We start from the raw sequence: 53,279 nt of genomic DNA on the forward strand, positions 1-53,279 counted from the left end.
TCTGCTCGACGAGATCGTCGGGCACGCGGAGGCTGGCCGGATGACGACGAGAGTTGCCTGTCGCCTTCCGCTTGCCTCGGCTGCGGAGGCGCATCGGCTCCTTGAGCGTGGCGGGCTCCGTGGCCGCATCGTCCTCGTTCCCTGACGTCTCGCCCACGTCACCAACCCCGCTAGGAGATCACCATGGTCGAGTCATCGGACGACCTCGGAGTCGTCGAGGACGGCTCCACGATCGAGGTGATGCTGTACGACGTCCAACCTGGGCGCATGGACGACGCGGTGCGTGCGTTCCAGGAGACCTTCGCGAGCTTCCGACCCGCGGGCTTCACGGTCCTGTTCGCCGCAGCCGACGTCGCGCACCATCGCCTCATCTGGGTCCACCGCTACGAGCGCGGATTCGACTTGGGAGAACGGTTCTACCTCGGCAAGTACCCCGACCTGGTCCACTGCCTGTGGGCCGGTACACGGTACGACGCCGTGGCCGCGTCCGCAGACCTGCCGGCCCGGCCGCGCGCGAGCGCGCCGCCACCACCGCCGCGGACGCTCGCTGAGCTGGCCGACGGCCCCACCGTCGAGCTCAAGGTCTACGAGGTGAAGCAGGGGCATTGGGTGCCGTTCCTCGAGTACTGGCGGAGGATCGTCACGCTGCGCCGCGCCGCTGGCTTCAAGGTGGAGTTCGCCGTGGCAGACATCCCGGGTCACCGGTTCGTCTGGGGCGTCAGCGTCGACGGTGACTTCACCGGCCAGAACGAGACCTACCTCGACGGCGAAGACCGGCGTGCGGCCAACGTCATCTCGGATCACATCGGCCGCTTCGAGATCCCGAAGGTCGTCTACCTGCCAGTCAGCTGAGCACGGGGGTCTCATTTGATGAGCAGGGCGAGGCGCCCGTTCCGTCGTACGGGGCGGGCGCCTCGTGCTCCTCTGGTGTCACGCGGCTGGCGCGGGTGTCGGCGGCGGGCGCGCGGTCATGTCCATTTGCGGGGCGCTCGGTGCGTCGGGTCGGGGAGGACGCTCCATGCGCTGCTCTCCCGCGGTCCGCAAGCACCTCAGTCCGCAGCAGTCGCGTCATGCTGTCGAGTTCTCATTGCGCCGTCGCGGCGCCCTGACTCCACTCAGTCAAGACGGCCTGCACGTCCACTGCAGTGCTGGGCGGAGGGGATGGGCGGCCAGCACCGGTACGCGAGAAGCGAGGCGCCGGTAACGGCTGGATGATGCCGTTCAGGTCAGCGACGACCTCGCGCTCCACCAGGTGCGGGTGCTGGCTCGCCTCGGTGAGCGTCAGGACCGGCGTCACGCATGCGTCGATTCCGGCGAACGTCGCAGTCCATTCTTCCCGGGTGCGCTGCAGGAACGCGTCAGTCAAGCGGGCGTGAACGGTGGGCCAGCCGGCACGGTCGTGCTGTTCGGGAAGGTCGGCGTCGGCCAGGCCGACCGTCTCGAGCAGGCGTCGGTAGAACTGAGGCTCGACCGAGCCGACCGCCATGTACTTGCCGTCGGCGCACTCGTAGGTGTCGTAGAAGGGAGCTCCGCCGTCCAGCAGGTTGGTGCCGCGTTCCTCGTGCCATGAGCCGCCGCCGGACATCGACCAGAGCATGTGTGCGAGGACGCTGGCGCCATCCACCATCGCCGCGTCGACGACCTGACCGACGCCGGAGCGGTCGCGTTCCCACAGTGCGGCGAGGATCCCCGTCAGCAGGAACATCGATCCGCCCCCGAAGTCTCCGATCAGGTTGAGCGGCGGGACGGGGCGCGCGTCGGGGCGACCGATCGCATGGAGGATGCCCGCCACTGCCAGGTAGTTGATGTCGTGGCCCGCGCGGTCGACCAACGGGCCGTCCTGGCCCCAGCCCGTCATGCGGCCGTAGACGAGACGCGGGTTCGCGGTCAAGCAGTCATCGGGGCCGAGGCCGAGACGCTCGGTCACCCCGGGGCGGTACCCCTCGATGAGCACGTCCGCCTGAGCCACGAGGTCGAGGACCCGCTGACGGTCGCCCTCGTTCTTGAGGTCGGCTTGGACGATGCGCCGCCCGCGCAGCTGTTCGTTGCGTCCCTGGGCACCCAGCCCGAATACGCCATCGGGGCGCTCGACGCGCACCACGTCGGCGCCGAGGTCGGCGAGGATCATGGCGGCGTGCGGGCCGGGCCCGATGCTGGCGAGCTCGACGACGCGAAGACCCGCGAGAGGTCCAGCCATGGTGACTCCTGGGATGAGACGAGGCGCCTGGGGCGCGCTGGATCGTCCGACGCCGGGCGGGGTCGGGGACAAACGTGGGCCGTCAAGAGGGGAGGCCGGCCTCGACGGACTCAGGAGACCCCGCGGACTGCAATGCGCCGGACGCCGGCGTGGACGTGCTCGTCTCCGAGGCCGGAGCAGACGCGTCGTCGACAGCTCCGAGGCCGATGGCCTCGGCTGCCTCTGCCGCCACGACGGCCGCGGGATCGGTGGCCAGGGCGCGGTACGTCTGGTCGATGAAGGTCGCCAGGACGGCCTCTGAGTCGATGCTCTCGGGGTCGAGCTTCCACAGGTAGCCGACTCCGCGGAGCTGGGCCACGATGACCGCAGCCTGCTGCTCGGGATCGACCCCCGGGATGATCGAGCCGTCCTCGAGGCCATTCCGGATGTACTCCGCCATGCGAGTGCGCTGCCCCCGATGGAACTCGATGAAGCGTTCGCGGAGCTCGGGGACCGGTCCTGCGGCCTCGAAGATCAACGCATACAGGATCGTGAGTGACTTCGGGTTCTTGGCGTACGCGTTCTTGATGCCCGTCAGCATCACGTGGAGGGCGTCGAGGCCCGTGAGTCCACGCTGCACGGGCGCCACGGTCTCGACGTCCCACCGGTGGACGATCTCGTCGACCAACGCTTCCAGCAGCTTCCCCTTCGACCCGAAGCGAGCGGTCGCGAGGCTGCGGCTGTATCCAGCACGCTCGCCGACCGTCGCCAGGGTCATGGACTGGTAGCCGCCCTCGGCGACCAGCTCACCCGCAGCGCGCACGAGCAGACGCGTGGATCGCTCTGAACGAACCTGGTGACCGTTGAGGGTCGGGTTGGCAGTCATCGGCTCTCCTTAACTTGTCGGCAAGACAGCAAGATATAAGGCGATGGTCTTGCGCGACCCCGATGTCCCGGCTGCGGTCCGGAAGTTCTGCGCATTTATCGGAACGGGGTCGGAGGCAGGAGTCGATCGGAGATGAGCCGCTGCATGATCTCCGAGGTCCCTTCGAAGATCTTGGTCAGCCGCGCGTCTCGCCAGTAGCGCTCGATCGGGAAGTCCGTGGTGTAGCCGGCTCCGCCGTGCAGCTGGAGCGCTTCGGAGGTGACCCGCTCGGACATCTCGGCAGCGGCGTACTTGAGCATCGCCGCGCGGACCTCGCTCGCCTCGCCGTTGTCGACGTCCGTGGCGATCTCGTACATCAGGGCCCGGCACAGCTCGATCTCGGACGCCATCGAGGCGATCTTGAACCGTGCGTTCTGGAAGTCAGCGATCGGGTGTCCGAACTGCTCCCTTTCCTGGACGTACTTGATGGAGTCCTCCAGCGCCCCGCGCGCCAGGCCGATCGAGCGCGCGGCGGTGTGGATGCGAGGTGTGAGCATCCCTTCTGCCACGCGCTTGAACCCGCGGTCAGGCACCGCCGACGTCTCGTACCCGATCAGCCCGTCCTCCGGCACGAAGCAGTCGTTGAAGGACAGCTCGAAGGTGTGCCAACCGTGGTAGCCGATCTTGCGGACGGCTGTGCCCGAGCAACCGGGCGGGAACTCGCCGGGAGTCTTGTGCAGGATGAACCGGCGGATGCCGTCGTGCCGGTTCGCGGGGTCGAACGGCGTGGTCCGGGCAACGACGACGATCCCGTCGGCTTGGTCGGCGAACGTGCACCACATCTTCTGGCCGTTGATGACCCAGCCGCCGTCCACCTTGTCGGCCCGGGTACGAATCGAGGCGATGTCGGATCCTGCGCCCGGCTCGCTCATGGCGAAGGCGCCCAGCCATTCCCCCCGCGCCGCGCGTGGCAGGATTTCTGCGCGCTGGCTCGGGTCGAGACCAGCGGCCACACCCGAGCGGGTGATGATGCTGGCCACGCTCATCCATGCGCGTGCGAGCTCCTCGGTGATGAGCGCGTACTCAAAGACCCCTAGGCCGAGTCCACCCATGTCCTCGGGAATGAGGATGCCGAAGAAGCCCAGGTCGGACATCTTGCGACGCAGGGCGTCCGGGATGATGCCACGCTCGGGGTCGAGCTCGTTGGCGACCGGCAGCACTTCGCGCATCGCGAAGTCGCGCGCCAGCTCCTGGATGGCTTCGCGCTCCTCCGTGCGGTACGCCGACGGGATCTTCGGACGGGGGTCGACCAGGGGTCGTGCCACGACAACCTCTTCTATTGTTGGTTGGCTAGTTAATACTTCGAGGCTAGTCTGTGGCGCGGGCCACGACAACCCCAGGTGCGTGAGTGTGGGGTGTGCTGCTGCACGACGCGGCAGTTGTCGGTGGTCGACAAGCAAAGACGACACTGGTTGGTCCTGCGGACCTAGCCCCGTTCTGCGCCTTCCGGCTGAGGCCGGCGCCTCGGGTAACCAGCACCCTTCCGGAGCCCCTGGGCTCCTCCACCACAAGAGACGGGCACAATGGCGAAGCAACTCGAGTTCTGGACCAACTTCACCGAGACCGACCCGCGGGCCGCTGCCCAGCAGGCACTCCAGTTCGAAGCCGACGGCTGGGACGGGGCCGTCATGGTCGACTCGCAGTGCATGTTCGCAGAGGTGTGGGTCTACCTCACGATGTGCGCTCAGGCGACCGATCGGATCAAGCTCGGCACCGGCGTGACGAACCTCGTCACCCGGCACCCGTCCGTCACCGCAGCCGCCGCGGCGTCACTTCAGCTCGTCTCCGGTGGGCGTGCCTCGCTCGGCATCGGTCGTGGTGACTCCGCACTTGCGTACGTCGGAGCCTCCCCGCAGAAGATCTCCCAGTTCGAGCACTACCTGGACGTCGTGCAGACCTATCTCCGTGGAGACGAGGTCGCCATGGCCGATGCCAGCGCGATGTTGGTCGGCGCCAAGGTCGGGTTCGACAACCTGGCGATCGGGTCGGCGCCGCCCGGTAGCCGCATGAAGTGGCTCGACGCGTTCGAGATGGACAAGGTCCCGGTCGAGGCCTACGCCACGGGGCCCCGCGCCATTGCCGCCGCCGGTCACATGGCAGACAACGTGATGCTCATGTTGACCGCCGAGGTGCAGCGCGTGGCGTGGGGAATCGGGCTCGTTCGCGAGGCAGCCGCTGCCGCGGGGCGCGACGGCGTCGGCATCGGATGTGCCCTGATGGTCGTACCGCACGACGACCCGCAGGTGGCGCGTGACCTCGCCCGTCCCCAGGTCGCCAGCCAGGCCCGGTTCTCCGTGATGAACCACAAGGTGATCGGCCCGGCGACCGACGCACAGACGGAGACGCTGCTCGCGATCGCGAAGGCCTACGACATGAACAAGCACGGCGCGGTGGAGGGGGCGACCTCGTCGCACGCCGACGCCGCCGACGACGAGTTCGTCGACCAGTACGGCGTCGTCGGGACGGTTGACGCGTGCGTCGAGCGACTCCTGGAGCTGAAGAGCCTCGGGGTGGACCGGATGAGCCTGTGGCTGCCCTACGCGAGGAACGACGTGTCGCGCCGCTCCTACGACCTGCTCATGGGTGAGGTCCTGCCGCGCGTGCGCGCCTCCGCGTAGCGGCTCAGGAGGGTCCCTGGCCAGCCGCGGTCCTCCGCATCACGTCGCGGTCCACCAACTTGCGGCGCGGGCGGGGCGGAACGCCCCGCCCGCCCGCCTCGCGCTCGTGGCGGTCGACGCTGCGCCAGCCCACCATGCCGACCGGCTCGGTCCGGCGCTGCCGGAGCACGTCGAGGAGGGTCTCGACGGATGCTGTCGGCGGGTTGAGACGCCCGGCGGCGGCGTCCTCCAACAACGCTGCGACAGTCTCCTGGGCGCAGACCTTGTTCGTGCCGATGACTCCCGACGGCCCGCGCTTGGCCCAGCCGGCGCAGTAGAGGCCGGCGATGGTGTCTCCGGTCTCGTGGACCTGGACGCGACCACCGAGGTTGGCGATGGTGTGTCGGACCGGGTCGAACGGCAACCCCGGGACCGGCGCCACCGCGTAGCCCACGGCCCGGAGGACCAGGCTCGTGTCGATCGTCTCGAGCTCGCGGTCCGGCTCGCGGGTCGAACGCAAGCGCAGCTGTTCGACGGCGTTCTCCCCGGTCATCTCGACTGCTTGCAGCCCGAAGCGGAACGTGATCTGTCGCTCGCCCGTCGCTTCCGTGGTCGCGAGGTGCCGCAGCAGCTCGGCCTTGCGCAACTGCGTCCCGGTCTGGACGGCGTCGAGGCCTATCTCCAGGTCGGTGGGGGGAACGCGCACGTCGACCTTCTCGAGTCGCCCCAACTCGGAGAGCTCGGGCCACGTGCACGCCGCATCTCCGGGCCCGCGGCGACCGACGACGACAACCTCGCGCACCTGGCTGCGTCGCAGTGCGTGCAGTGCGTGGTCGGCGATGTCCGTGCGGGCGAGCGTGTCGGGCGTGCTGGAGAGGATGCGGGCCACGTCCAGGGCGACGTTGCCGTTGCCGAGCACGACGGCAGTGTGACCGTTGAGATCGAAGGTGTGGTGGGCGAAGTCCGGATGACCGTTGTACCAGGCCACGAACTCACGGGCGGGGTGTGAGCCGCTCAGCGACTCGCCGTCGATACCGAGGCGTCGGTCATCGGTTGCTCCTCCGGCGTACACGACGGCGTGGTGGCTGGCGAGGACCTCGTCGATGGCGACGTCGACGCCGACCTCGACGTCGAACAGGCAGGTGACTTGCGGTCGGGACAGCACGGTGTCGAAGAAGTCGCTCACCAACTTGGTGCGGGGGTGATCGGGCGCGACTCCAGCGCGCAGGAGACCGAAAGGCGTGATGAGACGGTCGAGAACTGTCACTTCGATGCCGGGGATGTCAGTGAGCTCGGCAACGGTGTAGCAGCCGGCTGGTCCGCTGCCGATCACGGCTATGCGCAGGGCTGTCGTGCCACGGTCGGTTGCGCGAGACGCCGTCGGGCTAGCGGGCGCTTCGAGGAACCGCGGGGTGAGGGGTTCCTCGACGAAGTGGTCGCGGTTGCGTGCAGCGAAGTCGCTCAGGTGTGCGGGCAGGTCTGTCTCGTCGTGGATGGCGGACACGGGGCAGGCATAGGCGCATGCGGCGCATCCGATGCAGGAGGCCGGGTCGATGTAGAGCTGGTCGGTGGTCCGGAACTGCGGGTCCTCAGGTCGCGGACGGATGCAGTCCACCGGGCAGACCTCGACGCACGAGGCGTCGTTGCAGCAGCCGTCGGCGATGACGAAGACCATCAGAACTCCCTGGGAGAGAGGGGGCGGCCAGGGGCAATGGTCTGGTCGCTTCGAGATTGCTTGTTGACAACTTATGTTTACACCCCCACTCTATCTGTGAGCCGCGTCACGACGCGGAGGCGGGAACCCCATTCGTCGCCTAAGCGACGAGTCGATCGAGAGAACGGAAGACAATGCGCGGTGCGGTGATCCGGGGGGTCGGGCAGAAGTTCGAGATCGCGGAGGTCGAGATCGCAGACCCCGTGGGGCACGAGGTCCTCGTCGATGTCCGGGCCTCGGGCCTGTGTCACAGCGACATCTACGTGCAGCAGACCGGCGGAATGGGTTTCTCCATGCCGATCATGCTGGGCCACGAGGTGGCCGGAGTCGTCGCGGCCGTCGGCCCGTCGGTGTCCCGGCTCAAGGTGGGCGACCACGTTGTCGGCGCCGCTCTCCAGCCGTGCGGCCAGTGCAGCGGCTGCTTGCGCGGCAAGCTGTGGGCTTGCCGCAACCCCGGAGCGCTGGACCGTGAACCCGCCGACGCCCCGAGGTTGCGGGACGACCACGGGCCGATCGCTCAGCTCCAGGGCTTGGGTGGCTTCGCGGAGCAGGCGCTGATCCACGAGAACCAGCTCGTGGCCATCAACCCCGCCATGCCCTTCGAGCAGGCGTCGGTGATCGGCTGCGCTGTCGCCACCGGCGGCGGTGCGGTCTTCAACGTCGCGAAGGTGCAGCCGGGTGACACCGTGGCCGTCTTCGGGTGCGGAGGAGTCGGACTGAACGCCATCCAGGCGGCTGCACTCGCCGGAGCGACCCGCATCATCGGCATCGACATCCAGGCCGACAAGCTCAACCTGGCGAAGCGGTTCGGAGCGACCGACGTCGTCGACTCCACCGCGACGGACGTGGTCGAGACGGTCCGCGAGCTGACCGGTGGGGCTGGTGTCGAGCACGCCTTCGTGATGGTCGGCGTCACTGCCGTCGCAGACGCGGCGGTGCAGATCCTGGACTTCGACGGCACCGTCTACCTCGTCGGCGCGTCCGGCACGGGCGCCGAGCTGCCGCTGCGAATCTCGCCGACGGACACGACCTTCCTGCCCCACCAGCACGGCGTCCGTGGGTCGTGGCTCGGTTCCTCGAACTTCTACCACGACATCCCGATGTACGTAGAGCTCTATCTGGCGGGCCGCCTGAACCTCGACGACCTGGTCTCTCAGACCATCAGCCTCGACGAGATCAACGAGGCCTGCGAGGCGCTCGAGCGCGGCGACATCGCGCGCAGCGTGATCGTCTTTCCGGCCGACTCCTGAGTCGAACCCACCCTCGTCCACTCACATCGCAAGGATCAACTGATGAACGCAGCGTCCGCTCTCGAACTACATCAGAAGACGGCCACGCAGGTCCTGCCTGAACCGTCGCTCCACATCGGTGGCGAGGTCGTCACCGCGACGAGGCGTGGCACGCTCGACCGCATCGACCCGACCACCGGTCACGTGCTGGCGGCCTTTCCCCTCGCTGGCGAGAGCGAGGTCGATCAGGCCGTCCGCGCAGCGCGCCAGGCCTTTCCCGCCTGGCGCAGGATGCCGGCCGACAAGCGTCGCCGCCTGCTCTGGGACATCGCCCGAGCAATCGAGGCGCATGAGCAGGAACTGAACCAGATCGTCGCACTGGAGACCGGGTTCCCCGTCGCTGGCGGTGGCATGACGATGGCCATCGACTACTTCGAGTACTACGCGGGCTGGGTCGACAAGTTTGAGGGCGAACTCATCACCGCCTACCCCCAGCCAGCCCTCGACTACGTCAAGTACGAGCCGCACGGAGTCATCGGCGCGTTCGTGCCCTTCAACGGTCCCGTGCTGAACACCGCGATGAAGCTCGCACCGGCGTTCGCGGCTGGCAACTGCGTGGTGTTGAAGTCGCCCGAGCTCAGCCCGTTCGGCGTGATGCGTCTTGCCGAGATCCTCCGGGACGCAGGTTTGCCGGACGGTGTGTTCAGCGTCCTCTCGGGCGATAAGGAGACGGGCCAGGCCATCATCCGTCACCCCGACGTGGCGAAGGTCGTCTTCACTGGAGGCGGCACCGTTGCCCGCAGCATCATGTCGGTCGCAGCGGAGTCGCTCACGCCGGTGACGCTCGAGCTGGGCGGCAAGTCGGCGAACCTGATCTTCGCCGACGCCGACCTGGACGCCGCAGCACACGTCGCCGCCTTCGTCAGCACGGTGGCCGTCGCCGGACAGGGATGCCTGTTCCCCACGCGGCTCATGGTCGAGGAGTCCGTCTACGACGAGGTCCTCGAACGGGTGGTGGCCGTCAGCAACAGCCCGACCATCGGTGACCCGCTCGATCCGACCGTCGGAATGGGGCCGGTCATCAGCGAGAGCGCCGCCGACCGGATCCTCTCCATGGTCGACGAGGCTCGCTCCGGGGCGCGGGTCGTCGCAGGCGGTGAACGCCTCCAGACGGACCTCGGCGGTAACAGCTTCGTGCGACCGACCGTGCTCGCCGACGTCGACCCGTCGAGCACCATCGCCCAGCAGGAGGTCTTCGGGCCCGTCCTCGCTGTGATGCCGTTCAAGGACGAGGCTCACGCTCTGAAGATGGCGAACTCCACCGAGCACGGTCTTGCCGCCTACGTGCACACGAACGACCTCAAGCGCGCCCACCGGGTGGCCGACGGCCTGGTCGCGGGCTGGGTCGGCGTGAACGGATTCCCGGACCTCACGGCCTCAGCTCCGTTCGGCGGAGTCAAGGGCTCGGGCTTCGGCCGTGAGGGCGGTCGCGCGGGCATCGAGGAATACGTCTACCAGAAGAACGTGCACGTCCCCCTTTCATGACGGATCGGCGACGGGTCAGGAGACCATGATGGAAGCCGAAGGACAGGCCCGTCTGCAGCTTGCAGGGGTGTCCAAGACGTTCGGGGCGGTTCGAGTCCTCGATGACGTGAGCCTCGACATCGCCGCAGGTGAAGTACATGCGCTCGTGGGCCAGAACGGCTCGGGCAAGTCGACCTTGATCAAGGTGCTCGCGGGGTTCTACCAGGCTGACCCTGGAGCCACTGCTGTCATTGACGGGGCTCCACGAGAACTAGGAGATCCCAACGACATCCACGCGGCGGGCGTGCGGTTCGTCCACCAGGACCTGGGTCTGGTTCCCGCCCTGTCCGTCGTCGACAACCTGGCCCTCGGGCACGGCTACGCCCGCTCGCAGGGGATGCGGATCAATTGGCGCGAGCAGCGAGCCGCAGCTCGCAGAGCGCTAGCCGCGGTCGGTTACGAGCTCGACGTCCGCCGACTCGTCGACGACCTGCAACCAGTCGAGCGCACCGCCGTGGCCATCGCACGAGCGCTGCAAAGTGCCCACGGCGAGATGTCAATCTTGGTGCTCGACGAGCCCACGGCGACCATGCCGAAGGGTGAGGTGCAGCGTCTCGTGCAGATCGTCAGGGCGGTGCGCAGCCGGGGTGTCGGGGTGCTCTACGTCTCGCACCACCTCGAGGAGGTGTTCGAGCTTGCCGACCGCGTCACCGTCCTCGTCGATGGCCAGAGAGTTGGGACCGAGCGGTGTTCGCAGATCGACCACAAGAAGCTCGTCACCATGATGACCGGCGGTGTGGTCGACGACGTAAGGCGACGGGCGGTCGGCACGCGCGGCAAGACGATGCTGTCGTTGGAGCGTCTGTCCGGAGCAGAGCTGACCGGTCTCGACCTGCAGGTGAGGGCTGGCGAGGTGGTCGGTGTCGCCGGCATCACCGGGTCTGGCCGAGAAGAGATCTGTTCGCTCGTCTTCGGGTCCAAGCCACGCCGCGGCACGGTCACCGTCGGAGACCGCGAACTGCCGCCATCCCGTCCTGACCGGTCCTGCCGGGCAGGCTTGGCGCTCGTGCCGGCAAACCGGCTCCGCGACGGCGTGGTGATCGGCCTCAACGTCCGCGAGAACCTGAACATCACCACCACACGGGGCCTTGCCAAGTTCTCGTTCATCCGTCCTGGCCTCGACCGGCGCCAAGCGGCGGCGCTCGGCACGAAGATGTCGGTCAAGGCACCCTCCTTGGACGCATCGATCGAGGCTCTCTCGGGCGGCAACCAGCAGAAGGTCGTCTTGGGCAAGTGGCTCCAGACGAACCCGAGCGTGCTGCTGCTCGACGAGCCCACCCAGGGCGTCGACATCTCGGCCAAGGCGGAGATCCACCGCCTGATCGACGACGCCGTGAGCCAAGGCCTCGCCGTCCTCGTGTGCTCTTCAGACGAGGCCGAGCTCGAACGCCTCTGTGACCGGGTCGTCGTCCTGCGCGAGGGCCGAGCGGTGGCAGAGGTCGCCGCGCCGGACATCCGGACGCGTCAACTCATCCACTTGAGCCTGGGGCTGACCGCATGAACCAGGCGGACAAGGAACCTACGATGACCACCAGCAGCACATCTGGCCCAGCGCCCGGCCATCGAGCCGCCGCGCCGGAGCGCCTCGAACGGGACGCTCCGGGTCCCGACTCCAAGAACCGCCCCGCCTGGTCTGCCGGCGCCCTGCGCCTGGACCGATTCTCCGGCCTCTACCTCGCCGTCGTGCTGGTCGTCGTCTTCTCGGTGATGCTTCCCGACACATTCGGGACGATGGACAACGCGCGCGTCATCGCTGCCAGCTCGGCGATCGCTGGCATCCTCACTCTCTCGGTCGCGCTCTCCATGGCTGCGGGCACGTTCGACATCTCGCTCGCGGCCAACATGACCTTCTCGATCTGTCTGCTCGGAGCCCTGCTGACTCGGGGCGATCTCGCCTGGCCGGTGGCGGTGTCACTGACGATCGTCGCAGGTGCGCTCGTCGGCGCTGTGAACGCCTTCGTCATCACGCGCTTCGGGGTCGAGGCGATCGTTGCGACCCTCGGCATGTCGTCCGTCCTCGCGGCGCTGTCGTTCTGGGTCTCCGACGGGCAAACCGTGCTCATCAGCGACGCGGGACCGTCCTTCGCCGATGCGGGTCAGTCCACGATTGCTTCGGTACCCATCACCGTCTTCTACCTGGCAGCGGTCGCCATCGCGTTGTGGTTCGTGCTGGAGCACACTCCGTTCGGTCGCTACCTGTATGCGATCGGTTCCAACCCGCAGGCCGCGAAACTTGCCGGCATCAAGGTCCAGCGCCTGCAGTCGCTCTCCCTCATGATCACGGGCGCGCTGGCTGCGCTCGCCGGCGTCATCCTGACGATGCAGCTCGGGGCAGCATCCTTCGGCGCGGGTGCGCCCTACTTGCTGCCCGCGTTCGCGGCAACCTTCCTCGGGTCCACCCAGATCCTTCCCGGACGGTTCAACGTCAGAGGAACCATCGTGGCCCTCTACCTCCTGGCGATCGCCGTCAAGGGTCTCCAGCTGCAGTTCCCCGACCTGCCCTGGATTAAGGATCTCGTCGAGGGCTCGGTCCTCATCGTGGCGGTCAGCATCACGGCTCGGGCGATCAGTCGGCGCAGCACGCGTTGACGATCGCGTCCGAGCGACACCTCGACTCGGATCTCGGAAACCACCAGCTCGGTCCTCGCGGCACGCCCCGGCGGCCGCCGACATCGCAGAAAGCAGGTCGTGCCATGTACCGCCGCACCACCCCCACGCACCGGAACCGGTGGCTGGCTGGCCTCGTCGCCGCCACTACCCTCACCACCGTTCTCGCCGGATGCAGTTCGGCCCGTGAGAACGCCGCCTCCGAACGAGAAGACGACGGCGACCTCTCGGCTTCCGCCCAGCAGTGCCTCGACAAGGCCAACGCGTTCCTCGACGATCGTGGGCTCCTGCCCGACGAGCTCGCCGATGAACTGACCCCGTTGAGCGAGCCGCCGACCAGGGGCCTGACGATCACGCGGCTGTACCCGGGATCGGTCCCATCGTCTGGTGAGGTGTCACAGGCCATCGTCGACAACGCCGACGAGCTTGGTTGGACCGGCAAGAAGGTGGCCTTCGACGGCTCGGTCGAGGATGTCAACCGCAAGCTCCTCGAGGCCATCGACGACTCCGACATCGTCGAGGTCGACGGATTCCCGCCCGCTGCGGTGCAGCCGGCCATCGCGGCGGCAAAGGAGAAGGGCGTCCTGTTGATGCTCGGAGCGATCACCGACCAGCCCGAGTCGATCCCTGGCTTCGGCGCGGTCCCGAACGGTGGCGACCTGTTCAACCAGATGGGCGAACTCGCGGCCTACAGCTTCATGCGCGCGACCAGGTGCCAGGGGAACATGGCCGCCTTCGGCCTACCCTTCGACGCGATGCGGACCGTCGGCAACAGCGCGGGCGAGGTCGTCGAGCGCGAATGCGAGAACTGCACGTTCTCCTACACCGACATCCAGACCAGCGACATCGGTTCGCCGGCCGCCACCAACACCGTGGTCTCCAAGCTGCAGTCCGACCCGTCGATCGACTTCGCCTTCTTCACCATCGGCGACCTCGCGCTCGGAATCCGCCCGGCCATGACTCAGGCTGGGGTGGACGCCGAGATCGGCGGCGCCCTTCCCTTGTCGTCCAACCTCGCCGACCTCCAGAACGGAGACAACTCCTTTTGGGTGGGCGCGGCGAGCGAGGTGACGGCACTCAGTCAGCTCGACAGCGCAGCCCGAGCGCTCGACTCTGGCCAGACGGTCGTGGGAAACCGGGTTCCGCTCCCGATCTTCACCCAGGACAACCTGGAGTCCGCTGATCCGGTTCCGGTCTACCCGACGGACATCCTCGCGCAGTTCAAGCAGCTCTGGCTCGTCGAGTAGTCCGCTGTCCCCGGCCGTAGGGGTGCCTGCACCGGTCACGTCGACCGACCGGTGCAGGCTCCCCCGGAGTGCGGTCTTCAACGTCTCGAGCAACGGCCCGTCGAGGCACCTGAGCAAGACGCGGAGTCAGTGCACCTGGTCCTCCCGGGTTCGACGCACGGTCGTGCTGCACGGAGTTCGCCTCTGGGGGACCACCGCTCCGGACCAACACACAGCCGGCCCTTGGCTGAGACGTCGTTCCCGGGAACCGGAGTGGTGGGCGGCCGATGGGTAGCGACAACGCTCGCCTGCAGCCCAATCCGGGGCAAGCCGAAAGGAACTGTCTGATGGCTGAATCATCAGCCCCGTCCTCCGGACCTTGCGGTCGCGAGTTCCGGTCGATGGGTGGGCACGTGCCCGCCACGAAATCGAGCACCATCGCCTGGTTCGTCACCGCGCACACCATGAGAAAGCGCATCACGAGAGCGGGGCCGGCTCTGGAGCCCGCTTCCGTCGCCCACGCCAAGCGGATGGGATCTCTCCGAACTGAATGCGGAGAGGATGCGACAAGCTGGCCGAAGCTCTGGCATGAGGCGTTTCCCTACGAGGGAGCGCGGAACTGCACCGTGTGTCTCGACTCGACCGCCCTCGTGCGCGCCGACGGGCGCGACGACGGGCGCGACGACGGGCGCGACGACGGGCGCGACGACGTTTCTGCGTGAGAGAAGGGGCCGCACATCGCTTGCCGTCGTCACTGGCCCCGCGGAGGCCGCACGCGCGACGTATATCACCGCTCGGCCAATGCGAGTTCGACCGTTGCAACGGGTGCGATCGAAGCGTCCGCCCCAACCGACTGGGTCCACGGAGACGCAGTCTGAATTGCCCAGCTCTCGATGGAGGTTCCACATGACCGAGTTTCGTCCCCGCCGCTCGGTGCTCTACATGCCGAGCTCGAACGCGAAGGCGCTCGAGAAGGCCAAGACCCTTCCCGTGGACGGCATAATCTTCGACCTCGAGGACGCCGTCGCACCCGAAGCCAAGACCACCGCCCGGGCGTCGGCCGCGGCTGCGGTGCGCTCCGGCGAGTATGGTCGCCGTGAACTGGCGATCCGGCTGAACGGCATCGGTACGCAGTGGCACGACGACGACCTGGTCGCGGCCTGCCAGGCCGGGCCGGACGCGATCGTCGTACCCAAGGTAGACAGCGCGGAAGAGGTCCGCGGCCTGGTCGCGGCAATGGAGGCCGCCGGCGCCCCCGAGCACACCCGGCTGTGGGCGATGATCGAGACGCCGGTGGCCGTCCTCGACGTGCGCTCGATCGCCCGTGCTTCAGCGCGGCTGGCCGTGCTAGTACTCGGTACCAACGATCTCGTCAAGGAGCTGTACGCCGAGCACGTGCCCGGCCGCGCGCCGATCCTGCCGTCGCTGCACCTCGCCTTGCTTGCCGCCCGGGCCGCGGGCATCTCGATCATCGACGGCGTCTACAACGACGTGAAGGACACCGAAGGCTTCATCGCCGAATGCCGTCAGGGCCGTGACATGGGCTTCGACGGCAAGACCCTCATCCATCCCGGCCAGGTCGAGGGCGCCAACGCCGCGTTCGCGCCCTCCGCGCATGCGGTCGAGGAAGCTCTTGGCCTCATCCAGGTCTGGGAGGACGCTCATGCGGCGGACGCCGGCTCCGGCGTCGTCACCTTCAACGGCCGGATGGTCGAGAACCTGCATGTCGAGTCGGCCCGGCGGACGCTCGACGTTCATGCAGCGATCCAGGGCCTCGCGTGAGGCTTCGGGGTGTGGATGCCTCGCAGTCGACGGGCTACCGTTTCAGCGTCCCCCGACCTGGGTCGGCTCGAGCGGCAGGCTCACAGAACTGGCCCGCCTGATCGGGGCCGACAGGGCTCGGTCCAGGTAGATGGTGGCCGGGTCCTGAGCCGTTCGCGCTGGCACCAGGGGCTCGCCCCCTCGCCTTTCACGACCCGACTCGAGGCGGTCGGGCTGGGAGTGAGTCGTCACACACTGTCGCTGAGCCCTTCGGGCGCTCGCTCCAACCCGAGCGCACCATGGCACGCAGCGCTCGACTGGGTCCCGTCCGTTGGCCCCGCGCCGCATATCCAAGCTGTAGTCAGGACGCTGAGGAACGGGTCGCTCCTTCGAACGTAGGCCCGGGCGTAACCGTTGTGCTGCGATCAGGAGCTCGTCGGTAGCGGTGACGAGGGCCTGGCAAGCGACGGCTAGGGGGAGGACTCCTCCGAGAGGGCAAGGCGCAGCGGCTCAGCAAGCCGTCGAAGGCCGTCACGTACTCCGCGAGTGCGACCAACCACTGCTGCTAGGCCCGACCCGAGTTGTCCGATTCCGCCCTGATGACCTCCAGGCGCTCGACCAGCTCGTCGTAGCGGGCCTGGAGCAAAGCAGAAACGAGTGCCTGGCGACTGGGGAAGTGCCGATAGAGGTGCCTGGTCCGACGCCGGCTCGCTTGACGATTGCCTCCAGCGAGCCGCCTACGCCCCTCTGGCGAAGTAGTCCTCGGCGACCTCGAGGATGGGGAAGCGATTGGTGCCCCGCCAACACGCTGACGCGGCGTTCCGGCCTCCGCGGTGCTCACGGTCGGATCTTTTTTCCAGACGCGGGCGAGGCACATCCTCCGAAGCAGCAAGTGGCTGGGTGGTCAAGCGGAGGCTGCCTCCTTGCGAAACGGAATGTATGTCCGTAATCTTTCCAAGCGAGGTGGAGGCTACCTCCGTTTCACTGGTCAGCACGACTTGCCGTCGCTGAGCGCTCGACGACAAGCACCACCGCGTTTGCTGGCCGATCCCCGGCAGCAACCGTTCGTCGGCGTCGCGCGCGGCGGCCGAGTCGCCGACATCCGTGCCACGGCGACGATTCCGCCTCGCGGGTGCCCTCGTCGCCGGCGAGGGGGGGCCATCACTGGATCGACGAAAGGACATCAAGGATATGAACGAGAACTCGTTCCTGCTGGGAGCGGTTCTGGGGCAGATGCACGGCAACCACCCGGGAGCCTGGCGGATGCCTGGTGCTGACCCGAACGCCTACACCGATGTGACCCCCTTGATACGCGCCGCTCAGGCCGCCGAACGCGGCGGGTTGGACTACGTGTTCCTCCCCGACCGGGTCTTTATCTGGGGCGACCTCGAATCCGGACCGCCCATCGTGACGATGGAGCCGACGTTGACCTTGGCCGCGATTGCTCCTGCGACGCGACGGATCGGCTTGGTCACCACCATGTCGACGTCGTTCGTCGAGCCGTACACCCTCGCCCGTCAGCTCCGGGCGCTGGACGTCATGAGTCACGGACGCGCGGGATGGCAGGCCATCCCCAGCTACGAGCCGGAGGCCTTCGCCAACTACGGACGCCCGGTTCCCTCGCGTAGCGACAAGTACGAGCGCTTCAACGAGGCCATCCACATCACCCAGGCCCTGTGGGGAAGTTGGGACAGAGCCGCCGGCACTCCCGACAAGGCCACCGGACGGTTCGCCGACACCTCGAAGATCCGGCCCATCGACCTGCGGGGGCGTCACGTCGCTTCACGTGGCCCCCTGCAGATCGCGCCGTCCGAGCAGGGCCAGCCGGTGATCTTCATGCCCTTCGCCAGCGGCCTCGGGGTGCAGGCAGCTAGCAGGTACGCCAACGGCATCATCGCCCAGGCCTCCTCGCTGGAAGAGTCCAAGGCTCAGCGCGACATCATGCGATCGATGACGGTCGAAGCCGGCCGCGACGCAGACGAGGTGAAGTTCCTGTCCTTCTTCGCCCTCACGGTCGGCCCCACCCTGCAGGAGGCAGTCGAACGACGCATGGTGCTCGAGGAAGCTGCCGGCATCGAGCAGCGGCTCGCTCACCTGTCCGCCGTCCTCGGTGTGCGCCTGGACCCGGCTGATCGGGACAAGCCCCTCAGCAGCGCTCAGCTCGGGTCACTGCGCCCCCACCCCGGAGTTGCCCAGGCGGCCCGCGCCCTCGACCTCGCCCGCGAAGGCCGGACGCCGCACGAGATCCTCGGACACGGGGTCCTCGACCAAGCCACGTCACTGGTAGGAACCGCCGAGCAGATCGCCGACACCCTGCAGGAATGGGTAGAAGCCGGTGCCGCCGACGGCTTCACCGTCGTCATCGACGATCTGCACGACGGCATGGACGCTTTCGTGGACCAGGTGGTCCCCGTCCTGCGTCGGCGCGGCCTGCGCCCTGACGACTACACCGGCGCGACCCTGCGCGATCACCTGGGCCTCCCGGAGCAGATCGGCCTCGACCCGCGCCTCACCGTGGATGAGGGGGCGTGACCCGATGCGAACAGCGAACGAGGAACAGCGGACTCCAGCAGACCCCGCCGTGCATCACGGCTCGGTGACCGCGCAAGAACTGCGGCACGTCCTCGCTGGTGTCCCGACCGGAATTGTCGTCGTTGCTGCCGAGGTCGACGACCGCATCGTCGGCCTCTCAGCGAACTCCTTCACCTCGATCTCCATGGAGCCGCCTCTGGTGTCCATCTCGTTCGGCCACACCTCCACCACGTGGCCACTCTTACGGCGCGCCACCCGCTGGGGCATCAGCGTCCTGGGAGAAGGTCAAGCCGACGTTCTCGCCCAGCTGAGGCAGCCGGCCCACGAGCGGTTCGACAACCTCGACATGGAGGTCCGATCTGGAGCAGCTTGGATCAACGGCGCCCTGGCCACACTCACCACCGAGACCGAGGCCGAGATCGAGGCAGGCGACCACGTCCTCACCCTCCTACGGGTAATCGACCTCGCTCGCGACACCGGACAGCGGCCACTGATCTACTTCGGCAGCGACACGCACCGCATTGCGCACCGCACCTCAGCCGATGTCGCACAAGAAGCCGGTTCTGCCGGGGGCGACGAGAGGGGCGGTCGCCCCAGGAGGCGGTGCGCATGACGTGCCCGATGTCCTGGTCGAACACTGGCCGGCCGGCGCCGAACGCGACGGTGCCGCCCTCCCGCCCCGTCTCCGTCATGGTCCTCGACACATGGCGCTCTCGCTGGGGTCGTGGCGCCGTTGATCGCCTCGGATTTCGGCAGTCTCGGTTGCTCGGAGTCGGGGACACGGATCGTGCAGGCCTGGACCCCAGCAGCCGTCAGCAGCGTGGCCGCCTGCCCGTCGCCGCACGCCACGTGGCCGCCGCGACCCAGGGGGAGGGCGACGGTGGCCGGCCCCTCTGTCTCCTGCGACGCGACCATGTCGGCCCCACGGCGGGTCATGCCGATCCGTCGTTCATCCAGCGTCGGCAAGCGCGGGCCGTTGCCCTCGTGGACCAATCATTGTTTGCTGCGGGGCGAGACCGCGAGGGACGCCCTCCTGGCAAGATGACACCAGCTGCGGAGTGAGCGGCGCGAAGGTGGGACCGTGATGACCTTGTCGGGTGCTCGTGTCGGGTTCGCCGCGATGCTGGAGCAGCTCGCACCCTCGCGGGCGGTGGCGCTGGCGGAGCGCGCGGAGGGCGCAGGCTTCCGGGGCACGATGGCGAGCGATCACTTCCAACCGTGGCTGCCGCGGCAGGCCAACGCGTCGTTCGTCTGGAACGTGCTCTCCGCGGTGGGGGTGCGCACCACCGGTGACCTCGGTCCTGGGGCGTTGACACCGACCTTCCGGTGGCACCCTGCCATGGTCGCGCAGGCTTCAGCGACGCTGGCGGCGATGTATCCCGGTCGCCACTGGCTGGGGCTCGGCTCGGGGGATGCGATCAGTGAACACGTCACCGGCGAGTACTGGCCCGAGCCCCATGAACGCATCAGCCGGTTGTTCGAGGCGATCGAGCTGATCAAGAAGTTGTTCGCTGCGTCGGCTGCAGGTCGGGACGTGCGGCACCGCGGCCAGTACTTCAAGATGGAGTCAACCCGTCTGTGGACCATGCCCGCGAAGCCGCCGCCGATCCTGGTGGCGACCTCCGGGCCCGTCACCGCTCATCGAGCCGGCAAGACCGTGGACGGCCTGATAACGATGAACGCGCCGATCGAGCGGCTCGCCCTTCTGCTCGACCGCTTCAACGCCGGCGTCAGGGAGTCCGGAAGGCGGTTGGAGGACGCGGACCGCATCCTCCAGCTCCACCTGAGCTGGGCCGCGACGGACGAGGAGGCGGTGGCAAATGCGGTGCGCGAGTGGCCAAACGGGGCGATCGGGCCCGTGAAGAGCGACGTGCGGTCGCCGTTCGAGTTCGCTCAGATGGGCCGTCTCGTCGGTCCCGACTCGTTCGAGGGACGGGTCTCGATTTCGGCCGACCCCGAGGTGCACCGGCGCGTCATCCAGCGGTGTCTCGACGTGGGTTTCGACCGCGTCTACCTGCACAACGTGGGCCCCAATCAGGAGGAGTGGATCGACGTGTTCGGCCGAGACGTGCTGCCCGGTCTCACGGGCTGAAGCCCCCCCCCCCCCCCCGCCCCCCCCCGCGCGCCGGCGGTCCCATCCGGTGACCCGGACAACACGGAGCGACGGACGGTAGTACGGTGGTGCTGACCGTCGGCCTCGTGTGGCCGGTCACACGTCCGCTGCTGTGCGGGCGGGGTCGTTCCTCGCATCGATGTGCTCGTCACTGGAGGTACGGCCATGCCCACAGCAGTCTCCGCTCGCCCCCGCGATCTCACGCTGGACGAGGTGGTGACGTCCTTGTCCGCAGCGGGATCCGATCTGACGGCTCTAATGGCGCGCGCGGCTGCGGCGAGGGACGAAGCACTTCGGCGGATGGGGCGGCCGGGAGTGATCACGTGGTCCCGCAAGGTGTTCGTCCCGGTCACCACCTTGTGTCGAGACCGGTGCCACTACTGCGTCTTCGTCGACACGCCGGCCAAGCTGGAGCGCAAGGGCGTGCCCGCTTACCTGACCGAGGATCGTGTCCTCGCGATCGCTCGGCAGGGCGCGGCGCTGGGATGCAAGGAGGCGCTGCTGACGCTGGGGGACCGCCCCGAGGACCGCTGGCCACTGGCTCGACGGTGGCTTGACGACCACGGCTTCGCCTCCACCCTGGACTACGTGGCCCACCTGGCGCGGCGGATCACTGCCGAGACGGGTCTCCTGGCGCACCACAACCCTGGCGTGATGTCGGCTGACGAGCTGGCGATGCTGCGTTCCACCGCGCCGTCGATGGGGATGATGCTGGAGACCACCTCGGCTCGAGTCTTCGAGGAGCCGGGCGGTGCCCACTTCGGCTCGCCCGACAAGGATCCGCGGGTGCGGCTGGCGGTCCTCGAGGACGCCGGACGTGCGCGGGTCCCGTTCACGACTGGCATCCTGGTCGGCATCGGCGAGACCGTCACCGAGCGGGCTGAGTCCCTGCTCGCGCTGCGCGACGTGCATCGACGCCACGGCCACCTCCAAGAGGTGATCGTCCAGAACTTCCGGGCCAAGCCTGCAACGGCGATGCAGGGCGCGCTGGATGCTGACACCGAGGGATACCTCGCCGCCGTCGCGACCGCACGGCTCGTCCTGGACCACGACGTCCGGCTGCAGGCGCCACCGAACCTCTCCGACCCCGACGACCTGGGCCGGCTCATCGCAGCAGGCATCGACGACTGGGGCGGCGTGAGCCCGTTGACGGCCGACCACGTCAACCCCGAGCGGCCATGGCCCCAGGTCGAGGCGCTGGCACGGACGACGGCCGAGCACGGCTTCGCGATGCGGGAGCGGTTGACCGTGCACCCGCCGTACGTCGCGGACCCCGGGCGCTGGCTCGCGCCCGCTCTCCGACGTCCCGTCCTCGACGTAGCCGGGGCCGACGGGCTCGCAGCCGACGGACTGGTCATCAACGGGCCAGCCCGTCACGGCGTGCCGCCGCGGGCGCGCAGCGCCACGGCCCGCGACCTGGTCGAGCGGGCGGCGCAGGAGCCGGGCACGCTCGACGTCGACGACCTCTCCTCGCTCCTCGATCTCGACGGCGATGACCTCGATCGGCTCTGCGAGGCCGCGGACGAGCTGCGTCGTTCGGTGGTCGGCGCCACGATCACGCTCGTGGTCAACCGCAACCTGGGCAGTGACGTGATGACGGACCCGGCGATCGTCGCGGCCGTCGCGGCGGACGCCTGGAACCTCGGGGCCTCGGAGCTGTGCATCCAAGGCGTCGCCGACCGGGCGGCGCCGATCGACGTCTACGAGCAGGTGACGCGAGCAGTCAAGGAGGGTGCCCCTGACATCCACCTCCATGCGTTCCGTCCCGCAGACGTGGTCGACGGCGCACACCGCACCGGCCGGACCTTGCGGGAGCAGCTCGAGGCACTGCGCGAGGCGGGCGTCGACACGGTTCCGGGAACCGGAGTGAAGCTGCTCGACGAGTCGGTACGACGACGCGCCTTCCCCAGCGACCTTCCTGTCGAGGTGTGGACCGCGTCGATCACCGCGGCGCACGCCGTGGGGCTCCGCTCGACCAGTGTGATGTTCTACGGACACGGCGAGACCGCGCGAGAGCGGGCCTCGCACCTGCTCCGGCTGCGGGAGCTGCAGGCCGTCACCCGTGGATTCACGGAGATCGTGCCCATGGCAATGCCGGGCGCCGGGGCGCGGGACCACCGCGTCGTGCACGCGGTCGCCCGGATCGCGCTCCACGGCTCCGTTCCTCACGTGCAGGCGGCTTGGACGCGCCTGGGGGCCGCAGACCTGCTCGCGGTCCTGCGGGGTGGGGCGGACGACCTCGGAGGCACGCTCCTGGACGGCCGGGTCAGGCCGGACGCGGGAGCCGAGAACGGGCGGCAGCTGAGCGTGGACGCCGCCCGCGGGCTCGCGCGTCAGCTGGGGCGGCAGCTCCGGTTGCGGAGCACGACCTATGCCGACGCGCCGAGGCCTGCCCGATGAGGACGGACGTGCGGGTCGCCATCATCGGAGCAGGCTTCGCCGGCATCGGTGCCGCGCTGCGCCTGCGAGAGGCCGGGATCGACTCGGTCGCCGTGCTCGAGCGCAGTGATCGAGTCGGGGGGACCTGGCGCGACAACCGATACCCGGGCGTGGCCTGTGACATCCCGGCACACCTCTACTGCTTCTCGTTCCTGCCCAACTCGGGCTTCACCCGTCGCTTTGCTGCGGGGGACGAGATTCAGGAGTACCTCGAACGTGCGGCCGACCCGATCCGTGACGTGCTGCAGCTGGGGACCGAGGTCGTGGACGTCAGCTGGGACGAGTGGGGAGCCCGGTGGTCGGTGGCGACCGACCGCGGAACCGTCACGGCCGCGGCGGTTGTTCTTGCGTGTGGCCGGCTGACCGAGCCGCGGTTGCCGGAGGTACCCGGGAAGTTCGGCGGGCCCGTCGTCCACTCGGCCCGGTGGGACGAGGCGCTCGACCTCACCGGTCGACGGGTCGCGCTGGTCGGCTCGGGGGCCTCGGCCGTGCAGCTGCTCCCGCACGTCGCCGATCAAGCCTCGTCGGTCGTGGTCCTGCAGCGCAGCGCACCGTGGGTGCTTCCGCGCGGCGACCGCGCTCACGACGAGGTACAGCGGCGCAGGTGGGCCGAGCGTCCAGAACTCCTCGCCCGGCTCCGTGCCGAGCTGTTCGAGGAGGCGGAGGCCGGGCACGCCGCCCGCGTCGGCGACACCGTTGCACGTGCCGAGCTGTGCGCACGGGCGCAGCGTCACCGGCGGGACCAGGTCGAGGACGAACGGTTGCGCCGTCTGCTAACGCCCGACCACGAGATCGGGTGCAAGCGGGTGCTCTTCTCGGACGACTATTACCCGGCGTTGAGTCGGCCCAACGTGCGCCTGGCAGCGGCGGCACTGGCGGGGTACGAGCGCGACGCGGTCCTCGACGGCAACGGGTCGCGGCACGAGGTCGACACCGTTCTCCTCGCCACCGGTTTCGAAGCGGCGCGCCAGCCTTACGCGCGGCTGGTGCGCGGTCGCGGGGGCGTCAGCCTGGAGCGCCGGTGGGCTGACGGGATGCAGGCCTACGGGTCCATAGCCGTTCACGGGTTCCCGAACCTCTTCGTGCTGGACGGGCCCAACGCGAGTCTCGGACACAACTCCGCGGTCATCATGATCGAGGCTCAGATCAACCACGTGGTCGGCGCGCTGGGTGAGGTAGGGCCTGGAGGTCTCATCGAGGTCGATGTCGAAGCCGAGCGTCGTTATGCAGAGGAGATGGCGCGCCGCAGCGTGCAGACCGTCTGGACCTCGGGCTGCAGCAGCTGGTACCTCGACCCCGGTTCGGGGCGGCAGGTCATGCTGTGGCCCGGCACAGCCACGGAGTACGTCGAGCGCTTCGGCCACTTCGACGCCGCGGCCTACGCGCTGGTGGCCCATACTTGAGTGGTCGGTCACCAGCCCGATAAAGCCAGCCGCGGTGGGCAAGTCGCGGCTCGTGGTGCCGGGCGTGGACCACCGCCGCCTGGTGCGAGCCATCGCGCTCGACACCATCGATGCGGTCGTGCTCTGTCCGCCGGCGCTCGCGTGCTCATTGCGCTCACAACTTCCAGTCCGAGCCCGGAGGACTGACACGCGAGATCCACCACGGCCAAGCCTTCTCGTGCTAGCCGTCCTTTGGCCGGTTGTGGGTGCGGGGTGCGTCGTAGTTCTCCTCGTGTGGTCGACCCCGCGAAGGTGGTCTCATGGTGCTGGGAGGACTCCGGGAGTGTCGTGGACCGTGACGCTCTCGTGCAGCGGGACCCGATCCATGACCAGGTCGTTGGTGGGTTCGGTCTCGTCGGCTCGGCCGAAGGAGATGGCAAACAACAGCTTCAGGTCGGCTGGGATGTCGAGCACGTCCCGGACGGTGTCGGCGTAGTGGCCGATCATGGTCTGGGGGATGCCGCGGTAGCCGCGGGCGGTCAGGGACAGCAGGAAGTTCTGCGCGTACATGCCCACGTCGCCAGCGGCCCGCACCCCGTCGCCCAGCATGGGCATGAAGAGCAGAGCGGTGTGCGGTGCTCCGTAGAAGTCCAGGTTGCGGCGGACGGCCCGCTGGCGCCCGTGGTGATCGGAGCGTTCGATGCCCATCGATCCGTAGACCGCGGCGGAGTGGTCATGAGACCGCCGCAGGTAGCGACCGCCACCGTAGTCTCCGGTGAAGTCCGGGGTGGTCTCGCCCCCGTCGAACGCGGCCGAGAGTCGTTCAGCCAAGGTGTCGCGGGTCGCGCCGGATACGAGGTGCACGACCCAAGGCTGGGTGTTGCTGTTCGATGGAGCTCGTTGGGCGTCTTCGAGCACGGCTCGGATGTCGTCGGCCGGGAGCGGAGTGGGCAGGAACCGCCGGGCCGAGCTGCGGGTGCGCAGCACGTCTAGGGCGGTCACGGTCGTGGGGGTCACGGCATTCCTAGGTCGGCGGGTCGAGGTCAGGACGTGGTCTGCGGTCGGCAGGAGGGGCGTCAGTGTCCGGGAGAGGCGTCTCCCAACCGAAGCGCAGCAGGGCCTGCAGGGCTTGACCGGACGCCTGGTCGGCCAGGGCGGCCCCCGTGACCCACACGGTCGCCAGCACGCTGAGGAACAGCTCGCGTGCACCAACCCATGGGTGCGCTCGACCGTCGCGCTGCGCGGCAGCGAGAAAGTGGCCGGTGGTCGCGACCAGGTCTTCGCACGTGATGGTCAACGGGGAGGTGTTGTCCATCGACGCTTCCCGCAGGGGCGCCGGTAGACCGTCGAACGCGGTCACGAACTCGTGCAGGGCCTCCAGCCACGCCTTGAGCGCAGCTACGGAGTCGCTGCCACGCTCCTCGATGGCCTGACGGCGGGCTTCGAGCTCGTTCCAACGGGCCTCCAGCAGCGCTACCAGCAGCGCCTCGCGGGTGGGGAAGTGTCGGTAGAGGGTGCCAGGTCCCAAGCCGGCCCTCTTCGCGATGGCCTGCATGGGCCCGTCCACGCCCTGCTCGCCGAAGAACTGCTCGGCGACCTCGAGGATGTGGGTGCGATTGCGTTCCTTGTCCGACCGGGTCTTGCGGGTGCTGTTTTGTCGATCACTCATCGCGAAGGCGCCTCTCGTTGACAAAGCGGACACTACGTCCTTATGGTCGGTCGGCACAAATGGAGGTTATGTCCGCATGGGACCCCGTGGCGGCTGCTGTGCATCGACAACTACCAGTGCGCGAGGTTGGCGGCCAGCGCCGCAAGCATCTTCGCCGTGGGCAAGAGTTCGTTCATTCTCGGTGTGGTGCTGGACGAGATGCACGGCAACCGCCAAGGAGCGTGGCGGATGCCGCTAGCGGGTCGGACCGCCTACACCAAGGTCCCTTCCTCGGTGCGCGCTGCTCAGACTGCCGAGCGCGGCGGGCTCGACTACGTCTTCCTGCCCTACCGGATCTTCATCTGGGGCAACCTGGAATCGCGACCGCCCATCGTGTCGATGGAACCGACGCTGACGTCGCCCGCCAGCCGGCGCGACCGTGACTCATCGCACGCTTGGCGATGCTGGAGCCGCCGTCCCAAGCGAGCCGGCGAGAGGTCGCCTCGCGGGCAGGAGCGCACACCATCGAGCTGCTGGACCTGATCGTCGCGGACCTCGTGGGGAGCGGCTTCGTCGCTGCCAGCCTGCGCCGAGCTCGCTAGGTGGCGTCGGTGCCCGGGTGGGCCACGCGCGCGGCGCCCGTCGACGTTGTCGGGCTGCGTTCGCACGGCACGCTCGCGTGGTGGACCCAGGGCGTCAGCGCACCCCTCAATCGGTAGCGGCCAGACCTTCTGCTTGGCCTAGTCCGCGAGGTCCTTGCGTGTGCGGACAAAGTCGCCGAAGCCGGGAATGGTGAAGCGGAGGCGGCCATGGCCGTGAGGCTCGACCAAGCCACGGTCGATGAGTTCTTCCCGCGGCCGGCTGAGCGCAGTCGACTCGACACCAAGCCGCGAGGCAATCTCGGCACGGGTTGCGCTGTCGCCACCGTCGGCAGCGATCGCGGTCATGATCCGTCGCTGCTCGGCGGTGGCGCGCGACCAGCGGGTCTCGAAGAGGTCGCGCATCCGGGTTTCGGCCGCCTCGGCTCCGAGACGGACGTGGCCCACACCGATGCTTGCCCCCGCCTCAGGGCGCGCGGTGTTCCAGGTCTCCTGGCCGAGCAGCTGAACTTTGTGGGGGTAGCCCTGGGCAAGCGCGATGGCTTCGAGCAGTGCGTCGGGTTCCCAGCGGACGTCGAGATCGCCGGCGGGGTGCTGCAGGGCCTCGGCGACCGCGACGTCGTTGAGGCCGCCGACCTCGACGAAACGGGTGCGTTCACCGAAGGTGGCAGCCTCGGTGACGGCGGCGTGGATCGACGGCAGGCCGGCGGCAACGATGGCGACGGGGGAGGGGGGAGTGCCGTCGAACTCCTGCAGCGCGATGAGCAGCGACTTGCGGTCGTTGAGGCGTGCTTCTTGGAACTCGTCGACGAACAGGACGAGGCCGTGGTGGTCGTGGTGGTGGGCGAATTGGGCCCCGTCCTCGAGGACCTCTGACAGCACGCGTCCGGACCGGGGTTCGTTGTCGTCGTCGACGCCGGGGCCGTGGACGTCGGCGGTGACCTTGGCGGCGCCGGGGATGCCGAACTCGACCTGGACCTTGTCGAGGCGGTGCAACAACCCGGTCGCGCGCTCGCCGAGGGACCGGTGCTGCACCGAGCGGCTCAAGGAGCTCGAGACGGCCTCGACCATGGTCAGGTCGGAGCGGCCGGTGACCCAGGCGGTGAGGAAACCGACGTCGTCGGCGTCCTGCTGGGCTTGGCGCAGGAGAGAAGTCTTGCCGAGTCCCCGGGGGCCATGGAAGGCGAGGAGCGGTCCCGCGGAGCGCCCGAGGTGGCGGATGCGTCCGAGCCCCTGGTCGACGAGGTCGCGCTCGTAGCTGCGTCCGGCGAGGTAGGCGGGCCGAGAGCCGGGGGCGTAGGGGTTGGGCAGCATGAGCGCCATCCGATCAGGCGTCGCCGCCCGTATGGGTTCGTATTAATCGGCCGAAGTATACGGACCTATACGCCAGTCACCGAGGTTCTGGCCGGGCGGTCAGGGAGCGGGCAGACCCTGCGGGTCGGGCGGTGTCGATCGCTGCGGGTTCGTTCTCCCCGGGCTTCCGATTGTGAGCCGCCACGGGGTGCCCGCAAGGGCAAGCGTTGCTCCTGCGGCGCCCTTGCGTCCAACCCGCTCTGCGCGGCTCGTCGTCACAAGCTGTACGGGGAGGGCCGAAGGACCATTGATGAGGCGGGGATGTAGGCCGCGTGACAGGCGAGAAGGGGATTCGCCATGGCGCAGCAGGTGAGAACGACAGCTCGCACGTCTCGTAACTCAGAAGTGCTGGGGTGGGCAGCCGCGGCGACATGCGGGTAACCCGACATCGCGGGTCAAGGTGTCGCCGACTTCAGGGGGCGGTGGTCACGGGCTGGCGAGGTACGTGCGCAGGACCTCGGTGAGCTCGTTGACGCGAGCCTGGTCGACGCCGTGCTCGAACCGAGCGGTGTTGTTGACTCGGGTCTCGGTGATGACGCCGAGGTCGACGAGGAGGCGGGTGTTGCGCGCGACGTTGGCGGTGATGACGCCGAGGGCGCGAGCAGCGTCGGCCTGGCTACCGGGGCGCTCGGCGAAGTGGCGGATCAGGCGGATACGCAGCTCGGAGCCGAACGCTTGGGTCGCGGCGATCACCGCGAGCGGAGTCTCCCCGCCTGCGACACGCACGACTCGCGGCATTGGGCCATTGTGCCCGTCAGAGCAATAGACCTGAAGCGAAAGTCGGAAGGGGCGCGTGGCAGCGAGCCGCGTTCACCGAAGCGTCCGGACAAAGTTGGTTCCAGAACTCGAGCAGCACCGGCTCGAAGCCTTCGCCGCCGCGGCCCGCCGCACTTTCGTCAGAACGCGCTTACGTCGCGATGAAGTCGTCGAGCGCGCTCTTGAGCTCGCGGAGTCGATCGACGTCGACCTTGAACACCGTCGAGCGCTTGTCGGTGGTGGATGGCTCTGAGATGAGCACGCCCGCCTCGATCAGGATGTTGGTGTTGAAGGCCACCGAGCGTTGCGCAGAGCCAAGCGCGGTGACGATGTCCCGCTGCGACGCCCCAGGGTTTCGCAGGACGTGGCGCAGGACGTGTACGCGCAGCGGAGCGCCGAACACGCGCGTCGCCACCTCGACGTTCACGGGCGTGTCCGCTGTGAACTCTGCGACGCGGGGCACTCGCGCATTGTGCCCGAGGCATGAGTGTGTGACATCGGCCCTCCCGAGTAGAGTCGTTTATTCGCTGCACTGTAGTAGCGTAACCCGAGCACAGCGGGGGACAGCCGCGGCGCGGTCGGCAGCCACCAGGTCAGACGCGTGGCGGGTTGTCCCCAGGGCCGTTTAAGTTATGGGGGCCCACAGAAACCGCTCGGGGGAGAGTGGGTAGCGAGTATCTCGGGTAGTTTGTCGACCCCGTTTCCGGTCAGCCGGTCAAGCGGGTGAGACAGCCGCAGCATCGCAGATTTCTTCGCGCACCTCTCCTTCCGAACGACACTTGGGCCCTAGCAAGAGCCTGCAAGTTCGACCTACTCGGGAGGGTCATCAGTGGCTGAGGATCAGCAGGGTCCAGAGGACCCGTTCAAGCTTTTTTCGGCTGGTGCCGATCGGTACGCGAGTTACCAGGAAGGGTTCGGGCCGCCGGCAGAGCCTGGCCCGGACCCGGTGCCAGCGATCGCTCCTGCCCCGGAACCGGAGCCGGAGGTGTCGGCGTTGCCGGTTCCGCTGGCTGCGTCGGTGGCGGGTAAGGCCGGAGCACGACGGGTGCCGTGGTGGCGCTGGTGGAGCCGTAACCGGTTCCCCACCGTTGAGGACCAGGCGCAGATGGCGGCCGATGAGACAGCGATTCGGCAGTGGACCGCGCCGCGGTCTCGCAACGTGCTCGTCGCGAACATCAAGTCGTCGGGGAAGACCGGGGCGAGTCTCACGCTGGGTGGGTTGATCGCGGAGACCCGGGGCGGGTCGGTCGCGATCACCGAGGCGACCCCGATGGCCGGCGACCTCGCCGCGCGAGCCGAGGGCAGGCCCACCATCGGTCTGGGCGAGCTGGTGAAGTCGGCGCACCTGATCCGCAGTGTCGGGGAGCTGTCGGCGTTCACCGCGCCTCAGAGCTCGCTGGCCACGGTGGTCGGCTCACCGACACACAGGGCCCCGATGGGCGGCCAGGACGTGATGGCGGTGCGTCGGGTGCTGGACACCTACTACCAGCTGACCATCACCGATACCGCGAACGCGACGGTCGACATGAGCTTCCGTACCGCTCTCGCGACCGCTGACGCGGTCGTGGTGCCGGTGGTGTGTTCGCTGGCCTCGATTCGTGGCGCGCAGGCCGCGCTCCGCGCTGTCGCGGAGTACGGGACGCCGGGGCTGCTGAGCCGCGTCGTGGTGATCGCTTCGCACGACGGTGGCCACGAGGATCCGGGTCTGGCGGCGGACTACATCGGGATCTGCCAGGGCCTGGGCCATCCGGTGCTCGAGGTGCCCTTCGACCCTGCGCTGCGCAACGACAGCAACGAGTTCTCGATCTCCTCGCTCTCGAAGCGGTCGAGGTACGCCTGGACCCGCGTCGCCGCCACGCTGATCGAAACCCTCAGACATGCCCCGGCCGACCCGCTGGTGCCTAACCACAGCGCTGGGCACACGCCCAACGCCACCACGTACGACAACTCTCGGAAGGCGAACTGACCATGGAGAACCCCGTTGACGGCCTGGTGCCGGACTTCTCGATCTTCGGTGGCGAGTTCACGCAGTGGTGGCAGAAGCTCTACGTCGCGCTGCTGGCGATCGTCATCGTCATCCTGATCGCCAACTTGGTGCTCGGCATCCTGCGCATGGGCGCCGCCAACACTGGAGGTCACCCGCAGCAGCAGGCGGAGGCACGCCAGGGCGCGGTCCAGGCCGTGATCGCGCTGATCTTGGTGGCCAGCATCGGCACCCTGGTGGGTGCCATCTTCGTCATCGTCGGCTAGCCGGGCAGCCCGCAGCGACGGCTGTTCTTCTCGCCCTCGCTGTAGCTGGGCTCATGATCGGCGCTCTGTTGGCGCTGATCTCGCTGGTGCTGATCGCCAGCGACCGTCGGTCCCCCTACCGGGGACGAGCGGCGCTGGGGTCCCTAGCGATCGCCTTGCTCCTCGTGATGGGGCTCGGCGTCGTCTACGGACGGCACTAGCAGCAACACGGGCGCGGCCTCCGCCGACGACCGGTCGAGGACCGCGCCCCCTGTTTTCGGGTGATCCCACGGGATCAGTAGGGGGTGGCCCCATGGTGGGCACCAAACAGCGTTACGCCACGGGCCCGTCGAGGGCCCCGTGGATCGTGGCGGGCGTGGTCCTCGTGGTCGCGGTCGCCGTCATCGCATGGATGCTCGGCCGCGACAGCTCGTCGGCCGAACCAGCACCGGCCGAGACGTCCTCCGACACCCCGTCCGCAGCCCCGCAGGCTGCCGACGGATGCCTCGGAGGACCTGACCCAACGACCGCGATCCTCGCCGCCCAAGAGGAAGCGCCACTCACTGCCGAGGGCGCCGCCGCCTTCGTCGCCACCTACGTCCGGTGGCGCTTCCAAGCCCCGCGCTCTGTCGCGGATCTAGAGACCACCGGGCCACAGATCTGGACCGAGGACGTGCCTGCAGACGAGCGCGTAGAAGCGCCGATAACCCCCGGCGCCACCCTTCGAGCATCTCTAGAAGATCAGACCTATGAGGTGCGTGAGGCGTCAGAGGAACGCGCTCTTGTTGCTCTGACGCTTATCGGATACGACACCGAGGGCCTCTACCAGGACGTCCAGAGCGTGGCCTTCTTCGCCGTTGAAGCTGTAGACGGCGTCTGGCGGATCGGCCCGCAGGCGGACGCACCATCGGCGGCCTTCGAGACGGCAGATGACTCTGCCTCGCTCCAGTCCTTCAAGTCCGAACTCGCCAGCAGCGGTACGGCGTTCGAGGGGGGATGCTGAGTGAAGACCATCAAGATTGCTATGACCATCCTGGCGGCGCTCGTAGTGGTCGTTCTGGGCCTCGCCTCTAACGCCGTCGCCGCCGACACCACCTCAGCAAGCGCCAACCGCGTCGCAGTGAACCCATTCTGCGGGCTAGCCGGAGCCGTCGGCGCAGACCGAGCCGAGGCCGGCTGCGAGGCCCTGACCGGTATCGCTGAGGACCAGGCCGGCGACCTCGTGGGGGGCGTGCTCAGTGGCTCTCCGGTGATCGAGCAGGGTGCCGACGCGGTCGGGGCGGCGCGGGGGATCGCAGACTTCATCTCGGATCCGTTCGGGCACATCGCTGAGAAGCTGCAGGCGTCGACGAAGTCGCTGGTCGACGACATTCTTCCGACGATGACGAAGGCGCTTCAGCCGGATCTGTCGGCGGAGTGGTTCGTTGACGCCTACCAGTTGACGTTCACGCTCTCGCTGCTGTTGTGGATCCTCCAGCTGGTGTGGTCGTTCGCGCAGTACGGGCGCGGGCGCCTGGGGCCGGGAGAGGTTCAGGAGGTCATCCTGGAGCGCACCCCGCTGTTCTTCGCCGGTGTGCTGTTTGGGCCTGCGGTGGCGGTGTTCTTCGTGGGGCTCTTCGGCGCGTTGACGAACGGGATCATCGACCGCGTCTTGGGCAGGTCACTGGATTCGATTAATGAGGGCATGGGTGCCCTGGTTGAGAGTGGGGGCCCGGACCAGGTGGTCGGTGGCGCGATCGTGGCGATCATCTTGTACCTCGCGATGGTCCTGGGTCTGCTGTGCCTGCTGCTGACGTTGGCCGTGATGCTCGTGACGCTCTATCTCTCGGGCGTGGCGTTCCCGCTGGTGTGGCAGTGGGTCACCAACCCGCAGCACCCGGAGCGCGGCTGGAAGGTCGTCGGTGTGTGGGGCGGCATCTTGGTGACACAGCCGTTGATGTTCTTGATGCTCGGGGTGGCGCTGAACATGGCGGCCGGCACCCTGCTGCAGGGGCAACTGCCGGGCAACGACTCGGGCGCCCCGAACGGTCTGCGTCTGCTGGTCGGTCTGCTGATCGCGGGCATCGGGATCTGGATGGCCGCACTCACGCCGGTGATGATGAGCCGGTTCGCACCCGTCTGGGCCGGTGTGGGTGAGGGCGGCGTCGGGCTGCGCGACCTCAAGCCGCGTGGCGGCGGGATGGTCGCTGGCGCCGTGGCTGGGCGGGCCAGCTCGCTCGCGACGGCGTCGCGCTCGGGAAGCGCGCGTTCGAGCCGTGACGGCGGCGGGCGAGCGCTCGCGGCGTCGCTGTCGTCTGGGGGGATGGGCGCTGCGGCTGGCGCGACGACGGGCGGCGCTGGAGGCCGCCAAGCTGCGGCGGCCGGCCGTGGAGCGGCTGCACCGGCAGGCGACTCCGCGCAGAAGAGCGCCAACCTCGGTTCGGGCGGGCGATCGGGAGCGGACATGGTCTCGGGCGACGTCGGCGGTGCAGGCGGTCCGGGTCGAGATGCAGCCGTGTCTCCGGGCAGGTCCGAGCCCGGCCCTGGGCTCGCGGGCGCTCCGGGGGGACGCGGGGACGCAGGTGGGCCGGGGTCCTCTGGTGGCGGCAGCAGCCTGGCGGGCGCACCGGGTGGATCGCGCACCGGTGCCGCAGCTGGGTCCGGCGGGGGAGCGGCTCCGCGGTCGACGGGGTCTGCAGGTGGCGGGGCTCCCCGTCCGGCGGCTGCCCCCGCCGGGTCGGCCGGCGCTGGGGGCCGCCACAGCGCCCCGCCGTCCTCTCCGGCGTCGCCGGGGTCGCGTCCAAGCGCTGCCCCCGCTCGCCGTGGCGGCGGGCAGGACGGTCACGCACGACCGAATGCTGACGGCTCGACGCGGTCGCTGGGTGATCAGTCATGAGCATGTTGGATCAGCGGTTCCTCGGAGGCGAGGCTGGCCACCGGGGCCTGCTGACGGGTCGCGGGGGCAAGGGCAAGACGCTGCTGCTGTTCGCGGCTGTGGTCGCCGGGATCGTGCTGGCGCTGCTGTTGTCGACGACCGGGCTGATCATGGGCGCAGTCCTGCTGGTCGCGGTGTTCGTTGCGACGCTGCCGTCGCAGGCCGGTAGCCCGCTCGAGCGGGCGAAGGACAATGCGCGGTGGCGGCAGACCACTCGGTCTGGGATCGACCGGTTCGTGCCGGTCAGTCGCCGCCCGCGTGAGGTCACGGAGGCGTTCGAGGCTCCGCGGCGTCCGTCGCGGGCGGCGCGGTTGGAGTACAACGCCTACCGCGACTGGCCCGAGGGGGCGCAGTCGATGGTGTGGCTCCACGCCCGGCCGGGAACGCCGGGGATCGCGTGGCACGCCCCGACCGGTGAGGACGCCTGGCTGTCGGTGGTGTTCCCGCTGCACGGCGCCGTGAGTGGCCTGGAGAGCAACACCGCGTTGAACAACCGGACGAGGGCGTTCGGGGCCGTGCTGGCCGAGCTGGGCTCGGAGTGGTCGCTGGCCAAGCGGATCCAGATCATCACCCGGGTGCAGCCGATCGACACCGCTGCTCACGAGGCGTGGGCGGCCCGCGAGGTCGATCCGGCAGCCCCGCCGGAGCTGCTGGGGTCCTACCGGGAGGTGCTGGAGCGGCTCGGGACCGGGACGCTGCGACAGAAGCACTTCGCGGTGGTCCGGTGGCCGGTGACGCCCCGATTCAAGGCGACCGCGAGCGCGCTCGGGCCGGAGCAGCAGGGCTGGTTGTGGCTGATGCGCGACGAGATCGACCGGATCTTCCGCGAGCTCGACCACGCCGGGCTCGGCCCGGGCCCTGCGCTGTCGGCCGCACAGGTCGGCGCGGTGCTGCGTCACCAGCAGAACCCGTCGTGGCCCATCGACCACGCCGGCGACGTCAACCCGTTCGAGCTGTGGATGCCGAGCCGGGAGACCCGTGGGGCGGTGGCGGTGCACGCGCCCGGGCCGGACGGGACACCACAGACCTGGCTGCACCGGACGGCGGTGGTGCCGATCGAGAGCGTCACCACGTCGGCTCGTGACGCGCTGTGGATGATGCCGATGCTGTCGTGGATGCGCAAAGACGTGGTGCGCACGATCTCGGTGCAGCTCGAGGGCATCCCGAAGCGCCTGGCGCTCAAGAAGGCCCAGGACGACTTCACCAGCGACCTGGCCGACGAGTACGCCCGTGCGGCGAAGGGCCAGCTCGTCGACGGCGCCCTGTCAGTGGCGGCGTCGGCGTCGAAGGCCCGCATCGATGACCTCGAGCCCGGCCAGCAGGCCCAGGGCCTGGGATGGGCCATGCACGTGACCGTCTCGGCCCGCACCCCAGAGGAGCTGCGCGAGGCGTGCGGTCACATGCGCGAGGCAGCCGACAAGGCCGCGATCGGACTGCAGTGGCTCGACACCCAACAGGCAGCAGCGCAGGCGTGCACCTGGCCGCTGGCGCGCGGGATGCGCGCGGGCCAGCACACGACCTCGCTCGACCGGATCAGCGGCAACGCGAAAAGGGGGCAGGCATGACCACCCACCAGCAACAGACACCAGCCCAGACCGCAGCCCAGACCGGGCGGCAGGAGAACCACCGGCCGGTTCCAGACGCTGCGCCGGCGGCCGTGGTGCCGCTACGGAAGAACACCTGGCCGGTGGGTGATCCCACGGGATCACTCCCTACGGCAGCTCGAGGGGACCGCGGCACGCGGGCCAAGCGGACCGGGCGGACCGGGCGGGCCGGGCGGCGGGTGGGTGATCCCGCGGGATCACCCACCCTTGAGCGGTCGGCGGTCGACGCGCTGCTCCCCGCCCCTGCGGACAACGACGTACGGCCGCCGCGGCGGCGGCGGTTCGCGTTCAAGCCGACCCCGACGACGGGGGCTGACGACGGGACGCCCGGGGCCGACGGGCGGTTGGACGTGCCCCTCCCGCAGGGCCCGAAGGTGCGGAGGGGGACGCTGCGGATCCGCGATGGCTGGTACGCGCCTTTGGTGTCGCCCGCACCGACCACGACGCGTCAGGGCGAGATCTTGAACCCGGCGCTGATCGGTGAGCCGACCGACGCGGAGGGCGTCCCCATCGGGCGCGACATGTTGTCGGGGGCCCCGGTGGCTCATGACCCGTTCACGGCGTACGCGACGAAGCAGATCACCTCGCCGTCGGTGCTGGTCATCGGCATCATCGGCTCGGGCAAGAGCAGCCTGTTGAAGACGGCCTACGTGCTGCGCCCGTTGGCGTTGAAGGCGCGTCGTTGCGTCGTGGTCGACCGCAAGGACCGCGACGGTGAGGGCGAGTACAGCGAGCTGACCCGTCGCTACAAGGGCGCGCTGTTCCAGATGCGCATCGGTGGCGGCGGCACTCGTCTGAACCCGCTGGACCCGCAAATCCTCGCCGCGCTCGGGGCGTCGGGTCAGTTCGGGTTGCTGAAGGCGATCGCGGACCGCGCGAACGACGGCGCAGCGCTGGACCCGAAGTGGGAGAAGGAGGCGCTGCGCGTCGCGTACCGTCGCGCGCTCGGCGTGGCCGAGGCCGCTGGTCGCGTGCCGGTGCTGGCTGACGTCACCGGCGCGCTGGGCGTCGTCGACGGCGTCGAGGCGTGGGCGTCGTACTCGCCAGCGGCACGCGACCGGATGCACCAGGCTGGTCTGTCGGTCAAGCACCTGCTCAACGGCGTGGTCGCTGACGAGCTGGAGGGCCTCTTCGACGGCCCCACCTCGGAGGAGGTGAGCCTGAGTTCGCGGTTGACGTCGTTCGACATCAGCCAGCTCCCCAAGGACGGACCCGCCACGGCGCTCGTCCAGGCGGTCGCGCACGCGTGGCTGCTCGGGACGCTGCGCAAGGAGCGGGGGATGGGCACCAACTTCTTGGCCGAGGAGGGTTGGGAGATGGTCTCGGGGCCGGTCGCTGAGCAGATGAACGCCAACCAGATGCTGGCCCGCGGCCTGGGGCTGTCCAACGTCGTCGCGATCCACCACCTCTCCCAGATCCCGGGGGGCTCGGCCGCGCTGTCGATGGTCAAGGAGCCGCAGACGCTGCACCTGTACCGCCAGGACCGCCTTGAGGACCGCGAGGCGTGCGCGCGGTTCTTCGACCTCGACGAGACGGCCACCGAGAAGCTCGGCAACCTCGACCAGGGTGAGCACCTGATGAAGGTCGGTCTGCGGCCGCCGATGCATGTCCAGCACGTCCGCTCGAGCCTGGAGGAGGTCCTCACCGAGACCGACTCCGCCATGCTGCGGGAGACCCCCTCGGGGGCAGCGCCGCTGGGTGAGACCGCAGAGGTCCCCGTATGAGCACCAGCAAGGGCGGGGGCAGGGGTGCGGGGCGTCGTGAGACGAAGGCGCTGACGCCCGCGCAGATCTCGTTCCGCGCGTACTCGATGCTCGCGGTCGTCGTGGCCACGCTGCTGGGCTGCTGGCACGCGGCCCTGGTGACCACCGTGGCGGGAGTCGGGTGGGGCGATGGGCTGGAGACCATCCGCGCTCTGACCCGGCTCTCACCGGTCGCTGGGCACCGCACCCGCGACGCCTCCACCAACGCCTCGGGCGACGGGGCAGGTGACGGGTCGGTGACGGTGACGCTGGTGGTGTTCGGGCTCTACCTCGCCGTGGCGATCGCAGTTCTGACGTACCTGGGTCTGAGGATCGTGCGCCGTGTGTCGGGAGCGAAGTCCGGCGCTGGGATGGCGACGCGCGACGCGGTGCGCTCGACGTTGGGGATCAAGCCGGTGCGCGCGCACGCCGCGCAGACGCGGCCAGCACTGTCGACCTCGGAGCGCAAGCGCGCCGGTGTCGAGGAGATTGGCCTTCAGCTGGGAGAGCTGACCGGTGGTGGTCACGAGCCCGTGGTCATCGGGTTCGATGACCATCTCTCGGTCACCGCCGTCACGGGTGCCGGCAAGTCGGTGTACGTGATGGTGCCCGCGGCGCTCTCCGCGCCGGGGGCCCTGGTCGTGACGTCGAACGAGGTCTCGATCCTCGACGTGATCGCCACGGCGCGGGAGAGGAAGGGCCGTGTGTGGGTCTTCGACCCGCTGGGGCGCACCAGCTGGCCCGAGCCGATGACGTGGGACCCGGTCGCCGGTTGTGAGGACGGCGAGCAGGCCCTGGCCCGGGGGATCGCGTTCGCGTTCGGTCTGGGCACCAACGACTCCAGCACCACCAACGCCGGGTTCTTCCGCACCAACGTCCAGATCGCGCTGTCGCGGATGCTGCACGCCGCCGCACTGAGCGGCGCATCGATGCGCGACGTGCTCGGGTGGGCGGCCAACCTCGGCACCGACTACCGGATCGCGGCCGAGATCCTCCGCTCCGACGAGCGTGCCGAGGCCGGGTGGGCCACCGCCCTGGAAGGCGTGGCCACCGGCGCCGACGAGACCGTCGCGTCGTCGCGCAACACCCTGATGCAGGCCGTAGAACCGCTGGCGCTGCGCCGGGTGTCGCAGTGGGTCAGCCAGCGTCCCGGCGTGCCGGTGTTCGACCCCGACGCGTTCGTGCGCTCGACCGACACCCTCGTGCTGATCTCCGACGACTCCTCCTCGACGAACGTCGGGCCGCTGTGCACGATGCTGTTCCAGGAGGTCGTCGACGCGGTGAAGCGGTGGGCGCCGCTGGCCCCGTTCGGGAAGCTCGACCCGCCGATGCGGATCGTGGGCGACGAGTTCGCCAATATCGCGCCGATCGAGAAGGCCCCAGAGATCTCGTCCGAGGTCCGCAAGCTCGGGGTGCAGATGGTGCTGGCGTTCCAGTCCGAGCTGCAGGCCAAGACCCGGTGGGGCGACAAGCGCGGCCAGACGCTGATGGAGCAGATGGCCGCCGAACTCGTGCTCCCTGGCCTGAAGTCGACCAGCACGCTGCAGCGCTACGAGTCGCTGAGCGGGCGCGTCGAGGTCGAGCAGCACACCACCAGCTACAGCCCAACACAGGCGGATGGGCGGGCGCGGGGGCCGGTGCGGGCGGGTCGAGTTCGTGGCAGGAACGCAACGTCCTGCGCGCCGACGAGATCCGCCAGCTCGAGGACGGCACCGCGCTGCTGCTGTGGCGCAACACCGCCCCGGTCATCGTGCGACTCACCCCATGGTTCGAGCGCCCAGACGCCGCGGCGTTGAAGGCTGATGCCGCCCGCGTCGCCCAGCGACGCATCGACCACGCCGCAAGCGTCCGCGCAGCCGCAGGTGCCGCTCTGGGCGTGGTCGATGAGAAGGCCCCGCTTGCCGGGCCCGACGGTTCACTAGGTGGTCAGGGTGCTCAGCGGTGAGCGAGCACGACCTGGATGCCCTGCGGGAGCGCATGGAGGCGCTCGACGTCGACGTCGACGAGCTGGCGTCGTCGCTGGCAGACCTGCTCAAGGGCCACAGCCAGCTCGAGGAGGCCATCGACCGTCTCGCCGGCGTACTGGAGGGCCAGGGCGCACACGGCGGCACGACCCCCAGGAGCGCCGGTGCTGCCGGTGCTGAGCCGGGGGCGGTTCCGCCGTGGTGGGTGCGGTCCGCGACCCGGGAAGACTGGGCCGAGCTGGCCGAGTGGGTCGACGACCTCGCCTCCACCTTCGAACTCGACCGCCGCGAACTCCGGCCGTGCTGGCCCGCCCACCCCGCCGCGGTCGAGGACCTCGCAGCCGCGCGCACTGCGTGGGCAGCAGCCCACGAGAACGACGAGATCTCCATGTGGATCGAACGCGTCCTGCGCCCCACGCTCGACCGCCTCGAGTCCACGTGGACGCGCTTCTGCAACAACGAGCACAAGGCGCCCCAGCCCGCACCGGCCACCGACACGCAACTCCTCACCACAGCGCTCCAGAGCGCCCCTGAGCGCCCCACAGAGGACGAAACGGACCACGACGGCCACGAGGCCGAGTAAGACGACCAGCAGGACGCACAGGCGCCCTAGAGCGACCAGCACAGGCCCCTGGCCGGGGCCCCCAACGGGGAGGAACACGCGATGAGTTCTCGGGAGATTCGCACCAGCACCGCCAGCACACGCCGCCACGGTCTAGGACAGGGAACCAAGGCGGCGATGCTGGGCTGCGCGCTCGCCCTGGTGCTCGCGGGCTGCGGCAGCACCGACGACGAGGCGGGTGATCCCACGGGATCACCCTCGTCGCAGAGCCCGGCCTCGTCCGTAAGTGATCCCGCGGGATCACCGTCGAACGGTCCACCGTCGACCACTGCCACGCCCAGCGCGGCACCGACGGCGACCAACCCGCAGGACGGGATCCGCCCCGAGGGCACTGATCCGAGCACGGCGATCGAGCCAGCGGTCCTGGCCCTGATGACCTGGGGTCGGCCGACGGTCGCCTACGACCAGTGGTGGGCGGAGCTGTCTCCGTTCCTCGACGACCGCGCGCTCGAGGCGTACGTGGCTACCGACCCGACCGTGCTGCCCGACATCGCCGCGTCGATCGACATGAGCGCGGCACCGGCCACGCTCGCCCCCGAGACCGGGAGCGGGCACGTCGTGGTCGACGTGCCCAGCGCGGCGGGTGTGTTCGGAGTCCAGATGACCTGGTCGAGCGACCCCGAGACCCCTCAGCGGCGCGCCGGATGGCTGGTCGACCGGATCTACTTCCCGGACTCGCCCCGTGAGTAGCTTCCTCGGCGGCCGCGGTGGCGCCCCGACGAGCCCGACGACCGTGGCGGGTGTGGGCGGCGCGATCGGGAAGGGGGTGGTGCGTCACGCGACCCGTCCGCTGCGCATGTTCGTGCTCGTCATCGGCCTGGTCTTCGCGGTCGCGGCCAGCTGCACCGTGGTGATGATCGTCGGGATCAGCCGCAGCGACCCGGCCGCCGGCGCGGACCCCTGCGGCGTCGGTGCGGGCGATCCCGCCGCGACCGCCGGAGCCGTGTCGGGCCCGATCGGACAGTGGAGCGCCGAGCAGGCCTCCAACGCGGCCGCGATCATCTCCGCCGGCACCGAGCTCCGTGTGCCCGCCCGAGCGCAGGCGATCGCGGTGATGACTGCGATGGGCGAGTCGAGCCTGACCGTCGTCGATTACGGCGACACCGCCGGGCCCGACTCCCGGGGATTGTTTCAGCAGCGTGCCAACGGGTCCTGGGGGTCCTACGAGGACCGGATGGACCCGCGGATCAGCTCGATCAACTTCTACCGCGCCCTACTGCGCGTCGAGGGCTGGGAAGCGATGGAGCCGACTATGGCCGCCCACCGCACCCAGCGCAACGCCGACCCGTACCACTACGAGCAGTGGTGGAACGACGCCGTCGACCTCATGAACGCCCTCACCTCAGCCAACCAGGGGAGCGGCGTCACCGACCCCAACACGTCCGGCGGCCAGCCCACCAGCGGCGCTCCCATAAGTGGTGCTCCCGACGCTGCACTCGAGCTGATCGGGTGCTCGGCGCGCAGCGTCGCGCCCGGCACCGTCACGCTCCCGGTCCCAGCCGGGTACGCCAGCGCCGATCGCGGCAACTGGGGCAACGCGGGAGGCCGCTGGGCCCGTGGCCACACCGGGACCGACTTCTCGGTCCCGCTCGGCACCCCGGTCTACGCCGCCCACGCCGGCATCGCCCGCACCGACAACGCACAACGCTCCTGGGCCGGGCCGCACTTCGTGAAGATCACCACCGGCCCCGACTCGCTGGCCACCTGGTACGCCCACATGAGCAGCCTCACCGTGGCCGACGGCGAACAGGTCGAGGCCGGGCAACAGATCGGCACCGTCGGGTCCGAGGGCAACTCCACGGGTCCGCACCTGCACTTCGAAGTCCACCCCGAGAACGGCCGCATCTACGACGACAACATCAACCCCACCCAGTGGCTCGCCGAGAACCTCGGCCGAGACCTGACCCCGTGAGGAGGGCCGTGAAAGGACGCAGCAGATCACGCACACCGCGACCGAGGGGCCGTTTGCTCGAGCGGTCGGGAGCGCGAGGAAGAATGTGGGCGGCCTCGACGCGGCGACCCGCCCGATGACGACCATGAGTGGTGGACCCAGGCCGCGGTCGTAGACGTGCTGGGGCTGAGCACAAGCCGGATACACCAACTCGTCGCACGGGAGTCCCTGCCGTCCACCGAGCACGCCGGACGACGCTGGTTCCGCTCCGACCACGTACTGCAGGTCCTCAGCGCCCGCGCCTTCCGGGCCGCAGCCCTGAGACCGCCGCTCGACTGATCGCTGCGCGGCCCGTCGCGTTCGATCGAGGAGCTTTCGAGAAGTCGGCAGGGCAGTTTCCGCAAGAGGAGGCCGCGCAGCGGGGGTCAGCTGTGACGGCTGCCGGCTTCAACCTCCACGGCCACACCTGGCCGGCCACCCCCCTGCGGCACACACGGGCTCACAGCCCCGCTACGGTCCGGGTCGGCGAACGGTGGGCCACCGTCATCCCTCACAGCCTGGCGGGCGTCGAGCCGACGCTGGGCGTAGAAGTAGGCCGGGATCAGCAGCGAGACGGCGCCCGCCCAAGCCAGCGGAGTTCCCCACACGACACCCGCGTACCCGAAAGCGGCACCCAGTACGAGGGCGGTGAGCAGGCGCATTCCGAGCTCGACCACGCCGGTGAAGAACGGGATGGCGGTGCGGCCGAGACCCTGCAGGGCGCCTCGAAGGACGAACAGCACACCGAGGATCCAGTAGAGGCTCGAATTGATGTGCAGTGGCAGCGTCGCGAGCTCGACGACCTCGGGCGCCTGGTCAGTGACGAAGATGGTGACGATGCGACGGCTGGCCAAGAAGAGAACGACTCCGAGGAACGCTGAGGTTGCGAGGGAGACCCAAAGCGCTTGCCGCACTCCTTGACGTATCCGGTCTGGACGGCCAGCGCCGTAGTTCTGGGCAACGAAGGTGGTGACGGCGAGGCCGATCGAGGCCAGGAGAGTGACTGCCAGCCCGTCGACGCGGGTGTAGGTGGTGAAGGCCGCGACGGCATCGGGTCCGAGGGAGTTGAGGCGTGCTTGGACGGCCACTGACCCGAGAGCGATGATCGAGGTCTGGAAACCGAGCGGGACCCCGAGCCGCAGCTGGCCGACGACTGAGCCGCGGCTGATCTGCCAGTCAGCGCGGTGCAGGTGCAGCACGGTGACGTTGCGTCGGACATGGGCCAGGCACAGCAACACCGAGGTGACCTGGGCGAGGATCGTTGCGAGCGCGGCGCCGCCGATCCCGAACCCGAGACCGACGATGAAGGCCACGACGAGGACGGCGTTCAGGACGCACGAGATCAGCAGGAAGATGAGCGGCGTGCGGGAGTCCCCGATCGCGCGGATGGTCGCCGCGAGAAAGTTGTAGAACATCAAGGACACGACGCCCAGGAAGCTGATCTGCGCGAAGGTGGTGGCGTCGTCGAGCAGTGTCGGCGGGGTTCCGAGCCGCTCGAGCGAGAACCTCGCCAGCGACGATCCCAACGCGGTGAGAACGATGCTGACGGCGAAGGTGAGCACGGCTCCCGTAGCCACGCTGCGCCGCAGGGCTGCGTGGTCGCGGGCGCCGTAGGCCTGAGCAGTGGGATGGCGAAGCCCGTGGTTAGCCCCCATGAGAAGCCCAGCACCAGGAAGATCAGGCTGGTGGTGGACCCGACCGCGGCGAGCGCCTCCACACCGAGGGTGCGGCTCACGACGGCAGCGTCGACGAAGTGGTAGAGCTGCTGGACGATGTTCCCCAACATCAGGGGGATGGCGAAGATGACGATGACGCGCCAGGGAGTGCCTGACGTGAGTTCCTTGGTCACTGCGTGCTTCTCGTTCCGAGTTTCGTCGATGTCGTTGAGTGCTGGCGAGAGGTACTCCCGCGGCGTTAGTCACGGCACGTGTTCGCCAGCGCTTGGTCACGAAGTGCCGCTCTGGGGGCGCGCGCAGCGGCCCCGAAGCCTTGGGAGAACCCGGGGGTGCGGCCGTTTTTGGGCAGGGTGGTTCTTGATCAGGGTGGTGCTGATGAGGGTGGTGCTGGTTGGTCGCCGAGTGGCCCGTGTCAGCTCGTCGCGCGTGCGGCGGTGTTCCAGCTGGCGAGGATGCGGAGCTTGTCGACGTCGGCGGGGGTGCTGCCGGGGTAGACGAAGAGGACCTGGTCGGGATCGCCCGGCAGGTTGAGCGCTTCGTAGGTGATGTCGAGACGACCGACCACGGGGTGATCGAACCGCTTGCTTCCCCACGTGCGCTCGACGACGTTGTGCTCGGCCCACCAGAGCCGGAACTCGGGGCTGGCCTGGGAGAACTCCTCGACCAGAGCGGCGGTCTCGGTGTCGCCGGGGTAGCGGCCGGCGTCGGCGCGCAAGACGCCGACGACGCCGGAGGTGACCTCGGCCCAGTCGAGATAGAGCGTGCGGGCCCCCGGGTCGGTCAGCAGCCAGCGCAGGAGGTTGCGGTCGTGCGCGGGGCGCTGGAGGAACGGCACCGTGAGTGCGTCGAAGAGCGCGTTGGTGGCCAGGACCTCGTTGCGCCGTCCGAGGATGAAGGCGGGCTGGTCGTTCATGCCTTCCAGCAGCTTTACCAGGGCCGGCCTCACCGTCTGAGCGCTGGGCGTTGACCGCCCCCGGTTCTCGCGGCGCGGCTGAGGGCGCATCAGATCCTGCAAGTATTGGGTCTCAGGTGCCGTCAGCTGCAGGGCCTCGGCGATCGAAAGGATCACGCCCTCCGAGGCGCTGGTCAGCCGGCCCTGTTCGAGGCGCGTGTAGTAGTCGACGCTCACCCCAGCGAGCATCGCGACCTCTTCGCGTCGCAGCCCCGGGACCCGGCGACCGGGGTACTTCGCCAGCCCGGCCTGCTGGGGGCGCACAGCGTCGCGGCGGGCCCGGAGGAAGTCGCGGAGCTCAGAGCTGGATCGAGGCATGTACCCAGTGTGGCCCCGCGTCGGCGGTGAGCGTGAGGCACGAAGGGGGGCAGGTTCTTCCCAGGCAGAACCGGGCCCGTCGGTTGGCTTGGTTGACCCTGCGGCGGGATCCATCGTGGAGAAGTCCTCGACGGCACCCGGACACGAACCGCGGGCACGAACCGCGGCTCAACGGCGCACTCCGAGCAATCGTCGCGACCACCGAGGGCAACGCACCACCACAAGACACCGACGCAGCGCAGGACCCACCCCCTGCGCTGGACGAACGCGCCTTGGCGCGAGGAAGAAGGCCTACCCATGGAGGACACCACCACCCACGAGGTCACCCACGAGGTCACCCACGAGGTCAGGCTCGATGTCACCGCGAAGACCTGGTTCATCACCGGCTGTTCGACCGGTTTCGGTCGCGAGCTCGCCGCTGCAGTGCTCGTCGCCGGGGACCGAGCGGTCGTGACCGCACGCAACATCGACCAGGTCCAGGACATCGTCGAGGGCAACGAGCGGGCCATCGCGCTCCCGCTCGACGTGACCGACCCGGCGCAGGTACGGCAGGCGGTCGCTGACGCCGAGGAGCGTTTCGGCGGCATCGACGTCCTGGTCAACAACGCCGGAATCGGCTACTTCGCTGCCGTCGAAGAGGCCACCGACGAGGAGATCCGCCGCATGTTCGAGATCAACGTCTTCGGGCTCTCCGACGTCACCCGCGCGGTGCTGCCCGGGATGCGCTCACGGCGCACCGGAACAATCGTGAACTTCTCCTCCATCGGCGGGCTCCGCGCGTTCCCGGCCGTCGGCTACTACGCCGCGACCAAGTTCGCCGTCGAGGGGCTCACCGACGCCCTGCGCCAAGAGGTCGCGCCCTTGGGCATCGACACGCTGCTCGTCGAGCCCGGCCCGTTCCGCACCGACTGGGCCGGCCGCTCGGCCAACGAGACCCTCCCCGAGAACGAGATCGCCGACTACGCCAAGACCGCCGGCGCGAACCGCGCCAGCTTCCGCGACGCCACCGGCAGCGAGCCGGGAAACCCCGCCGCCGCCGCGCGCGCCATCATCGACGTCGTCGCCCGCGAGCAGCGCCCCCAGCGTCTCCTGCTCGGCAGCGCCGCCTACGACGGCGCGATCGACCAGCTGGAGTCCATGCTCAGCGAATTCCGCTCCCTCGAGGAGATCAGCCGCTCAGCCGACTTCCCCGAGTCCGTCTGAGCGACGCCTGCAGCCCAGCTCATCAACCCACCACCACACCGGAATCCGCTGACGGTGTTGTGCGCAAGTAAGGGAGAACCTGATGACCCTGACCACCAACACCCTCACTCGTCACGCAGGACGAGGCGCTGATGCCCTCGCCATGGGCCAAGTTGAGATCCGGCATGGCCGGGCGTGGATCGACACCGACTCTGGCGTGCGGATCGGCTGGACCCTCGCCGAACCCGTTAACGCGGGTGCGACCTCTGGCCCTACGAGTGGGGACAGCGGGAACGATCGTGCAACGGTGATGCTGCTGCACGGCGCACCCCAGACCAGCCACGCGTGGCGCAAGGTGGTCGTCCCTCTCGCAGCGGCCGGTTACCGGGTGATCGCCCCGGACTTCCGCGGCGCCGGGGCCTCGACCCGACCTCCGGGGGGCTACGACAAAGCGACCATGTCCGCCGACCTCCACGCTCTGATCCACAACGTGCTCGACATCGACGGACCCGTCAGCGTGGTGGGCCACGACCTGGGCTCGATGCTCGCGCTCGGTTACGCGCTGCGCTACCGCGACGACGTCGTCAGCCTCACCACGATGGAAGCGCCGCTGCCCGGCAGCGACTACTACGAGGAGCGCAAGGTCGCCAAGAGCGCCTGGCACTTCGACTTCCACTCCAACCCCGATATCGCCGTCCACCTGGTCCACGGCCGGGAGCGTTGGTACATCCAGCGGTTCTACGACGACCTCGCCTACCAGCCAGGCGCGATCACCGAGAGCGACATCGACGTCTATGCCCGCGCGTTCGAGGCACCTGGGGCCATCAGGGCGTTGTGCGAGATCTACCGCGAACTCGACCACGATGCCAAGGTCCACCGCGCGTCCGTCAAGGACCACGGCAAGCTCACCGCGCCGGTCCTCGCCACCGGCGGCGGCGCTCAGAGCCTGGCCGCCAACTACGGGCCGATGTGTCGCGACGTCGCCGAGAACGTCACCACCGAGCTCATCCCTGACGCGGGCCACTGGGTTCCGGAAGAGCAGCCCGAAGCGCTGATCGATCTCTTCCTGCGCTTCGACACCGACGCCCGACGCGCCTGACCTACTGCCGTCGGCCCCCTCACACCGACCGACGAACCCACAAGCTAAAGAGAGAACTCCATGACCACCACCCCCGACCGCGGCGCCCACCTCGCCGACCGCGTCGTCATCGTCACCGGCGCTTCATCCGGTATCGGTGCGGCCACCGCGACCGCCCTCGCCGCCGCGGGCGCCAAGATCGTTCTTGCCGCCCGCAACCCCGACAAGCTCGACGACCTCCTTACAACCATCGCTGCTGGCGGCGGCACCGCTGTTGCCCGCGTCACGGACGTCACCGACGCGGACGACGTACTCGGCCTGGCTCAGTTCGCCCGCACCGAGTACGGCCACATCGACGCCCTGGTCAACAACGCCGGCCTGATGCTCTTCTCCGCCTGGGCCGATGTGGCACTCGACGACTGGAACAGCATGATCGACACCAACATCCGCGGCTACCTCCACGCCATCCGAGCGGTCCTGCCCGAGATGCTCGAGCGCGGCAGCGGCCACATCTTGAACATGAGCTCCGTCGCCGGGATCCACGTGGGCGACACCAGTGGCGTCTACAGCGCCACCAAGTTCTTCATCCGCGGCATCACCGATTCGTTGCGCCAGGAGGTGGGAGTCGACAAGGGCATCCAGATCTCGATGGTCAGTCCCGGCGTCATCGACACCGGCTGGACCGACAAGGTCTCCAGCGACGGAGGGCGAGAGGTCGCCGAGCGCGTCAACGCCGATGCCATCACCGCCGAACGCGTCGCCAGCGCCGTCCTCTACGCCCTCGACCAGCCCGCCGACGTCACCGTCAACGACATCGTCATCCACCCCACCAAGCAACCCTGGTAACCAGACGTCCCTCATGCAGATCAACGAAGCGCTCGCACACGCACGATCGGCCGAGCTGCTTCAGCAGGCCGCACAACGCAACCTCACCCGACAACTCCTCGCCGCTCGCGAGCCCGCACCCGCCCGGGGTACCGATCCCCAACGACGTCGGCGACCCGCGCGAGCTCGCCTCAGTCGCGCCGAGACCGACCACGCAACCACCTGAGCAAAGGACCACAGCACCCATGAGCACCCCCCGACCCGCCCCCCTGGCACTGATCACCGGCGCCTCCAGCGGCATCGGCCTCGAGATGGCCCGTGACCTCTACCAGCGCGGATATGACCTCCTCATCGTCGGCTCCTCCGAACGCATCGACGAGGCCGCCGCGGAACTGCGCGGCCCCGACCCGACCACCGAGCGCACGATCATCCCGGTCCGGGCCGACCTCACCACCTACGACGGCGTCGAGGACGTCTGGACAGCCTTCACCGACCTCGATCGGCCTCTCGACGCCGCCCTGCTCAACGCGGGTATGGGCATCGGTGGAGCCTTCGTCGACACCGACCTCGACGACGAGCTGAAGATGATCGCGCTCAACTGCACCTCGCAGGTCCACCTCGCCAAGCGCGTTATCCCCCTCCTCGTCACCCAGGGGCACGGCCGTGTGCTCTTCACCAGCAGCGTCTCGGCCACCACCGCCACCCCGTACGAGCCCGTCTACGGCCCCACCCGCTCCTTCGTGTTCTCCTTCGCCAACGGCCTACGTGAAGAACTGCGCGGGACCGGCGTCAGCGTCACCACCCTTCTCCCTGGCGCCACCGACAGCGGGTTCCACGGCAAGGCCGGCATGGGCGACACCAAGTTCGGCGACAACACCTGGAAGAACGACCGTCGCGACGTCGCTCGCCAGGGCGTCGAGGCCATGCTCAAGGGCCGCCCCCACGTGATCGGCGGAAACCGCGCCACCAAGCGCACCGGGCTCCTCAACAAGTTCCTCCCCGAGACCTACAAGGCACGCCGCCAGGGAAAGCAGGCCCGCCCAAGCCATTGAGGTCAAAGGGCCAGCGACAGTGCCCGAGCGCGGTCCCGTTTGACGATCCTCTAGCGGGACACTCAGCCCCCGGCACTCGTCCTCGCGCTTGAGACATATCGACTGTCCCGTATGACCCGTCCGGAGCGCGTCCCAGAAGACGGGGGTATGCGGGTCGAAAACCGTCGCTTGTGAGCCAGCATTGGTGCCGGTCTCGAGGAGGCCGTCCGGAGCGGCTGGCGGAGACCGCCGCTCGGTGGCGGGGGGTGGCCGTGGGGGTGGTGGCGTCGAGCGGGTGGACCCCGGCGTGGGTAGCGCACCAACACCGACCCGTCGTCCGGTTTCCGGGCGCGAGGCAGCGACCGCCCGGCCTGACAACAAAGACCCTAGCTACCCCACGTGGGGAAGCTGTCGCCCCGATCGTCTGCGCTAGCTCGTGATGAGTGGAGGACGGCGAGCGGGGTGTAGTCCTCGAGTTCGATGTTGGTTGCCGGCCTGTCGATGACCTTCATGAGAGGGCCTGCGAATGAAAGCGACGAGAAGAGCAGGTTGCGCAGGACGATTCCGTACCGTGTCCTCGGTGCCATGAGGCGACCGGCGTTGACTTTCTGGGAGATCGCGGCATAGTCGCGAATCTTGTTCTCGTAGGCGAGGAACGCTTGGGTGTGGGCGCCGTTCGCCTTGGCCAGTTCGCCGGCCAGCACGTAGGCACCGACGAGGGCCAGACCCGTCCCGAAGCCGCCGAGGGCGTTGCCGTACGCGGCATCGCCGACCAGGACGACACGGCCGTTGCTGTAGTGGTCGAGGGTCGCGCGGCTGATGGAGTCCATGAAGAACTCCTCGGCGTGGGGGATCTGGGCGACAAGCTCGGGCAGGCGCCACTGGCCGCCGCTGAGGGCGTCGACGGCCTGCTGCTTCTGGAGCGCGATGTCGTCGCGGGCCGGTGGCAGTAGCTCGGAGGCGAAGACGAAGAATGCAGGTGCCTTGGTGCTACCGATGGCGGCCATGCGACCTGGCTCGTTGTACATGATGTCGTCCTCGCCCGTCTCGAGGCCTGCGAGGACGTAGTAGTAACCGAGGTGGTGGACATAGTCCTCCTCAGGTCCGAAAGCCAGGGCTCGGACGTTGGAGTGCATCCCGTCGGCGCCAATGACAATGTCGAAAGTCTGTGCAGGCGTGTGGAGGAACGTGACGTCGACGCCGGTGTCGGTCTCGGTCAGCGAGGTGATGGAGTCGCCGAAGATGTATCTCGCCTCGTCGGCGGTCAGGCGGTAAAGGATCGTGGCGAGGTCGCCGCGCGGGACGTTGATCTCGCCGCCGGCGAACTCCCCGGGGATGGTGCCGACCTTTCTGCCTTTCGCGTTGACGGTGATGCCGTCTGCGTTGGGCACGTTGGCCGCCATGACGTCGTCAAGGATGCCCATCCGTTTGAGCACGTCGTGGTGGACGGGTCCCTTGAAGTCGACTGCCTGACCGCCGGTGCGGATGCTGTCGGCCTTCTCGACGACAGTAACGTCGAATCCGAACCGGTTGAGCCAGTAGGCGACGGCTGGGCCACCAATACTGGCTCCGGAAACGAGTACGCGCGGGTTCTTCATGGGAGTCCTTCTGGCGTTCGTGAATGCCTGCGAGCAGGTGGCTCGGTCATTTGCCACTCAGTGCGGCGTGGTGGCAGCGTTCTCGAGCAGGTTTGCGAAGGTCCGGTCGAGACTTGTGATGGCGATGTGAAGCGGTGCGAGCATGCCGTCGGCCGCTTCGGCCTGTGAGTTTCGGTTCAATACGTTCGTGCCGATCTGATCGTGAATGGTCTGAATGACCGCGACGATCGCCGAGGCGTGCCAGTGAGCGACGATGTTCGGCAGTTGGGGTGTGGTCGCTGTGATCGCTTCGGTGATGATCCGGGCCTGGGCCTCGCGTTCCTGCAGGGTAAAACGACGCAGAACGGCACTCTCGACGCTCTGCGCGAGGAACTCGCCGCGCGCGCGACCGAGGTCTGACTCCCGGTAACGCTCGACGTCGAGTTCGAGCAGCGGCAAGAGCGCAGCAGCTGGGCTGATCTCGGCGGTCCGATGTTCGACCGCGTCGCGGTAGAGGACGCGGAACTGGTCTGCTCGGTCGAGGACAAGGTCCTGCTTTGCGGCGAAGTAGTTGTAGACAGTCTGGTCGGAGACCTCTGCAGCACGAGCTACGTCGAGCATCGTGACGGCGTCGTAGCCGCGCTGGGCGAACAGTTCGGCAGCCACGTCTGCGATCCGCTGCCGGGTCCGCTGCTTCTTCTTGCTCCTCAGGCCACCCTCGGCTTCCACTTTTTTAGTGTAACCACAAACTTTGGCATCACCAATCCACCTCACGGTCCAGAACGCATGTTGCGCACTCAAGTTCGGCTGGGGGGCGGGCATGGGTGACGCTCGCCGACGGCGACCGCGGGGACGATTGCCGATCGGCAACGTCCTGCCTCACACGTGCTACCAGGCTCAAGGGAGGGTCTGATGCCCGTTCCCGGATCGACAGTTGTCGTCTTTGGTCAAGCCCGCTTCCACAGGGCGGCGTCAGGTCCTGGCCGTCAGAAGCCGGTGGGCGGTGCGGTGACGTCGAGTGCCCAGATGACTCCGAACTTGTCGCGCAGTTGACCGGCGAGCTGCGACCACTCAGAGGGCCCAAGCAGCTGCCGGATCTCGGCACCGTCGAGGAGCCCATTCCAAGCGGCCGTGATCTCGTCGACATCGGTCCCGCTCAGGTAGACGTACGAAGCGTTCGACCCTTGGTCGTAGAGCTGGTGAGGCCACACATCGAAGGCCATGACACGGATACCCGAGGTGGTCTCCACCTGGCCCCACACGATCCGCTCGGCCCATGCGGGGTCTTCGCTGGCGCCCATGGCGCCGTAGGTCATCGCGTTGACCTCGGCGCCGAAGGCTCTGGCGTAGAAGTCGAGTGCCTCGCGGGCGTTGCCGTTGAAGTTGAGGTGCGGGGTAGTGGTGATCGCCATGTGAACTATTCTGGCGCGTGAACAGGTCAGATTCTGTCCTGATCTCGCGACTTCGTGCGATTAGGGCGCTGGTGTTCTGTTCCCGGCGGCTACGACGACACGGAGGAGGTGGAGCGCCACGGTGGCCGGGCTGCTGAACCCCAGCGCGACAGAGCGCGAGGAGCAGGCCAATCGCGAGGAGATGGCACGCGATCGCTGGAGCCACCAGTTCGCGGCCCAGTCCGCGCCAGCACCCGCCCCGAAATCGGACCGAGTACCCGATCGGGCCCGAGTCGTCTTGGGCTCAGCGGATCTTTGGCGTTGATTGGTGGGTCGGCGAGCAGCCGTCCGAGAAGTTGGACAGGCTGTCCGCTGCAAGCTGGCTTTCGGTCGGTCGCGCGCGAGCTCTGCTCTGTGACCGGCGTGGGTACGACCAGGCGGACTATCCGAATCGACGAGTCCGTGTGGGACCGGGCGAAGGTGGTCGCGGCTCGCCGTGGTGAGAGTGTCTCTGATGCGGTTCGAGCCGGGCTTGTCGCTTACATCTCCAGTGACGGGGAGGGCGGTTCGCCCAGCCACGACTGACGGTCGGTGGTCGATCCGGACCAGAATCGTTCGTTTTTGACCCTCCCGCCGGCGGGCCGCTCAGCACCCCAGAAGCCCGGGTCAGAACTCATGGCCGAAATCTACGGATCACTCCGCGGACATCTATCGTTTCTGAGCCGCCTGGGGTAGACACGGGGCAGAGCACTACACCCCAGGCGAGGAGAGCACGGTTGATTCAGGAGCAGCTCGTTGCCGACGACAGCCCCGCGGAAACGAGCAACGGGCACGCGTCCACTGCCGTGCCTAAAAAGGTACGGACGCTCGTCGGGTACGCCCGGGTCTCGACCGCGGACCAGTCGGCCGAGCTGCAGGTCGACGCGCTCACCGCGGCTGGCGCGCAGCGGGTGTTCATCGAGACCGCGAGCGGTGCGACCGCGACGCGTCCTGAGCTGACCAAGGTGCTCGACTACCTGCGCGAGTGAGACGTGCTGGTGGTGTGGCGCCTGGACCGTCTAGGTCGATCGCTGCGCGACCTCATCGAGCAGGTGAACGCACTCGAGGAGCGGGGGATCGGGTTCCGTTCCCTGACTGAGGCGATCGACACCACGACACCAGGAGGCCGCTTGGTCTTCCATGTGTTCGGCGCCCTCAGCGAGTTCGAGCGCGAGCTCATCGTCGAGCGCACCCGCGCCGGTCTCGCAGCTGCACGTGCCCGCGGCCGACGTGGCGGACGCCCGAAGGTGATGACGCCGGAACGGGTCACGACCGCCCGCCGACTGCGCGACGAGGACGGCCTCACACTCGACCAGGTCGCGTCGACCATCGGAGTCTCTAGAGCCACCGTTGTGCGTGCGTTGCGGGCCGCCCCTATCGAATGAGGAACACTTGGGCGCATGAGCGAGGACCGCCCGGAGGGACCAGAAGAGAGACCAGAAGAGCCCGATACGCCGAGCGACGACCTTGATTCAGAAGAGAGTTCGGCGCCACGACGGCCTACTAATGAGATGACCAGACCGGTGCTGCCGGACTTCGCGGCCACGTTCGCCGCGCTCCAGCC

General features: G+C 68.7%; 43 protein-coding genes and 1 pseudogene (1 of these 44 running past the window's edge). 30 read left to right on the forward strand and 14 right to left on the reverse strand.

What is annotated here, in order from left to right; all coding sequences use genetic code 11:
• On the forward strand, nucleotides 1-145 hold the end of the coding sequence (locus K329_RS0115840) for an NADP-dependent oxidoreductase (RefSeq protein WP_211225886.1). Its footprint begins 734 nt before the window's first position; only the last 145 of its 879 coding nucleotides appear in the window; its start codon lies off the left edge, out of view; it ends in the stop codon at nucleotides 143-145.
• 95 nt (nucleotides 146-240) lie between these two features.
• The gene (locus K329_RS29710) at nucleotides 241-852 is read left to right on the forward strand and encodes a hypothetical protein (RefSeq protein WP_157571774.1); all 612 of its coding nucleotides are present in this window, start codon (nucleotides 241-243) and stop codon (nucleotides 850-852) included.
• A gap of 232 nt (nucleotides 853-1,084) precedes the next feature.
• On the opposite strand, the gene K329_RS0115850 is transcribed toward K329_RS29710, so the two are convergent.
• The 3 genes from K329_RS0115850 to K329_RS0115860 form a co-directional block, all read right to left on the reverse strand.
• Entirely contained in the window at nucleotides 1,085-2,197 is a 1,113-nt protein-coding gene (locus tag K329_RS0115850) for a CaiB/BaiF CoA transferase family protein (protein ID WP_028473822.1), read from the reverse strand.
• A gap of 82 nt (nucleotides 2,198-2,279) precedes the next feature.
• Nucleotides 2,280-3,062: a TetR/AcrR family transcriptional regulator gene (locus K329_RS0115855; RefSeq protein WP_084541361.1), complete on the reverse strand. Its 783-nt coding sequence runs from the start codon at nucleotides 3,060-3,062 to the stop codon at nucleotides 2,280-2,282.
• Nucleotides 3,063-3,157: 95 nt separating this feature from the next.
• Nucleotides 3,158-4,366 (reverse strand): acyl-CoA dehydrogenase family protein, encoded by a 1,209-nt coding sequence (locus K329_RS0115860; RefSeq protein ID WP_084541362.1) that lies wholly within the window; start codon nucleotides 4,364-4,366, stop codon nucleotides 3,158-3,160.
• A 258-nt stretch (nucleotides 4,367-4,624) separates the two neighbouring features.
• On the opposite strand from K329_RS0115860, the gene K329_RS0115865 reads away from it, so the two are divergent.
• Nucleotides 4,625-5,719, forward strand: coding sequence for an LLM class flavin-dependent oxidoreductase (locus K329_RS0115865; RefSeq protein ID WP_028473825.1), 1,095 nt, complete (start codon nucleotides 4,625-4,627; stop codon nucleotides 5,717-5,719).
• A gap of 4 nt (nucleotides 5,720-5,723) precedes the next feature.
• Here K329_RS0115865 and K329_RS0115870 read toward each other — a convergent pair whose 3' ends face one another.
• Entirely contained in the window at nucleotides 5,724-7,373 is a 1,650-nt protein-coding gene (locus K329_RS0115870; protein ID WP_028473826.1) for a 4Fe-4S dicluster domain-containing protein, read from the reverse strand.
• A 173-nt stretch (nucleotides 7,374-7,546) separates the two neighbouring features.
• Between K329_RS0115870 and K329_RS0115875 the strand changes: the two genes are divergently transcribed.
• The 11 genes from K329_RS0115875 to K329_RS27285 all read left to right on the forward strand — a co-directional run bounded on the left by K329_RS0115875 (nucleotide 7,547) and on the right by K329_RS27285 (nucleotide 24,306).
• Nucleotides 7,547-8,662: a zinc-binding dehydrogenase gene (locus K329_RS0115875; protein WP_028473827.1), complete on the forward strand. Its 1,116-nt coding sequence runs from the start codon at nucleotides 7,547-7,549 to the stop codon at nucleotides 8,660-8,662.
• A 42-nt stretch (nucleotides 8,663-8,704) separates the two neighbouring features.
• Nucleotides 8,705-10,186, forward strand: a complete 1,482-nt coding sequence (locus K329_RS0115880; protein ID WP_043643841.1) for an aldehyde dehydrogenase family protein — start codon at nucleotides 8,705-8,707, stop codon at nucleotides 10,184-10,186.
• Between the two features lie 28 nt (nucleotides 10,187-10,214).
• Nucleotides 10,215-11,726 carry a sugar ABC transporter ATP-binding protein gene (locus K329_RS27265; protein ID WP_169721607.1) on the forward strand — a complete coding sequence of 504 codons (1,512 nt, stop codon included), beginning with the start codon at nucleotides 10,215-10,217 and terminating at the stop codon, nucleotides 11,724-11,726.
• Between the two features lie 23 nt (nucleotides 11,727-11,749).
• Nucleotides 11,750-12,814: an ABC transporter permease gene (locus tag K329_RS27270; protein WP_169721608.1), complete on the forward strand. Its 1,065-nt coding sequence runs from the start codon at nucleotides 11,750-11,752 to the stop codon at nucleotides 12,812-12,814.
• A 104-nt stretch (nucleotides 12,815-12,918) separates the two neighbouring features.
• Nucleotides 12,919-14,079 (forward strand): type 1 periplasmic-binding domain-containing protein, encoded by a 1,161-nt coding sequence (locus K329_RS0115895; protein WP_028473829.1) that lies wholly within the window; start codon nucleotides 12,919-12,921, stop codon nucleotides 14,077-14,079.
• An 885-nt stretch (nucleotides 14,080-14,964) separates the two neighbouring features.
• Nucleotides 14,965-15,840, forward strand: a complete 876-nt coding sequence (locus K329_RS0115905; RefSeq protein ID WP_028473831.1) for an HpcH/HpaI aldolase/citrate lyase family protein — start codon at nucleotides 14,965-14,967, stop codon at nucleotides 15,838-15,840.
• A gap of 1,170 nt (nucleotides 15,841-17,010) precedes the next feature.
• Nucleotides 17,011-18,351: an NtaA/DmoA family FMN-dependent monooxygenase gene (locus K329_RS0115915; protein WP_028473832.1), complete on the forward strand. Its 1,341-nt coding sequence runs from the start codon at nucleotides 17,011-17,013 to the stop codon at nucleotides 18,349-18,351.
• Nucleotides 18,352-18,355: 4 nt separating this feature from the next.
• Nucleotides 18,356-18,964 (forward strand): flavin reductase family protein, encoded by a 609-nt coding sequence (locus tag K329_RS27275; RefSeq protein ID WP_157571775.1) that lies wholly within the window; start codon nucleotides 18,356-18,358, stop codon nucleotides 18,962-18,964.
• A gap of 471 nt (nucleotides 18,965-19,435) precedes the next feature.
• Entirely contained in the window at nucleotides 19,436-20,443 is a 1,008-nt protein-coding gene (locus tag K329_RS0115925; RefSeq protein ID WP_043643845.1) for a TIGR03557 family F420-dependent LLM class oxidoreductase, read from the forward strand.
• A 186-nt stretch (nucleotides 20,444-20,629) separates the two neighbouring features.
• Nucleotides 20,630-22,864: a 7,8-didemethyl-8-hydroxy-5-deazariboflavin synthase CofG gene (gene cofG, locus K329_RS27280; RefSeq protein ID WP_084541365.1), complete on the forward strand. Its 2,235-nt coding sequence runs from the start codon at nucleotides 20,630-20,632 to the stop codon at nucleotides 22,862-22,864.
• An 8-nt stretch (nucleotides 22,865-22,872) separates the two neighbouring features.
• On the forward strand, nucleotides 22,873-24,306 hold the full coding sequence (locus K329_RS27285; RefSeq protein ID WP_211225888.1) for a flavin-containing monooxygenase: 1,434 nt from the start codon (nucleotides 22,873-22,875) through the stop codon (nucleotides 24,304-24,306).
• Between the two features lie 297 nt (nucleotides 24,307-24,603).
• Here the strand turns inward: K329_RS27285 and K329_RS0115940 are convergent, their stop codons facing one another.
• Both K329_RS0115940 and K329_RS27290 read right to left on the reverse strand, forming a co-directional pair.
• A complete protein-coding gene (locus K329_RS0115940; RefSeq protein ID WP_028473834.1) occupies nucleotides 24,604-25,302 on the reverse strand; it encodes a nitroreductase in 699 nt (232 codons plus the stop codon).
• A gap of 7 nt (nucleotides 25,303-25,309) precedes the next feature.
• Nucleotides 25,310-25,954, reverse strand: a complete 645-nt coding sequence (locus K329_RS27290) for a TetR/AcrR family transcriptional regulator (protein ID WP_052336988.1) — start codon at nucleotides 25,952-25,954, stop codon at nucleotides 25,310-25,312.
• 156 nt (nucleotides 25,955-26,110) lie between these two features.
• Here K329_RS27290 and K329_RS30990 point away from each other — a divergent pair, with 156 nt between their 5' ends.
• On the forward strand, nucleotides 26,111-26,476 hold the full coding sequence (locus K329_RS30990; RefSeq protein ID WP_157571776.1) for a hypothetical protein: 366 nt from the start codon (nucleotides 26,111-26,113) through the stop codon (nucleotides 26,474-26,476).
• A gap of 197 nt (nucleotides 26,477-26,673) precedes the next feature.
• Here the strand turns inward: K329_RS30990 and K329_RS0115955 are convergent, their stop codons facing one another.
• The 3 genes from K329_RS0115955 to K329_RS0115965 all read right to left on the reverse strand — a co-directional run bounded on the left by K329_RS0115955 (nucleotide 26,674) and on the right by K329_RS0115965 (nucleotide 29,068).
• Nucleotides 26,674-27,846 (reverse strand): AAA family ATPase, encoded by a 1,173-nt coding sequence (locus K329_RS0115955; protein WP_084541376.1) that lies wholly within the window; start codon nucleotides 27,844-27,846, stop codon nucleotides 26,674-26,676.
• Nucleotides 27,847-28,311: 465 nt separating this feature from the next.
• Nucleotides 28,312-28,578, reverse strand: a complete 267-nt coding sequence (locus tag K329_RS0115960) for a helix-turn-helix domain-containing protein (protein WP_028473836.1) — start codon at nucleotides 28,576-28,578, stop codon at nucleotides 28,312-28,314.
• 214 nt (nucleotides 28,579-28,792) lie between these two features.
• Nucleotides 28,793-29,068 (reverse strand): MarR family transcriptional regulator, encoded by a 276-nt coding sequence (locus tag K329_RS0115965; protein WP_028473837.1) that lies wholly within the window; start codon nucleotides 29,066-29,068, stop codon nucleotides 28,793-28,795.
• A gap of 402 nt (nucleotides 29,069-29,470) precedes the next feature.
• Here K329_RS0115965 and K329_RS27295 point away from each other — a divergent pair, with 402 nt between their 5' ends.
• From K329_RS27295 to K329_RS29715, 10 genes are all read left to right on the forward strand, one after another.
• Nucleotides 29,471-30,607 carry a CpaE/TadZ family protein gene (locus tag K329_RS27295; protein WP_157571777.1) on the forward strand — a complete coding sequence of 379 codons (1,137 nt, stop codon included), beginning with the start codon at nucleotides 29,471-29,473 and terminating at the stop codon, nucleotides 30,605-30,607.
• A 2-nt stretch (nucleotides 30,608-30,609) separates the two neighbouring features.
• Nucleotides 30,610-30,891 carry a hypothetical protein gene (locus K329_RS0115975; RefSeq protein WP_028473839.1) on the forward strand — a complete coding sequence of 94 codons (282 nt, stop codon included), beginning with the start codon at nucleotides 30,610-30,612 and terminating at the stop codon, nucleotides 30,889-30,891.
• Between the two features lie 355 nt (nucleotides 30,892-31,246).
• A complete protein-coding gene (locus K329_RS0115985; protein ID WP_157571778.1) occupies nucleotides 31,247-31,873 on the forward strand; it encodes a hypothetical protein in 627 nt (208 codons plus the stop codon).
• Complete coding sequence (locus tag K329_RS0115990) at nucleotides 31,874-33,745, forward strand: hypothetical protein (protein WP_028473841.1); 1,872 nt, start codon at nucleotides 31,874-31,876, stop codon at nucleotides 33,743-33,745. It begins immediately after the preceding gene.
• Nucleotides 33,742-35,349, forward strand: a complete 1,608-nt coding sequence (locus K329_RS0115995; RefSeq protein WP_028473842.1) for an SCO6880 family protein — start codon at nucleotides 33,742-33,744, stop codon at nucleotides 35,347-35,349. The genes K329_RS0115990 and K329_RS0115995 overlap by 4 nt, the downstream gene beginning before the upstream one ends.
• Before the next feature lie 389 nt (nucleotides 35,350-35,738).
• Nucleotides 35,739-37,112 (forward strand): ATP/GTP-binding protein, encoded by a 1,374-nt coding sequence (locus K329_RS27300; RefSeq protein ID WP_169721609.1) that lies wholly within the window; start codon nucleotides 35,739-35,741, stop codon nucleotides 37,110-37,112.
• The gene (locus K329_RS0116005; protein WP_028473843.1) at nucleotides 37,109-38,926 is read left to right on the forward strand and encodes a type IV secretory system conjugative DNA transfer family protein; all 1,818 of its coding nucleotides are present in this window, start codon (nucleotides 37,109-37,111) and stop codon (nucleotides 38,924-38,926) included. The genes K329_RS27300 and K329_RS0116005 overlap by 4 nt, the downstream gene beginning before the upstream one ends.
• Before the next feature lie 145 nt (nucleotides 38,927-39,071).
• Nucleotides 39,072-39,677 carry a hypothetical protein gene (locus tag K329_RS30995; RefSeq protein WP_028473844.1) on the forward strand — a complete coding sequence of 202 codons (606 nt, stop codon included), beginning with the start codon at nucleotides 39,072-39,074 and terminating at the stop codon, nucleotides 39,675-39,677.
• A gap of 411 nt (nucleotides 39,678-40,088) precedes the next feature.
• Nucleotides 40,089-40,406: a hypothetical protein gene (locus K329_RS0116015; RefSeq protein WP_028473845.1), complete on the forward strand. Its 318-nt coding sequence runs from the start codon at nucleotides 40,089-40,091 to the stop codon at nucleotides 40,404-40,406.
• Nucleotides 40,399-41,628, forward strand: a complete 1,230-nt coding sequence (locus K329_RS29715; protein ID WP_157571780.1) for a M23 family metallopeptidase — start codon at nucleotides 40,399-40,401, stop codon at nucleotides 41,626-41,628. The genes K329_RS0116015 and K329_RS29715 overlap by 8 nt, the downstream gene beginning before the upstream one ends.
• A gap of 404 nt (nucleotides 41,629-42,032) precedes the next feature.
• Here the strand turns inward: K329_RS29715 and K329_RS27310 are convergent, their stop codons facing one another.
• The gene (locus K329_RS27310) at nucleotides 42,033-43,301 is read right to left on the reverse strand and encodes an MATE family efflux transporter (RefSeq protein WP_211225889.1); all 1,269 of its coding nucleotides are present in this window, start codon (nucleotides 43,299-43,301) and stop codon (nucleotides 42,033-42,035) included.
• Between the two features lie 433 nt (nucleotides 43,302-43,734).
• Nucleotides 43,735-44,592: a helix-turn-helix transcriptional regulator gene (locus tag K329_RS0116030; protein WP_028473846.1), complete on the reverse strand. Its 858-nt coding sequence runs from the start codon at nucleotides 44,590-44,592 to the stop codon at nucleotides 43,735-43,737.
• 297 nt (nucleotides 44,593-44,889) lie between these two features.
• Here K329_RS0116030 and K329_RS0116035 point away from each other — a divergent pair, with 297 nt between their 5' ends.
• From K329_RS0116035 to K329_RS0116050, 4 genes are all read left to right on the forward strand, one after another.
• On the forward strand, nucleotides 44,890-45,795 hold the full coding sequence (locus tag K329_RS0116035) for an oxidoreductase (protein ID WP_084541367.1): 906 nt from the start codon (nucleotides 44,890-44,892) through the stop codon (nucleotides 45,793-45,795).
• Between the two features lie 82 nt (nucleotides 45,796-45,877).
• On the forward strand, nucleotides 45,878-46,873 hold the full coding sequence (locus K329_RS27315; RefSeq protein WP_084541368.1) for an alpha/beta fold hydrolase: 996 nt from the start codon (nucleotides 45,878-45,880) through the stop codon (nucleotides 46,871-46,873).
• Between the two features lie 60 nt (nucleotides 46,874-46,933).
• The gene (locus K329_RS0116045; RefSeq protein WP_028473848.1) at nucleotides 46,934-47,698 is read left to right on the forward strand and encodes an SDR family oxidoreductase; all 765 of its coding nucleotides are present in this window, start codon (nucleotides 46,934-46,936) and stop codon (nucleotides 47,696-47,698) included.
• Between the two features lie 224 nt (nucleotides 47,699-47,922).
• Nucleotides 47,923-48,729: an SDR family NAD(P)-dependent oxidoreductase gene (locus tag K329_RS0116050; RefSeq protein WP_028473849.1), complete on the forward strand. Its 807-nt coding sequence runs from the start codon at nucleotides 47,923-47,925 to the stop codon at nucleotides 48,727-48,729.
• A gap of 365 nt (nucleotides 48,730-49,094) precedes the next feature.
• Here the strand turns inward: K329_RS0116050 and K329_RS0116055 are convergent, their stop codons facing one another.
• From K329_RS0116055 to K329_RS0116065, 3 genes are all read right to left on the reverse strand, one after another.
• Nucleotides 49,095-50,306 carry an FAD-dependent monooxygenase gene (locus K329_RS0116055; RefSeq protein WP_028473850.1) on the reverse strand — a complete coding sequence of 404 codons (1,212 nt, stop codon included), beginning with the start codon at nucleotides 50,304-50,306 and terminating at the stop codon, nucleotides 49,095-49,097.
• A gap of 57 nt (nucleotides 50,307-50,363) precedes the next feature.
• Nucleotides 50,364-51,014 carry a TetR/AcrR family transcriptional regulator gene (locus K329_RS29720; protein WP_052336993.1) on the reverse strand — a complete coding sequence of 217 codons (651 nt, stop codon included), beginning with the start codon at nucleotides 51,012-51,014 and terminating at the stop codon, nucleotides 50,364-50,366.
• A gap of 257 nt (nucleotides 51,015-51,271) precedes the next feature.
• On the reverse strand, nucleotides 51,272-51,697 hold the full coding sequence (locus K329_RS0116065; protein WP_028473851.1) for a VOC family protein: 426 nt from the start codon (nucleotides 51,695-51,697) through the stop codon (nucleotides 51,272-51,274).
• Between the two features lie 824 nt (nucleotides 51,698-52,521).
• On the opposite strand from K329_RS0116065, the pseudogene K329_RS27325 reads away from it, so the two are divergent.
• Nucleotides 52,522-53,100, forward strand: a pseudogene (locus tag K329_RS27325) (recombinase family protein).
• The last annotated feature ends 179 nt before the right edge of the window (nucleotides 53,101-53,279 follow it).

The organism is Nocardioides alkalitolerans DSM 16699 (assembly GCF_000426525.1).
Taxonomy (GTDB): Bacteria; Actinomycetota; Actinomycetes; order Propionibacteriales; family Nocardioidaceae; genus Nocardioides; species Nocardioides alkalitolerans.

Excerpts from the sequence above, each read along its gene's own strand:
- K329_RS0116065 (WP_028473851.1), bottom strand. The coding sequence starts at position 51,697 with ATGGCGATCACCACTACCCCGCACCTCAACTTCAACGGCAACGCCCGC.
- K329_RS0115855 (WP_084541361.1), bottom strand. The coding sequence starts at position 3,062 with ATGACTGCCAACCCGACCCTCAACGGTCACCAGGTTCGTTCAGAGCGA.
- K329_RS0116045 (WP_028473848.1), top strand. The coding sequence starts at position 46,934 with ATGACCACCACCCCCGACCGCGGCGCCCACCTCGCCGACCGCGTCGTC.
- K329_RS0115865 (WP_028473825.1), top strand. The coding sequence starts at position 4,625 with ATGGCGAAGCAACTCGAGTTCTGGACCAACTTCACCGAGACCGACCCG.
- K329_RS0115915 (WP_028473832.1), top strand. The coding sequence starts at position 17,011 with ATGAACGAGAACTCGTTCCTGCTGGGAGCGGTTCTGGGGCAGATGCAC.
- K329_RS0115875 (WP_028473827.1), top strand. The coding sequence starts at position 7,547 with ATGCGCGGTGCGGTGATCCGGGGGGTCGGGCAGAAGTTCGAGATCGCG.
- K329_RS27270 (WP_169721608.1), top strand. The coding sequence starts at position 11,750 with ATGACCACCAGCAGCACATCTGGCCCAGCGCCCGGCCATCGAGCCGCC.
- K329_RS0116015 (WP_028473845.1), top strand. The coding sequence starts at position 40,089 with ATGACCTGGGGTCGGCCGACGGTCGCCTACGACCAGTGGTGGGCGGAG.
- K329_RS0115925 (WP_043643845.1), top strand. The coding sequence starts at position 19,436 with ATGACCTTGTCGGGTGCTCGTGTCGGGTTCGCCGCGATGCTGGAGCAG.
- K329_RS0115955 (WP_084541376.1), bottom strand. The coding sequence starts at position 27,846 with ATGCTGCCCAACCCCTACGCCCCCGGCTCTCGGCCCGCCTACCTCGCC.
- K329_RS0116050 (WP_028473849.1), top strand. The coding sequence starts at position 47,923 with ATGAGCACCCCCCGACCCGCCCCCCTGGCACTGATCACCGGCGCCTCC.
- K329_RS0116030 (WP_028473846.1), bottom strand. The coding sequence starts at position 44,592 with ATGCCTCGATCCAGCTCTGAGCTCCGCGACTTCCTCCGGGCCCGCCGC.
- K329_RS0115905 (WP_028473831.1), top strand. The coding sequence starts at position 14,965 with ATGACCGAGTTTCGTCCCCGCCGCTCGGTGCTCTACATGCCGAGCTCG.
- K329_RS0116035 (WP_084541367.1), top strand. The coding sequence starts at position 44,890 with ATGGAGGACACCACCACCCACGAGGTCACCCACGAGGTCACCCACGAG.
- K329_RS0115895 (WP_028473829.1), top strand. The coding sequence starts at position 12,919 with ATGTACCGCCGCACCACCCCCACGCACCGGAACCGGTGGCTGGCTGGC.
- K329_RS27265 (WP_169721607.1), top strand. The coding sequence starts at position 10,215 with ATGGAAGCCGAAGGACAGGCCCGTCTGCAGCTTGCAGGGGTGTCCAAG.
- cofG (WP_084541365.1), top strand. The coding sequence starts at position 20,630 with ATGCCCACAGCAGTCTCCGCTCGCCCCCGCGATCTCACGCTGGACGAG.
- K329_RS0115850 (WP_028473822.1), bottom strand. The coding sequence starts at position 2,197 with ATGGCTGGACCTCTCGCGGGTCTTCGCGTCGTCGAGCTCGCCAGCATC.
- K329_RS0115870 (WP_028473826.1), bottom strand. The coding sequence starts at position 7,373 with ATGGTCTTCGTCATCGCCGACGGCTGCTGCAACGACGCCTCGTGCGTC.
- K329_RS0115880 (WP_043643841.1), top strand. The coding sequence starts at position 8,705 with ATGAACGCAGCGTCCGCTCTCGAACTACATCAGAAGACGGCCACGCAG.
- K329_RS27290 (WP_052336988.1), bottom strand. The coding sequence starts at position 25,954 with ATGAGTGATCGACAAAACAGCACCCGCAAGACCCGGTCGGACAAGGAA.
- K329_RS27310 (WP_211225889.1), bottom strand. The coding sequence starts at position 43,301 with ATGGGGGCTAACCACGGGCTTCGCCATCCCACTGCTCAGGCCTACGGC.
- K329_RS29710 (WP_157571774.1), top strand. The coding sequence starts at position 241 with ATGCTGTACGACGTCCAACCTGGGCGCATGGACGACGCGGTGCGTGCG.
- K329_RS0115995 (WP_028473842.1), top strand. The coding sequence starts at position 33,742 with ATGAGCATGTTGGATCAGCGGTTCCTCGGAGGCGAGGCTGGCCACCGG.
- K329_RS27315 (WP_084541368.1), top strand. The coding sequence starts at position 45,878 with ATGACCCTGACCACCAACACCCTCACTCGTCACGCAGGACGAGGCGCT.
- K329_RS0115975 (WP_028473839.1), top strand. The coding sequence starts at position 30,610 with ATGGAGAACCCCGTTGACGGCCTGGTGCCGGACTTCTCGATCTTCGGT.
- K329_RS27275 (WP_157571775.1), top strand. The coding sequence starts at position 18,356 with ATGCGAACAGCGAACGAGGAACAGCGGACTCCAGCAGACCCCGCCGTG.
- K329_RS0116055 (WP_028473850.1), bottom strand. The coding sequence starts at position 50,306 with ATGAAGAACCCGCGCGTACTCGTTTCCGGAGCCAGTATTGGTGGCCCA.
- K329_RS0116005 (WP_028473843.1), top strand. The coding sequence starts at position 37,109 with ATGAGCACCAGCAAGGGCGGGGGCAGGGGTGCGGGGCGTCGTGAGACG.